The organism is Apilactobacillus timberlakei (genome assembly GCF_002993965.1).
In the GTDB taxonomy this organism is placed as follows: domain Bacteria; phylum Bacillota; class Bacilli; order Lactobacillales; family Lactobacillaceae; genus Apilactobacillus; species Apilactobacillus timberlakei.
The window spans coordinates 1-57,671 of record NZ_POST01000005.1; the positions used below are offsets into that span (position 1 = coordinate 1).

General features: G+C 30.6%; 58 protein-coding genes, 1 tRNA gene and 1 rRNA gene (1 of these 60 running past the window's edge). 24 read left to right on the top strand and 36 right to left on the bottom strand.

Going from position 1 to position 57,671, the window contains the following annotated elements; translation table 11 throughout:
- A 16S ribosomal RNA gene (locus tag C7N71_RS06495) occupies positions 1 to 288 on the bottom strand; the annotation flags it as partial.
- A 561-nt stretch (positions 289 to 849) separates the two neighbouring features.
- On the opposite strand from C7N71_RS06495, the gene C7N71_RS06500 reads away from it, so the two are divergent.
- From C7N71_RS06500 to C7N71_RS06510, 3 genes are all read left to right on the top strand, one after another.
- Entirely contained in the window at positions 850 to 2,028 is a 1,179-nt protein-coding gene (locus C7N71_RS06500) for a thiolase family protein (RefSeq protein WP_105988302.1), read from the top strand.
- Between the two features lie 145 nt (positions 2,029 to 2,173).
- Positions 2,174 to 2,707, top strand: a complete 534-nt coding sequence (locus C7N71_RS06505; protein WP_105988303.1) for a GNAT family N-acetyltransferase — start codon at positions 2,174 to 2,176, stop codon at positions 2,705 to 2,707.
- A gap of 16 nt (positions 2,708 to 2,723) precedes the next feature.
- Positions 2,724 to 2,915 (top strand): hypothetical protein, encoded by a 192-nt coding sequence (locus tag C7N71_RS06510; RefSeq protein ID WP_105988304.1) that lies wholly within the window; start codon positions 2,724 to 2,726, stop codon positions 2,913 to 2,915.
- A gap of 40 nt (positions 2,916 to 2,955) precedes the next feature.
- Here C7N71_RS06510 and C7N71_RS06515 read toward each other — a convergent pair whose 3' ends face one another.
- From C7N71_RS06515 to C7N71_RS06525, 3 genes are all read right to left on the bottom strand, one after another.
- Positions 2,956 to 3,549 carry a L,D-transpeptidase gene (locus tag C7N71_RS06515; protein ID WP_225361898.1) on the bottom strand — a complete coding sequence of 198 codons (594 nt, stop codon included), beginning with the start codon at positions 3,547 to 3,549 and terminating at the stop codon, positions 2,956 to 2,958.
- 204 nt (positions 3,550 to 3,753) lie between these two features.
- The gene (locus C7N71_RS06520; protein WP_105988306.1) at positions 3,754 to 4,728 is read right to left on the bottom strand and encodes an AEC family transporter; all 975 of its coding nucleotides are present in this window, start codon (positions 4,726 to 4,728) and stop codon (positions 3,754 to 3,756) included.
- A 595-nt stretch (positions 4,729 to 5,323) separates the two neighbouring features.
- Complete coding sequence (locus C7N71_RS06525) at positions 5,324 to 6,097, bottom strand: (S)-acetoin forming diacetyl reductase (RefSeq protein WP_105988307.1); 774 nt, start codon at positions 6,095 to 6,097, stop codon at positions 5,324 to 5,326.
- A 187-nt stretch (positions 6,098 to 6,284) separates the two neighbouring features.
- On the opposite strand from C7N71_RS06525, the gene C7N71_RS06530 reads away from it, so the two are divergent.
- The 3 genes from C7N71_RS06530 (at position 6,285) to C7N71_RS06540 (ending at position 9,858) form a co-directional block, all read left to right on the top strand.
- Positions 6,285 to 7,619, top strand: coding sequence for a dihydrolipoyl dehydrogenase family protein (locus tag C7N71_RS06530; protein WP_105988308.1), 1,335 nt, complete (start codon positions 6,285 to 6,287; stop codon positions 7,617 to 7,619).
- 151 nt (positions 7,620 to 7,770) lie between these two features.
- Positions 7,771 to 9,111 carry a dihydrolipoyl dehydrogenase family protein gene (locus C7N71_RS06535; protein WP_105988309.1) on the top strand — a complete coding sequence of 447 codons (1,341 nt, stop codon included), beginning with the start codon at positions 7,771 to 7,773 and terminating at the stop codon, positions 9,109 to 9,111.
- 84 nt (positions 9,112 to 9,195) lie between these two features.
- A complete protein-coding gene (locus C7N71_RS06540) occupies positions 9,196 to 9,858 on the top strand; it encodes a DUF975 family protein (RefSeq protein WP_105988310.1) in 663 nt (220 codons plus the stop codon).
- A 77-nt stretch (positions 9,859 to 9,935) separates the two neighbouring features.
- Here C7N71_RS06540 and C7N71_RS06545 read toward each other — a convergent pair whose 3' ends face one another.
- Together C7N71_RS06545 and C7N71_RS06550 are read right to left on the bottom strand one after the other, a co-directional pair.
- Positions 9,936 to 10,367 (bottom strand): universal stress protein, encoded by a 432-nt coding sequence (locus C7N71_RS06545; protein ID WP_105988364.1) that lies wholly within the window; start codon positions 10,365 to 10,367, stop codon positions 9,936 to 9,938.
- 53 nt (positions 10,368 to 10,420) lie between these two features.
- Positions 10,421 to 12,025, bottom strand: a complete 1,605-nt coding sequence (locus C7N71_RS06550) for an Nramp family divalent metal transporter (RefSeq protein ID WP_105988311.1) — start codon at positions 12,023 to 12,025, stop codon at positions 10,421 to 10,423.
- A 259-nt stretch (positions 12,026 to 12,284) separates the two neighbouring features.
- On the opposite strand from C7N71_RS06550, the gene C7N71_RS06555 reads away from it, so the two are divergent.
- From C7N71_RS06555 to ade, 4 genes are all read left to right on the top strand, one after another.
- Positions 12,285 to 13,331 (top strand): DUF916 domain-containing protein, encoded by a 1,047-nt coding sequence (locus C7N71_RS06555; protein ID WP_105988312.1) that lies wholly within the window; start codon positions 12,285 to 12,287, stop codon positions 13,329 to 13,331.
- A 31-nt stretch (positions 13,332 to 13,362) separates the two neighbouring features.
- Positions 13,363 to 14,646 (top strand): hypothetical protein, encoded by a 1,284-nt coding sequence (locus C7N71_RS06560; protein WP_105988313.1) that lies wholly within the window; start codon positions 13,363 to 13,365, stop codon positions 14,644 to 14,646.
- A gap of 55 nt (positions 14,647 to 14,701) precedes the next feature.
- Positions 14,702 to 15,454, top strand: coding sequence for a WxL domain-containing protein (locus C7N71_RS06565; protein ID WP_105988314.1), 753 nt, complete (start codon positions 14,702 to 14,704; stop codon positions 15,452 to 15,454).
- A gap of 162 nt (positions 15,455 to 15,616) precedes the next feature.
- Positions 15,617 to 17,290 (top strand): adenine deaminase, encoded by a 1,674-nt coding sequence (ade, locus tag C7N71_RS06570; RefSeq protein WP_105988315.1) that lies wholly within the window; start codon positions 15,617 to 15,619, stop codon positions 17,288 to 17,290.
- A gap of 29 nt (positions 17,291 to 17,319) precedes the next feature.
- Here ade and C7N71_RS06575 read toward each other — a convergent pair whose 3' ends face one another.
- The 10 genes from C7N71_RS06575 to yycF form a co-directional block, all read right to left on the bottom strand.
- Entirely contained in the window at positions 17,320 to 17,922 is a 603-nt protein-coding gene (locus tag C7N71_RS06575) for a cation transporter (RefSeq protein ID WP_105988316.1), read from the bottom strand.
- On the bottom strand, positions 17,912 to 18,238 hold the full coding sequence (locus C7N71_RS06580) for an ArsR/SmtB family transcription factor (RefSeq protein WP_105988317.1): 327 nt from the start codon (positions 18,236 to 18,238) through the stop codon (positions 17,912 to 17,914). Before C7N71_RS06580 ends, C7N71_RS06575 begins: the two co-directional genes overlap by 11 nt.
- 72 nt (positions 18,239 to 18,310) lie before the next feature.
- On the bottom strand, positions 18,311 to 19,150 hold the full coding sequence (locus C7N71_RS06585; protein ID WP_157944376.1) for a sulfite exporter TauE/SafE family protein: 840 nt from the start codon (positions 19,148 to 19,150) through the stop codon (positions 18,311 to 18,313).
- A 124-nt stretch (positions 19,151 to 19,274) separates the two neighbouring features.
- Positions 19,275 to 20,147: a sulfite exporter TauE/SafE family protein gene (locus C7N71_RS06590; protein WP_105988319.1), complete on the bottom strand. Its 873-nt coding sequence runs from the start codon at positions 20,145 to 20,147 to the stop codon at positions 19,275 to 19,277.
- 92 nt (positions 20,148 to 20,239) lie between these two features.
- A complete protein-coding gene (locus C7N71_RS06595; RefSeq protein ID WP_105988320.1) occupies positions 20,240 to 21,475 on the bottom strand; it encodes a S1C family serine protease in 1,236 nt (411 codons plus the stop codon).
- Between the two features lie 69 nt (positions 21,476 to 21,544).
- Positions 21,545 to 22,357: an MBL fold metallo-hydrolase gene (locus C7N71_RS06600; RefSeq protein WP_105988321.1), complete on the bottom strand. Its 813-nt coding sequence runs from the start codon at positions 22,355 to 22,357 to the stop codon at positions 21,545 to 21,547.
- Positions 22,358 to 22,378: 21 nt separating this feature from the next.
- Complete coding sequence (locus C7N71_RS06605) at positions 22,379 to 23,215, bottom strand: two-component system regulatory protein YycI (RefSeq protein ID WP_105988322.1); 837 nt, start codon at positions 23,213 to 23,215, stop codon at positions 22,379 to 22,381.
- An 18-nt stretch (positions 23,216 to 23,233) separates the two neighbouring features.
- On the bottom strand, positions 23,234 to 24,538 hold the full coding sequence (locus C7N71_RS06610; protein ID WP_140929830.1) for a YycH family regulatory protein: 1,305 nt from the start codon (positions 24,536 to 24,538) through the stop codon (positions 23,234 to 23,236).
- On the bottom strand, positions 24,528 to 26,378 hold the full coding sequence (walK, locus tag C7N71_RS06615) for a cell wall metabolism sensor histidine kinase WalK (RefSeq protein ID WP_105988324.1): 1,851 nt from the start codon (positions 26,376 to 26,378) through the stop codon (positions 24,528 to 24,530). Before walK ends, C7N71_RS06610 begins: the two co-directional genes overlap by 11 nt.
- A 32-nt stretch (positions 26,379 to 26,410) precedes the next feature.
- Positions 26,411 to 27,118 (bottom strand): response regulator YycF, encoded by a 708-nt coding sequence (gene yycF, locus C7N71_RS06620; RefSeq protein WP_105988325.1) that lies wholly within the window; start codon positions 27,116 to 27,118, stop codon positions 26,411 to 26,413.
- A gap of 257 nt (positions 27,119 to 27,375) precedes the next feature.
- Between yycF and C7N71_RS06625 the strand changes: the two genes are divergently transcribed.
- Positions 27,376 to 27,448: transfer RNA gene (locus tag C7N71_RS06625), tRNA-Lys, on the top strand.
- A 324-nt stretch (positions 27,449 to 27,772) separates the two neighbouring features.
- The gene (locus C7N71_RS06630) at positions 27,773 to 28,579 is read left to right on the top strand and encodes a manganese catalase family protein (RefSeq protein ID WP_105988326.1); all 807 of its coding nucleotides are present in this window, start codon (positions 27,773 to 27,775) and stop codon (positions 28,577 to 28,579) included.
- Positions 28,580 to 28,660: 81 nt separating this feature from the next.
- On the opposite strand, the gene C7N71_RS06635 is transcribed toward C7N71_RS06630, so the two are convergent.
- The 3 genes from C7N71_RS06635 to C7N71_RS06645 form a co-directional block, all read right to left on the bottom strand.
- A complete protein-coding gene (locus C7N71_RS06635; protein WP_105988327.1) occupies positions 28,661 to 29,638 on the bottom strand; it encodes an ADP-ribosyltransferase in 978 nt (325 codons plus the stop codon).
- Between the two features lie 139 nt (positions 29,639 to 29,777).
- Positions 29,778 to 30,257 (bottom strand): hypothetical protein, encoded by a 480-nt coding sequence (locus C7N71_RS06640; protein ID WP_105988328.1) that lies wholly within the window; start codon positions 30,255 to 30,257, stop codon positions 29,778 to 29,780.
- A 137-nt stretch (positions 30,258 to 30,394) separates the two neighbouring features.
- On the bottom strand, positions 30,395 to 31,678 hold the full coding sequence (locus tag C7N71_RS06645) for an MFS transporter (RefSeq protein WP_105988329.1): 1,284 nt from the start codon (positions 31,676 to 31,678) through the stop codon (positions 30,395 to 30,397).
- 79 nt (positions 31,679 to 31,757) lie between these two features.
- Between C7N71_RS06645 and C7N71_RS06650 the strand changes: the two genes are divergently transcribed.
- Entirely contained in the window at positions 31,758 to 32,114 is a 357-nt protein-coding gene (locus C7N71_RS06650) for a DUF1304 domain-containing protein (protein ID WP_105988330.1), read from the top strand.
- Between the two features lie 39 nt (positions 32,115 to 32,153).
- Here C7N71_RS06650 and C7N71_RS06655 read toward each other — a convergent pair whose 3' ends face one another.
- Both C7N71_RS06655 and C7N71_RS06660 read right to left on the bottom strand, forming a co-directional pair.
- Entirely contained in the window at positions 32,154 to 32,651 is a 498-nt protein-coding gene (locus C7N71_RS06655; RefSeq protein WP_105988331.1) for a hypothetical protein, read from the bottom strand.
- Between the two features lie 146 nt (positions 32,652 to 32,797).
- Positions 32,798 to 33,481, bottom strand: coding sequence for a C39 family peptidase (locus C7N71_RS06660; protein ID WP_105988332.1), 684 nt, complete (start codon positions 33,479 to 33,481; stop codon positions 32,798 to 32,800).
- Between the two features lie 110 nt (positions 33,482 to 33,591).
- Between C7N71_RS06660 and C7N71_RS06665 the strand changes: the two genes are divergently transcribed.
- A complete protein-coding gene (locus tag C7N71_RS06665) occupies positions 33,592 to 33,987 on the top strand; it encodes a hypothetical protein (protein ID WP_105988333.1) in 396 nt (131 codons plus the stop codon).
- A 175-nt stretch (positions 33,988 to 34,162) separates the two neighbouring features.
- The gene (locus C7N71_RS06670; protein WP_140921736.1) at positions 34,163 to 34,561 is read left to right on the top strand and encodes a hypothetical protein; all 399 of its coding nucleotides are present in this window, start codon (positions 34,163 to 34,165) and stop codon (positions 34,559 to 34,561) included.
- Here C7N71_RS06670 and C7N71_RS06675 read toward each other — a convergent pair.
- On the bottom strand, positions 34,529 to 35,149 hold the full coding sequence (locus tag C7N71_RS06675) for a helix-turn-helix domain-containing protein (protein WP_105988335.1): 621 nt from the start codon (positions 35,147 to 35,149) through the stop codon (positions 34,529 to 34,531). The two genes, C7N71_RS06670 and C7N71_RS06675, sit on opposite strands and share 33 nt — an antisense overlap.
- Before the next feature lie 125 nt (positions 35,150 to 35,274).
- Positions 35,275 to 35,589, bottom strand: coding sequence for a hypothetical protein (locus C7N71_RS06680; protein WP_105988336.1), 315 nt, complete (start codon positions 35,587 to 35,589; stop codon positions 35,275 to 35,277).
- A gap of 261 nt (positions 35,590 to 35,850) precedes the next feature.
- Between C7N71_RS06680 and nrdD the strand changes: the two genes are divergently transcribed.
- From nrdD to C7N71_RS06720, 8 genes are all read left to right on the top strand, one after another.
- Positions 35,851 to 38,025, top strand: a complete 2,175-nt coding sequence (nrdD, locus tag C7N71_RS06685) for an anaerobic ribonucleoside-triphosphate reductase (RefSeq protein ID WP_105988337.1) — start codon at positions 35,851 to 35,853, stop codon at positions 38,023 to 38,025.
- Positions 37,985 to 38,566: an anaerobic ribonucleoside-triphosphate reductase activating protein gene (gene nrdG, locus C7N71_RS06690; protein WP_105988338.1), complete on the top strand. Its 582-nt coding sequence runs from the start codon at positions 37,985 to 37,987 to the stop codon at positions 38,564 to 38,566. Before nrdD ends, nrdG begins: the two co-directional genes overlap by 41 nt.
- 12 nt (positions 38,567 to 38,578) lie before the next feature.
- Positions 38,579 to 39,352 (top strand): Fe-S cluster assembly ATPase SufC, encoded by a 774-nt coding sequence (gene sufC, locus C7N71_RS06695; RefSeq protein WP_105988339.1) that lies wholly within the window; start codon positions 38,579 to 38,581, stop codon positions 39,350 to 39,352.
- Positions 39,352 to 40,509, top strand: coding sequence for a SufD family Fe-S cluster assembly protein (locus tag C7N71_RS06700; RefSeq protein WP_105988340.1), 1,158 nt, complete (start codon positions 39,352 to 39,354; stop codon positions 40,507 to 40,509). The genes sufC and C7N71_RS06700 overlap by 1 nt, the downstream gene beginning before the upstream one ends.
- A complete protein-coding gene (locus tag C7N71_RS06705) occupies positions 40,502 to 41,713 on the top strand; it encodes an aminotransferase class V-fold PLP-dependent enzyme (protein ID WP_105988341.1) in 1,212 nt (403 codons plus the stop codon). Before C7N71_RS06700 ends, C7N71_RS06705 begins: the two co-directional genes overlap by 8 nt.
- Positions 41,703 to 42,128, top strand: coding sequence for a Fe-S cluster assembly sulfur transfer protein SufU (gene sufU / locus C7N71_RS06710; RefSeq protein ID WP_105988342.1), 426 nt, complete (start codon positions 41,703 to 41,705; stop codon positions 42,126 to 42,128). Before C7N71_RS06705 ends, sufU begins: the two co-directional genes overlap by 11 nt.
- Complete coding sequence (sufB, locus tag C7N71_RS06715) at positions 42,112 to 43,521, top strand: Fe-S cluster assembly protein SufB (RefSeq protein ID WP_181398971.1); 1,410 nt, start codon at positions 42,112 to 42,114, stop codon at positions 43,519 to 43,521. The genes sufU and sufB overlap by 17 nt, the downstream gene beginning before the upstream one ends.
- Positions 43,522 to 43,671: 150 nt before the next feature.
- Positions 43,672 to 44,379: a hypothetical protein gene (locus C7N71_RS06720; protein WP_105988343.1), complete on the top strand. Its 708-nt coding sequence runs from the start codon at positions 43,672 to 43,674 to the stop codon at positions 44,377 to 44,379.
- A gap of 42 nt (positions 44,380 to 44,421) precedes the next feature.
- Here C7N71_RS06720 and C7N71_RS06725 read toward each other — a convergent pair whose 3' ends face one another.
- From C7N71_RS06725 to C7N71_RS06760, 7 genes are all read right to left on the bottom strand, one after another.
- On the bottom strand, positions 44,422 to 44,979 hold the full coding sequence (locus C7N71_RS06725; protein WP_105988344.1) for a sugar O-acetyltransferase: 558 nt from the start codon (positions 44,977 to 44,979) through the stop codon (positions 44,422 to 44,424).
- 26 nt (positions 44,980 to 45,005) lie between these two features.
- Positions 45,006 to 46,250 (bottom strand): ABC transporter permease, encoded by a 1,245-nt coding sequence (locus C7N71_RS06730; protein ID WP_105988345.1) that lies wholly within the window; start codon positions 46,248 to 46,250, stop codon positions 45,006 to 45,008.
- Complete coding sequence (locus tag C7N71_RS06735) at positions 46,243 to 47,139, bottom strand: ABC transporter ATP-binding protein (protein ID WP_105988366.1); 897 nt, start codon at positions 47,137 to 47,139, stop codon at positions 46,243 to 46,245. The genes C7N71_RS06730 and C7N71_RS06735 overlap by 8 nt, the downstream gene beginning before the upstream one ends.
- A gap of 220 nt (positions 47,140 to 47,359) precedes the next feature.
- Entirely contained in the window at positions 47,360 to 47,896 is a 537-nt protein-coding gene (locus tag C7N71_RS06745; RefSeq protein ID WP_157944378.1) for a DUF3278 domain-containing protein, read from the bottom strand.
- On the bottom strand, positions 47,886 to 48,086 hold the full coding sequence (locus tag C7N71_RS06750; RefSeq protein WP_105988348.1) for a helix-turn-helix transcriptional regulator: 201 nt from the start codon (positions 48,084 to 48,086) through the stop codon (positions 47,886 to 47,888). Before C7N71_RS06750 ends, C7N71_RS06745 begins: the two co-directional genes overlap by 11 nt.
- Before the next feature lie 124 nt (positions 48,087 to 48,210).
- On the bottom strand, positions 48,211 to 49,200 hold the full coding sequence (locus tag C7N71_RS06755) for a D-2-hydroxyacid dehydrogenase (protein ID WP_105988349.1): 990 nt from the start codon (positions 49,198 to 49,200) through the stop codon (positions 48,211 to 48,213).
- 2 nt (positions 49,201 to 49,202) lie between these two features.
- Positions 49,203 to 50,363 (bottom strand): aminotransferase class I/II-fold pyridoxal phosphate-dependent enzyme, encoded by a 1,161-nt coding sequence (locus C7N71_RS06760; protein WP_167387723.1) that lies wholly within the window; start codon positions 50,361 to 50,363, stop codon positions 49,203 to 49,205.
- A 178-nt stretch (positions 50,364 to 50,541) separates the two neighbouring features.
- On the opposite strand from C7N71_RS06760, the gene C7N71_RS06765 reads away from it, so the two are divergent.
- Positions 50,542 to 51,903, top strand: a complete 1,362-nt coding sequence (locus C7N71_RS06765; protein ID WP_105988350.1) for an aspartate ammonia-lyase — start codon at positions 50,542 to 50,544, stop codon at positions 51,901 to 51,903.
- A gap of 38 nt (positions 51,904 to 51,941) precedes the next feature.
- Here the strand turns inward: C7N71_RS06765 and C7N71_RS06770 are convergent, their stop codons facing one another.
- The 6 genes from C7N71_RS06770 to ssb form a co-directional block, all read right to left on the bottom strand.
- Positions 51,942 to 53,120 (bottom strand): MDR family MFS transporter, encoded by a 1,179-nt coding sequence (locus C7N71_RS06770; RefSeq protein ID WP_105988351.1) that lies wholly within the window; start codon positions 53,118 to 53,120, stop codon positions 51,942 to 51,944.
- Positions 53,121 to 53,187: 67 nt separating this feature from the next.
- Positions 53,188 to 54,567: a replicative DNA helicase gene (gene dnaB / locus C7N71_RS06775; protein WP_105988352.1), complete on the bottom strand. Its 1,380-nt coding sequence runs from the start codon at positions 54,565 to 54,567 to the stop codon at positions 53,188 to 53,190.
- A gap of 28 nt (positions 54,568 to 54,595) precedes the next feature.
- Entirely contained in the window at positions 54,596 to 55,048 is a 453-nt protein-coding gene (rplI, locus tag C7N71_RS06780) for a 50S ribosomal protein L9 (protein ID WP_105988353.1), read from the bottom strand.
- Between the two features lie 71 nt (positions 55,049 to 55,119).
- On the bottom strand, positions 55,120 to 57,156 hold the full coding sequence (locus tag C7N71_RS06785; protein WP_105988354.1) for a DHH family phosphoesterase: 2,037 nt from the start codon (positions 57,154 to 57,156) through the stop codon (positions 55,120 to 55,122).
- A 106-nt stretch (positions 57,157 to 57,262) separates the two neighbouring features.
- Positions 57,263 to 57,505, bottom strand: coding sequence for a 30S ribosomal protein S18 (rpsR, locus tag C7N71_RS06790; protein WP_105956937.1), 243 nt, complete (start codon positions 57,503 to 57,505; stop codon positions 57,263 to 57,265).
- Between the two features lie 28 nt (positions 57,506 to 57,533).
- Positions 57,534 to 57,671, bottom strand: partial view of a single-stranded DNA-binding protein gene (gene ssb, locus C7N71_RS06795; RefSeq protein WP_105988355.1) — the end only. It continues 372 nt past the right edge of the window; 138 of the gene's 510 nt are visible here — the last part of the coding sequence; the start codon falls outside the window, past its right edge; the stop codon is at positions 57,534 to 57,536.

Here is a 57,671-nt window from a genome sequence, read left to right on the forward strand (position 1 = left end):
CACCAACTAGCTAATACGCCGCGGGTCCATCCTAAAGTGATAGCAGAGCCATCTTTCAAGTTGGAACCATGTGGTTCCAACTAATTATACGGTATTAGCATCTGTTTCCAAATGTTATCCCCTGCTTTAGGGCAGGTTACCCACGTGTTACTCACCAGTTCGCCACTCGTCCCGAATCCAAAAATCATTTATGCAAGCATAAAATCAAATTGGGAGGACTCGTTCGACTTGCATGTATTAGGCACGCCGCCAGCGTTCGTCCTGAGCCAGGATCAAACTCTCATCTTATAGATGAAAAGGTTTTAACTAGCTCATCAAATTAATTGTTTTTTATAAGCGAATTGACTTCGCTGTGTTTAATTACTTACAATCTAAATTGCAAGTTCCTTACACATCATCGATTATCAATCTTGTTCAGTTTTCAAAGATCTACTTATCAGTTAGCTGCTTTCATGAAGCAGCTTTTTAATTATATCACGTTATCAGCTTAATGTCAATAACTTTTTATAATTAATTTTCAAATTGATATGTTGTCGTTTGTCATTTCAACAACGCAACATTAATTATTATGCCATCTTAACAAGTGAAAGTCAATAACTTTTTATAATTATTTTTCAATAACTAACTTGTCCTTTTTAACGACATTTATAATAATACCAAAGCTGTAAAACAACGTCAACATCTTTTTATAATTATTTTTTCATTGTTATCAAAAATGACAACAGGAATAATAATATCAATAATCACTATCAACGTCAACAATAAATTAAAAAAATGATTAAATTTTAACAAAAAACAAATCATAACCTTTATAATGAAAAATAAATTAATTAAAAGGAGAAAAGTATATTGGAAAAAGTAGTTATCGTAGCAGCAAAGAGAACCCCAATCGGAAAAATAAATGGTGCACTTAAAAATTTTTCATCAGTTGAATTGGGAACAATTGTAACTAAAGAAGCAATTAAACAAGCAAAAATAAATAATGATAACGTCGATCAAGTTATATTTGGTAATGTTCTACAAGCTGGAGCTGGTCAAAATATTTCTAGACAAATTGAAATAAATTCTGGTATCCCCTACTCAAGTACAGCTAACACTGTTAATCAAGTTTGTGGTTCTGGATTAAAAGCTGTACGTAACGCTCAAGCAGCCATTACTATGGGCGATGCCAAAATAGTTGTTGCTGGTGGCGTGGAAAGTATGTCCAATGCTCCCTTTTTAAATATAGATATGAGAAAAGGAAAGAAATTTGGCAATGTTTCATTAATCGATTCTATATATAACGATGCTTTAATGGATGCATTTAACAAACAACCAATGGGGATGACTGCAGAAAATGTAGCCCAAAAATATAATGTTACTAGAGAAGAACAAGATAAATGGGCATACGAATCTCATATGCGTGCTTTAAATGCTCAAAATAATGATTATCTAAATGAAGAAATTGTTCCCATTAAAATAAATAGTCGTACAGGTAGCTTTATATTTAAAAATGATGAAACAGTCAGACCTGATACTAATATGGAAGCTTTAGGAAAATTAAAACCTGCTTTTACCACCGAAGGTTCCGTTACTGCTGGGAATGCAGCTAGTTTAAATGATGGTGCATCTGCACTTGTTTTAATGAGTGCATCCGAAGCTGAAAAAAGAGGCATTAACCCCCTAGCTGTAATTGATGATTACGCAGAAGCTGGATGTGATCCAGATTACATGGGCTATGCACCATATGATGCTACTAAAAAATTATTCACTAAAATGAACATTAGTATGGATGATATTGATTTAGTAGAACTGAATGAAGCATTTGCAGCACAAGTACTAGCAGTGGCCAAAAATTACAATATCGATAAAAACAAATTGAACATTTCTGGTGGTGCTATTGCAATGGGACATCCTCTTGGTGATTCAGGAGCTAGAATTATTGGAACATTAATATATAACTTAAAACGTACTAATAAGAAAAATGGTTTAGCTACTATCTGTATTGGTGGGGGCATGGGAATGGCAATGAAAATTACATTGTTATAAAACAAATCACGTGGAACAAATATAGATTTGTTGTATCCTATATTATGTGAGAGTTTTTTATTCGTTGCATTTAACAGCGATTATATATATACTCTTAAGTTATGGTTTTTATAAATTAATAATTAATCCAAAAGGAAGTGTTAAAATGCCCGCAACATACTTAAGAAAATCAACAGAAAAGGATTTGCCAGAAATCTTGGACATTATTCATTCAGCTATTTCATATTTAGGTGAACAAGGAATTGACCAATGGCAACACGGTTATCCTGCTGATGATGACTTGAAAAAAGATATTGCAGACGGAATCAATTATGTACTAGTAACTGATGGTAATATTGCTGGAACCGCAACTATCCATCAAGGAATTGATCCTAATTACTTAAAAATTGAAGATGGTGAATGGGTAAATGGGTCTGAAGCTCATTATGCAGCAATTCATCGTGTAGCAATTTCAAATAAATTCCGTGGACAACATCTTTCACAAAAACTAGTGAGCAGTTTAATTACAGTTTCCACTGTCTTAGGATTTAAAGATGTAAGAATCGATACGCATCCTGAAAATATGGCAATGCAACATGTAATCACATCTAATGGTTTTGAAAAACGTGGGATTATTCACATGCGTGAAAATGGTCACCCTTGGACTGCTAGATATGCATACCAATTACTAATTAAATAATAAAGGTGGTTAGAATATGATGGCTAGTGATTTCTCAGTTCAAATCAAATTAATCGTTATGTATGCAATCGGAGTGATTGCTATACTTTTATTACTTGGATTTTTATATTACAAGCAACGTAAACTGCTTACTAAAAATATAATTCCAATTTTAATTATAGCTATTATATTGATTTTGATTTTAGCCATTGTTATTACTTTACCTTAAAATAAAAAATGTCGGTACGAATAAATCGTACCGACATTTTTTATTTAATGACAACTTTAGTTCCAAATGGAACATGTTGATTAATCCATTTAGCATCTGGTACTGATAAACGAATGCAACCATGTGAATTAGCCTTTTTACCCAATTCATGAGCATCCTTCATTAAATACTTGCCATTTTTATCAACAGGAACACTATGGAACAAGTAAATTCCATGATCTTTCCAAGAAGTCCAATAATTAGCACCTTCACCTGAACTGGCATTATAAAAATGATTGCCACGTTCAGCTTGAATATGATAAGTACCCTTAGGAGTTGCACTATTGCCACTTCCAGTAGAACAATACATTGTATATAAAAGCTTATTTTTAGGTGTCATTACATAAACCCGTTGATGTTCGCTAGAAACCAGTAACCAATTTTTCTTTTTTGGATTCATATTAGGATAAGGGATATTTTCAGAAGATTTTCGCCAATCAATCTTTTGTAATTTGGCTTCAACTCGTTCATCAATGTTAAAATGACCATTTTTTATATTATTTTTAGCTGTTGCTTTTCCACAAGAAATTAAAATAAGAGTTGTTAAAAAACAAGACAAAATTAATGCAATTTTCTTTTTATTTAATAATTTCAAAATATTACCTCTTTTTAATAACAAATAATATAAACTGCAATTGTAATAATAATCGCAATAGCGATTAATACATAACATAATTTTTCAAACATATAAATTCCTTCTTCGTATGCAAATTAAGCTTAACTAAAAGTTTATTCTACCCCACAAACATTGTCAATCCAACAAAAAAGAGCTGCCAATTAATTGACAACTCTTTATTAATTAAATGTATTGAACAATTGTCATTAGAATAGGAATAACAATAATAAATAAAATGGTTGATGTGGTAACAATATTGGTAGCGTACTTTACATCACCATGAGCTTCAGCAGCCAAAATAGGCAATACAGCTAACATTGGAGTAGCTGATTGAACAATCATAGTTTGGTTAAACATTGATGGTAATGAAACCCCACCATGCATAGCAAGCATTAGAATGACAATCATAACCACTGGCGCTAAAATGAAACGACCAATTAAAGCTACAATTGTATCACGATCAAATGAAATACTATTCAATCCAGCATCAGCTAAAACAATTCCAATGTAAATCAATGATAATGGAGTAACTAATCCACCAACATAAGATAATGTTTGTGAAATAAATGGAACTTTTAAAATTGGGATGTTTAATAGTAAGAAAATTAATGCAACTAAGAAACCAACAAGTGGCATTGGAAGAACTTGTTTCCAATTAATCTTGTGATGTTCTTTTGGCTGATCCTTCTTAGTGGGATCATCATTACTAATCAAGAAGACCCCAAAGGCCCATGTAGAAACTGTATTAATAATGTAGTAAACCAAGAAATATGTCATTGAATTGTCACCGAATAAAGCTAAGTTTAATGGTAATCCAATGAAAATAGTATTGGCATTTACAATGGCATTAATAAATACTCCACGACGACCGACTCTGATCTTCATGATTTTAACAAGTGCAAACGCAATAATATAACCAATTACTACTGAAATAATTCCCCAGATTAAATAACTACTAAAACCAACTAACTTGTCACGAGTTAGTTTGTTTAAAACTGCAACAAAAATTGAAGCTGGTAGCGCAATATTTTTAATTAATTTAGAAATATTTTTGCTAAATGTATCGGCAAACCATCCAGTTTTACGAAGTACATAACCTAAAATCATGATTAGTACAACCACTAGGACACTTTGAATTGATGTAAAAAATACACCCATGTATAACCCCTCCTATAATTTATATGAACTTTACTCTTAAATTTATTTAACGATATCAAACTATAAAACATCGTATAAGATATAGTCAAAAAATACGTTCATTATAAATAAAATTTATATGTCTAAATGTAGATTGGGTTAGGATGTTGATATAAAGCTATTTACGCTTCTTATTTTTATGATGCAGAATCCAAATAGTAGTAAATGTTGATACTAAAAATAAAATTATTACGAATAAAATTAAATAAACAAAAAATGTCATTTTAAAGCCTCCTAAATATGTATATGTAGACAAAGTATATCTAAGTTTAGAAAAAAATGCCAAATTTTGTTGCATTAAAATTAATATTATGGTTTAATATAAGTTGTTGATTGATAGTCAGCAAATTAATTCAATATTATGAGCTGTTAGCTTAAGGTAAAAAGCACTCAGTCCTTTGCTGAGAAGATGGTGTTCGAAGCATCACAGCTCACTAACCAAAGTACTTTGAAGATTTAATTTTTGGAGTACTTTTTTATTAATATTGTTTTTATTATATCTCACACAAAAGGAGCATGCATTAATAATAATGCGTGCTCCTTTTTAATTTACATATTAATGGAATTGCATTCCACCATCTAATTCAAGAGTTTGGCCAGTAATATAATCGGAATCTTTTCCTGCTAAGAAGGCAACTCCATTAGCAATATCTGAGGATTCGGCAAGACGACCTAAAGCAATATCTTTAGAGAAAGTCTTCATCCCCCATTCATCATCTTTGTTAGCATTTTGCGCAACTTGATGAGCGATATCCATCATCATTGGAGTTTTAACAATTCCTGGTGCAAATGCATTTACAGTAATATCTAATGGGGCCAAATCACGAGCAGTTGATTGAGTAATGCCGCGAATAGCAAATTTACTACCACTGTACAATGCTAAATTAGGATTACCAACTACTCCAGCTTGAGAGGTAGCGTTAATAATCTTTCCGCCATGACCTAATTTTTCAAATTGTTGTTTAGCGGCTTGAGTACCCCAAATAACAGATGAAACATTGGTCTTGTATACAAAATCAAATTGATCAGGGGTAATTGTATCAATTGGAGTGGTTGGACCAACTCCGGCATTATTAACAACTACGTTTAAATCACCAAAGTGTTGAACTGTCTTGTTCATAGCATCAAACATTTGGTCACGATCAGAAACATCTACTTGAACAAAGATTGCTTCTCCACCATCATTATTGATTTCATCGGCTACTTTTTTACCTTTTTCCTCAGTTAAATTTGCAATTGCAATTGCAAACCCATCATTAGATAATCTTTGAGCGATTGCTTTACCAATTCCTTGGCCACTACCAGTAACAAAAGCTACTTTTTTACTCATAATAATCCCTCTTTCATTTAATAAATATCAGATAATATTATATATCATAAATATAAACAATGATACAAATATCATTACATTTCAATTGTGTACTAAACAATCTAAAACAAAATATTTGAATTATTAAATCAAGCAGTCTATTCTAAAAATAGATTTTAAAATATTATAAAGTTAGGAATGATTTTAAATGACTGATAAATACGATTACGATGTTCTATATATTGGTGCTGGACATGGTACTTTTGACGGTGCTATTCCATTGGCACAAAAAGGATACAAAATTGCAGTCGTTGAAGCAGACAAAGTTGGTGGAACATGTCCTAATTGGGGATGTAACGCTAAGATTGCTTTAGACATTCCAGTTCAACTAACTGAAACTCAAAAGAGATTACAAAATATCATTAATGGTGATACTTCAATTAACTGGAAAGAAAATATGGCTAATAAACATAAGGTAATTGATGGTTTACCTGATGCCATTTCTGGTTTAATTGAGTCATCAAACATTAAATTAATTCATGGATTTGCTAAGCTAAGTGATAATCATACTGTAACCGTTGGCGATAACAGTTATTCTGCAGATAAAATTGTTATTGCTACTGGTTTACGTCCACATCGCTTAGATGTTGATGGCAAAGAATTAGCTCATGATTCAAAGGACTTCTTAAACTTAGATGAAATGCCTAAACATGTGGCTATTATTGGTGCTGGATACATTGCAATGGAATTTGCAACCATAGCAAATGCTGCCGGCGCTCAAGTTACTGTTTTAATGCATGGTGATAAAGCTCTTCGTCAATTCAATCAAGAATATGTTGATATGGTTATGCAAGACTTAGAGAACAAAGGTGTTCGTTTCATCAAGAATGCTAAAATTAAAGATTTTGCACAAAAAGATGATTGTGTAACTGCTGTTCAACTAGATAATGAAGATGTTCGTACTGATTACATTTTAGATGCTACTGGTAGAATTCCAAATGTCGAAAATATCGGCTTAGATGAATTAGGTATCAAATATGATAAAAAAGGTATCAAAGTTAACGATCATCTAGCAACTAATGTTGATAACATCTATGCTTCTGGTGATGTTGCTGACACTGGTCAACCTAAGTTAACTCCTACTGCTATATTTGAATCTCAATATCTAACTAGCTTATTCTCAGGTGATACTAAAGATGCTATTGATTTTCCTGCAATTCCATCAGTTGTATTCACAACTCCACGTATTGCAGAAGTGGGAGTTTCAGTGGATGAAGCTAAGAATAGTGATAAATACACAGTTGAAGAAACTGATATGACTAAAGACTGGTATCGTGCTATTACCAAAGAACAAATCGCAAAACGCGCATATGTCTTTGATAAGGAACATCATTTGGTAGGTGCTACTGAAGTATCAGACCAAGCTGATTCTGTAATCGATTCAATCTTGCCTGCCGTTGCTCTAAAACTAGATCAAAAACAAGTTGGTAGATTGGTTCATTTATTCCCATCCATCGGTAGTGATGCATGGCAAAATATTTAATCTCTAAAATTTAAAACAAGCATATCTATAAATGAAAAGATTCCAGGCAACTGGAATTTTTTTATTTATGCAAGTCTATTTATTTGTTTATTGAGTAACACTATATTAAATTAAATATTGGTAGATACATATATTATAAGGGGGATTTATAATGCAAAATAATAAATATAATTATGATGTAATTTATATTGGTTCCGGCCATGCTGCTTTTGATGGAGCTAAAAAGTTATGTAAAAAAGGGTTTAAAATTGCGTTTGTTGAAGCCGATGCTGTTGGTGGTACATGTCCTAATTGGGGATGTAATGCTAAAATAACACTAGATTTACCAATCACTTTAGCAAAAAAGCAACACCGCATGAATAGCATTGTTGAAGGTGATACCAAAGTTAATTGGCATGCTAATATGCAAAATAAACATGCTGGAATTGATAACATTAAAATCAATCGTGAAGCTACTATGAAGTCACTAGGAATGGACGTTATTCATGGCTTTGCTAAATTTACTGATGCTCATACATTAGAGATTAATGGCGAGCATGTTACTTCCGATAAAATCGTCATTGCAACTGGTTTAACTCCTCATAAGGTAAATGTTGAAAACACTGAATTATCTCATGATTCTAAAGATTTCTTAAATTTAGATAAAATGCCTAAATCAATGGCAATTGTAGGAACTGGTTATATCGCAATGGAATTCGCTACCATGGCTAATGAAGCTGGAGCTGATGTTACAATGCTAATGCATAGCGATAAAGCATTACGTGGCTTTTATCAACCATATGTAGAAAAAGTAATTAATGAAATGAAAGAATCAGGTATTCATTTTATTCAAAATGCTGATATTCATGCTTTTAATCGTGATAGTGATAATTACGTTGTTAACTATGGTGATAAACAAGAATTAAATGTTGAATGGATTTTAGATGCATCAGGTCGTGTTCCTATGGTGCACAATATGGGATTAGAAGAAATTGGCGTTAAATATGATGACAAAAAAGGTGTCATAGTAAATGATTATTTACAAACATCTGTTAATAATATTTATGCTTCTGGAGATGTTGCAGCTACTGGACAACCTAATTTAACCCCTACTGCCACTTTCGAATCACAATATTTAAATCATCTTTTTGCTGGTGAAAATGATAAAGCTATTGATTTTCCAGCAATTCCTTCAGTTGTCTTTACATCTCCAAGAATAAGTCAAATGGGAGTTTCAGTTGCTGAAGCTGAAAAAAGTGATGAATATACAATTGAAAAGCATGATATGGCAGGTACATGGTTTAGACAAGCCACTAAAGCTAAAATTGCTGAAAATGCATATGTATTTGATAAAGAGCATCGTTTAGTTGGTTTTACAGAAATTTCTGATGATGCCGATAACACAATCGATACACTTGTCCCAGCAGTTAATATGCATATGAATGAAGAAGAAATTGAACGTAACGTTCATCTTTTCCCTTCAATTGGTCATGAAGCTTGGAAAAACTTATAAAAAAATAAAAACTCTTTAAGTAAATTGCTTAAAGAGTTTTTTACATATAGTATAATAAAAGAAAACATACAAGGAGGTCTTTAATTGGATCGTTCACAATTAAAAATGGAAGCTAATCAAATGTTAAGTCAACATTTTGGCTTCTTTTTTACCCTATTTATACCATATTTTGTTATGGAAATATTAACCAGTATGACTAATAACGGTAGTGAGTCTATGATTGATGGTGTATTACAAACAACATATAATGGTAATTTACTTTTATCAACTGGTCTTTTTGGACTTGTAGCAGTGATATTTTCTTATAGTGCTGAATTCAATATATTAGATGCATGGCGTAATAAAACTGATTTTGAAAATGGCTTTGCTAAATCATTCAACATTATGTCTAGTCAAAGAGTYTTTTGGGGAACGATTGGTGTATTTATAATGTCTATTATTTTTATTACTTTATGGGCATTTTTACTCTTCTTCCCTGCATTTATTAAAGCATGTTCATATTCACAAGCAGTATATATCTATCGTGATGCTGCAAAAAATGGTCATCCGATTGGCGTACTAGAAGCTATCACCAAAAGTCGTCAACTAATGGATGGACATAAAGCTGAATACTTTGTCCTAAGATTAAGTTTCATTGGATGGTGGTTTGTTGTAATAATAACATTTGGAATTGCTGCGATTTATGTAACTCCATATACTTCATTAACCATGATCAGATACTATCTTAATTTAAATAATGAAGCATAAAAATAACCGCTAAGATTTTATATCTTAGCGGTTATTTTTTGTAGTAGTTAATAATTTAATTAGCTTTAAATATAATTTTATCTGATAACCATAACTGAAACTGGTGAGTATTTAGCCATATAAGCAGCTTGGCTACCAAAGTGTCTAGATAATCCTTTTTTGGATTCTGATCCAACAATTAATAAATCAGGATTTACCTTAGGAATAACATCTTTAACGATAGTTTCTCCAGCTTCACCTTGTGATGCCATAACTTCAACATCTTTAACACCCGCAGTTTTAGCTGTTTCTTCATATTTTTTAATATGCTTTTCAAGATCTTCATATTTACCATGAACATATTTTCCAGATAATGCTTGATAAATATTAATATCTTCATCTTCAAGAACCGAAACAATAGTTAGCTTAGCATCCTCTTCTTTAGCACGTGCAATAGCATATTTAAAAGCTAAAATGGCGTCATCAGAATCATCAACGGCAACTAGAATGTTCTTAAAGTTAATATCCATATTCATATTCTTCATATTTAAACCTTCTATTCTATTAATATTAGTTTAAAGAATTAGTCATTTAATTCAGGATGAGCATTGATGAATCGTTTGTTACCACGATGTAATTCCCACAATGTCCAAATTAATAATACAACAATTAAAATGTTGACAATCCAAGCAATGATTCCAGCTTGAGAATCTTGAGCAGGTGTAGGGTTATCACCATAGAAACCTGAAATAGAATCTTTCATATTGTATAAGTTTAAGAAAGTTAAGGTCAATACTGAAATCCAACCACAAACTTTAACCCACATTGTATTCATAAATTTCTTACCCATTTCAACTTTACTATCAGTCATCATAAGTAATGGAAGCATTGAGAATGGTAAAGCAAAGGCCAAGAAGATTTGTGAGTTTTCAATTAAATCATTAATAGCAGCATGTTGTTTTAATGTTGATTCACCAGCAGTCATTGATACACAAATTAATACTGGGATAACAGAAATCAAACGAGTAATTAAACGACGTGCCCATAATGGAACCTTCAAGTTAATGAAACCTTCCATAATAACTTGACCAGTTAAAGTACCAGTAATGGTAGAGTTTTGACCAGAAGCAAGTAAAGCAACAGCGAATAATGTTGATAATATACCTGATTTAGCAACACTAATTAAAATTGGGTTAGATAACATTTTAGTATTATTCAAAGCATCAAATAAACCAAAGAATGAAGTATCTTGTACAGCACCTGATTTAAATACGGCAACACCCATGATTAATAGTAAAGCATTAACGAAGAATGCAAATGTTAATTGAACATTTGAATCCCAAGTTGTAAAACGAATAGTTCTAGCGATATCTTCATCATCATTATGATCAATCTTACGAGTTTGTGAAATAGCTGAATGTAAGTATAGGTTATGAGGCATAACAGTAGCACCAATAATACCTAATGCACCAGATAATGGTGTCATACCAGCAACTTCATGTCCAGTTGAAATTGTTTCAGGAACTGGAAGCAATCCCTTAAAAGCACCTACCCAACTAGGATTAGATAGAGCAACTTGATATACGAAGACAAGTAGAATAACCACAATTAAACAAACAACAATTGCTTCAATTTTTCTAAAACCAATTTTAGTTAATAATAGCAATATCAAAACATCAAAAACAGTTAAGAAAACTGCCAAGATTAGTGGAATATTAAATAATAGATATAAAGCAATTGCTCCACCAATAACTTCGGCAATATCAGTTGCCATAATGGCAAATTCTGTCATGATCCATAGTACAATTCCTAATGTTTTACTAGTTCTTGCACGAATAGCTTGAGCTAAATCCATCTGACTCACGATTCCAAGTTTAGCTGCCATATATTGTAGTAACATCGCAATCAAACTTGAAATTAAGATAACAGACATTAATAGGTAACCAAAATTTTGACCACCAGTAATTGAAGTTGCCCAATTACCGGGATCCATATAACCAACGGCAACTAATGCACCTGGACCAGAGTATGCGAATAATGTTTTCCAAAATCCCATACCTTTAGGAACGGAAATCTTACCGTTTATTTCATCTAGAGAAGGTCCGTTCGCATATTGAACGAAACCTTTTTTTGCGTGTGAATTGTTTTCACTCAAAACTTTCCACCCTTTCCATAATGTGTAACACATATATTAATAAGACATATGTATTATACATTATATTTTTATAAAGTTAAATGATTTTTTAGGTGTAGCTAAACTTTTTTTCAAATTAATGAACAACAATTGTTGTTATATAGCAAACAATGAGCAAAATATTTCAAAAATGTTTCAAAAATTAATATAATATAGTTATTATATTAAAGTTAATGTTACATAATAATATTTTAATTTTATCATTAGTAATTTGACTTAAATTTATAATAAGAAAGAGGTTTAAAAAAATAATATGAAGATACATAAATTTTTATTTACATTTTTCACTTTAATATTCTGTATTTTAGGTTTTAGTAATTATGTAAATGCTGAAAATAACAATGCCAATATTCCATTCAATATGAATGCTATTCATCCTAGTAATCAAATCAACAAGTCAACTAGTTATATTGATGCTTTGTACAAACCGGGAGAAACTCAACAGCTTCAAGTCAAAGTTAGAAATAGTTCTAGTGCTACTCAACATTTTATTGTTTCTATTAATGACGCTACTACTAGCAATGGCTTAGCTATTGACTATACAAAAAGCAAACAAAAATTAATTGGGTCCCCTAAAATATCAGAATTGATTGATGGTAATGCTAATCAAGCGATTACTATGCCCGGTAAAAGTTCTAAAGTGGTAACTTTTGATTTATCAATGCCTAAAGAAACTTTCAAAGGTATCATTATGGGTGGTATTTCAGTTTATAAAGATGATAGATACTATCAACAAAGCAATAATGATAATAAAGGAGTTAGCATTAATAATAAATTTGTTTATTCCACTGCTGTGTTATTGAGAAATCAAACTGGCAATGTTTTCCCAGATTTAAAAATGGTAGATGCTAAGCAAGCTCCTGCTAATGATGCTCCAGCTATTGTCACCACCCTTAAAAATGATCAACGTAACTTTATTAGTGGTGTAAAAACTACTTCCACTATTAAAGATTCCGATGGTAAAAAAGTTGCTGAAAGTTCCACTAGTTTAGGTCAGATTGCTCCTATTAGCCAATTTGATTTATCAACTCCACTAAAGGAAACATTATCTCCTGGTGACTATACATTAGATGGAAATGCTAGTGCCAGTGATGGTCAAAAATGGGATTGGCATAAAAGCATCCACATTACTCAACAAAACTTCGATAATACACAAAAGAACATTGTGACAAATAAAAAACCATTTCCTTGGGCAATGGTCATCATAATTTCATTAATTGCTATTATATTAATTTTAATTGGTTTATTAATTTATCTACTATTAAAACGTAGGAATAAAGATAATAAGGAATATAAGTAATATAAAGATATCAAAATAGGAGGCATATAAATTGAACAAGAAATTAATGCTTAGTTTAATATGCTCTATCCTACTATTAATAACGTTACAAACAAAAGTTAATGCTGATTCTCCTGCACATAATGTTGAAGACGTTTTTACAAACGAGTTCTTTCAAGATGGATCTTATACTAACCAAATTAATGGTGGCAAAGGAGGCAGTAAATTTACAGGTTATGATAATAACATAAGAAATATATCAATGGGGATTGATCAGAATGAAAAATACATTGAATTAACTTATGGTAGTAAAGGTAGCAAAGGTGGTAATGATCGATATGTAAATTTTCAAATGGAATTTAATAACAAATTAAGAAATAATAATAATATGATTGATGGTAGTAAAACTAAAATTTATCATAATTTAGAAAAAGAAAATTCACGTACTAAACCTGTTTTATTAAGCTCAATGCATCAATATAATAATAATAATAATGATGGTCAAAAAGTATACAGTTATAGTTTTGATTTTAAGAATTATCATAGTGGATCAATTACATTAAGAATTTACTTTAAAAATGATGCAAAAGAACGAAACTTTTCTTATGGAAGCAAGGAACCATTAATTTATTTATATTACAAATCTGGTGATAAAAAATACGATAAAGACAACAATTTTAAAAGTGAATTTCATATATTCGAAACAGCTCAAACATTTTATTATGATGATTTAGTTAATGCGATGATAAATAGAATTCAAAAAGAAAGAGCTGATTTTCAATCTATCGTAGAAAATTCAACATTGCTCAATGATTATAAAAATCAATTAAGCAATAAGATTAATAAAACTACACTATTTACAAAAAGAAAAAATCCAATATACCTATCTTATCCAAAAATCACATCAATTAATCAAATATTGCAAGTAATAGATACCCAAGAAAACATAATCTCTTCACTTCAAAAAATCACCTTACTCAAAATCAATAACTTCCCTAGTTTAAATTTTCAAACAAAAAGTAGTAATGATAATTCAACTAACCTATCTAAAAGTATTAAGTTGCAAATTTCCAAATTTAATATTCCAAGCTTTCACATATCACTTTCATTATCACCTTTAGTAAACAAAAATAATGCATTATTTGGGCAAACATTCTATATTGACAATAAACTAGTTAATCCAAATGTTACATTCAATTATTTTAATAAACAAAGTACAGACAATAGTACCGATTATTATCAGATGCCTAATATTAAATTAAATTTTCCCCCATACACTGCTCCTTCAGGTAATTATAAAGGAACAGCAACTTGGAACTTGGTCGACGGACCTTAAAACGTAGAATTTATTAATTAATAATCAAAATTAACTTCTAAAAGGAGATTTTAATATGAAAAAACTTTTATTATGTACAGCTGCTTTAACAATGTTTGCTGGAATCGGACTAGAAACAGGTAGTAATAATGTTCATGCTGATGGTCAAGATGTTGGACAAGAAGCTGGATCAGGAGCAAAAACAAATACTTTATTAGAAATAGATAACAGTAATAATAATACGAAACCTGTTAATCCAGATAATACTGAAAATGAGTTGGATAATCCCCAAGACAATAATGTTAATAATACTAAATCCCGTGGTGAATTAACTTTAGATGCAGTTCCATCATTACTAAACTTTGGAAAGATGAGTGATGCTTCTGAAACAAAGGGTGGATATAACACTGAAAATATTACAAATGGAAATATGGTTAACGGTAACAAACAATATTACTATGCACAGGTAACAGATCACAGAGCAGGTGCAAAAGGTTGGAAATTAACTGCATCAATGGATAATATGAATAATATGAATAATAGTGATGTTAATCTTAATGGTGCATCTATTACACTTAATTCTTCTGGCAAAGCTAGTCCAGCATATAACAATAACAATACTGCACCTAATACAAATACAAATGTAAATTTAGATCCATATAAGGGTCCAGTTAATGTTATAAATGCAGAACAAGGTACTGGAGAAAATACATGGTTTGATTTGTTTAATTCTATTCAATTAAAATACGGACAATCATCAACAGGTACTTATAAAGGACAAATTACTTGGAATTTAATAGATGCACCTGATAGTACCCAAAATCAATAATAATATCAAAATAACTTCTTAAAAAAGCTTTGCAATTTGCAAAGCTTTTTGTTTACCCTAATAACATAAAACACGAACTATTACAAACATTGACAAATTAATGTTAATGTTTCATAATATTTGATAATTTTATTCGAAAGAAAAAAGGATGGGTTATCAAAAATGCACACAATTGATTTAATAATTAAGAACGGTCAAGTTTTAAATGTCTACAAGAAACAATTTGAGCTAAAAGATTTATACATTAATGACGGTAAAATTATAGAAGAACAAGAAAATCAATATCAAGCAAAACAGATCATTGATGCTAAAAATCAATATTTAGTCCCTGGTTTTATCGATTCACATGTTCACATTGAAAGTTCATTGGTAACCCCTTCTGAATTAGGTAAAGTAATTGTCCCAATGGGAGTTACTTCAGTCGTTACTGACCCGCACGAAATAGCGAACGTATCTGGAATTGAAGGGATTAAATATATGATTAATGATGCTAAACAATCCCCACTTGATGTTTTTGTCATGTTACCATCTAGTGTTCCAGCTACTTCTTTTGAACACAATGGTGCAACCTTAAATGCCGATTCATTGCATCCCCTATACAAAGATTCATCAGTCATTGGTTTAGCAGAAGTTATGGACTACCCTGCAGTCCATAATCGCAATCAAGATATGATGAATAAAATCAATGATTCCTTGAATCATGGCTATCAAGTTGATGGTCATGGAGCTGGATTATCAGCTAAACAGTTAGGCGAATACAAAGAAGTCGGTATTTCAACTGACCATGAATCTACTACTTTAAATCAAATGTATGATCGCTTGGACGTTGGTATGAATATGTTTCTACGAGAAGGCACCGTAGAACGTGATTTACAAAATACGATTCAAGCCGTTAATAAAGATAACATTGATCAATTTTCTTTCTGTACTGATGACAAATTTATAACTACCATTATTAATGAAGGAAGTATTAATTTTAACATTCAATTAGCGATTGAATATGGAATCAAACCTGAAGATGCTTATGTTATGGCCAGTTTAAATGCAGCTAAGGCACATAAAATTAATAATTTGGGAGCCTTAACTCCTGGATATAAAGCTGATATTGTAATGGTTTCTGATCCTAAAAAAGTGGATGTAAAACAAGTGATTAAAAACGGAAAATTAATGACGGAAAATAATTTCAACTCAACTCCATTGAAATTCACTAAAAATACAGTTCATCAAAATATCAAATTAGAAGATCTAACATTACCATTAGAAAGTAATCAAGAATGCCATGTTATTGGTATTCAACCTAATCATATCGAAACTGACCATTTAAAAATGAATGTTCCAGTTGAAGATGGCTTGTTCAAAGCTGATTTAGAAAATGACGTTTTAAAAATGGTAGACGTTGAACGCCATCATAACCTAGGCACCTTTGGAATTGGTTTAGTGAATGGTTTCAATATTAAAAATGGTGCTGTTGCAACAACAGTAGCTCATGACTCGCATAATATTGTTGCTGTTGGAACATCTGATGAAAATATTTATCGTGCTATTCAATCAATTACTAAAGTTGGTGGTGGAATCGCTGTCGTTAATGATAATCAAAATGTCACTGTCATGCCACTTCCTGTAGCTGGATTAATGTCTGATAAATCATGGCAAATAGCTAGTGAAGATTTAAATGCTATTACCAAGGCATTTAAACAAATTAGTGGTGATATTAATTTCAATCCATTTATTACTCTATCGTTCCTAACTTTGCCAGTTATTCCTACAATTAAATTAACTGACCAAGGAGTATATGATTTCAATCAACAAAAATTTATTGATATTCAATCTAAATGACAAAAAGACTCAGCATTAGCTGAGTCTTTTTATTCACCTTTTATCCCTTCAAGGCCTTCTGTAAAAATAAAGTATACTAAAATTAAAGCCGCAACTGAATCAGCCCACCAAAAACCAAATAGTGCATTTAATATCATTCCTGCTAATACGGTTCCCGCAATATATGCACAAGTAACATTACAATAACTATCTTCGATTAAAGCATCTGATTTTAAAATTTTTCCATAACGTCGTTTTTTAATAATGAAAAATGGCATCATCAATAATGATAAAATGGCAATTATAATTCCTGATAATGAATCATCGGCAACTCCATGCCCAAATAAATTAAGTAACGATGTTATGGTTACATATATTGACAACAATATTAAAATGATACCAACTAACATTGATGTAATTTTTTCTGCTTTTTTAATTGTTTCACTAGCTGCACCATTAGCTTCTTTTTTAAGCCGCCAAATTAAAATTGATCCAGCAATGATTTCTAAAAAACTATCCAAGCCAAAAGCAATTAATAAAATAGACTTAGCCATAATACCTGAATATAGAGCTACTACAAATTCAATTAACATCCATAAAGTCGATAAATATTCTACGTTAATACTTTTACTAAGTGTATTATTATTCGCCATGTTTTTTCCCCCTAATTACGTGACTAGAATGTTGAACTGCTTCATTTACAATATCTAAAATATGTGGATCATCTAATCGGTAATAAATCGATTTCCCTATCCGATTAGTGTCTACTAATTGGTGCTTTTTTAAAATCGATAATTGATGAGACACTGCAGACTGCTCAATATCAAGGAGAGCACTTAATTCATTGACACTAATTGCCTTGTCTTCTAAATTCACTAACATTTTAAGCCTAGTCTCATTACTTAATAGCTTAAATATTCGGCTAGCTTCTTTTAAATAATCAGTATTCATTTTATCCTCACTTTTCATATGAATTAATTAACATATGAAAATTATATCATATGTTTTATAAAATAAAAGGATGATTGCTCATCCATCAATTTAAAATAAATAAAATATTTTAATATTATATGCCGATGAAAATTGTGTATAAGCTAGAATCAAAGCTAAAATACCAGTTAATATTCTAATATATTTAACTGGTAATATTCTGACAATTTTAGGCCCTATGTATCCGCCAATAAAGAAGCCAATCCCTAATGGTAATACTAAAATCCATACAATATGGGCTTCAAATGAATAATAAATGGTTGCAACAATATTTGCCGCTCCCATAGCAACATTTCTAATGGCATTACTTACCGTATATTCATTGGAACTAGTTCTAGTTAACAATACTAATAGCAAAATTCCAGAAGCTGCACCAAAATATCCACTATAAGCACCAATTAAATATACTAAGAAAATAATTAAAATATTTCGAAACCATGAATGTTGATTAACATGTCCTTTATGGGGTTCGAAATTGTTAGCTCCCTCATGATTTTCTTCATTCTTTGATGGAATTAAAATCATAATTCCACCTGCAGCAATGAATACTGGTACAATATGCGTAAAACTGGATGAAGGCAATGCCGTTAATAAAATAGCTCCAGTAATTCCACCAAAGAAAATAATAATCATGGTTTTAAATAATTCTTTCCAATGACCATGCAATTCTTGTGTTGATGAAATAGCTGAACCAATTGAATTAAACATCAAGGCTGCCTTATTAACTACATTGGCAGATACAGCTGGCAATCCTGCAAAATATAATAAAGCTGGATATGAAGCAAGTGAAGCTAAACCAGTCACAGTACCTAAAATTCCTGCCAGAACTCCAACGGGTATGAATAATAAAATTATCCATATACTAATCCCAAAAATATTAATTTTAATCAACCTTCTTTTTATAAAATGAAACTCCTAAATTAATTTTAACAATATTATGTAAAAAGCCCAAATAAATTATGAGTGATATCAAAAAAGCTATCCTCAAATAATTTAAGGATAGCTTTTGCTTTATTTAAAAGAAGTAAAATAAATGAATACTATAAGCTGAAGAAAATTGCGTATATGCAAGCACTAAAGCAAGAATTCCAGTAACAACTTTTATTAATTTAGTTGGTAAAATACGTACTAGTTTGGGTCCAACGTAACCACCAATTAAGAAACCAATACCTAGTGGAATAGCTAAGGCCCAATAAATATGTGTACTACCATGTTGCCCATATTTAAATGAGTATAGAATAGTCCCAATTACATTCGCTGAACCCATCGCAACATTTCTAATAGCATTATAAACAGGAAATGGATCTTTACTAGTTCTTGAAAGAACTGCTAATAAAATAACTCCTGCAGCAGCACCAAAATAACTACCATAAATACCAATTAAGAAATATCCAACGATTAACGCAATATCAGCCAACATTTTCTTTGATCCAACTGATTTTTCTTCAAATTCAGTAGAAGTAGAAGCTTTAGTGGTATCTTTGGATGGCAATAAAATACCAATACCAGCAGCTGCAATGAAAACAGGAACTGCATATTCAAAATCTTTTGAAGGTAATAATGTTAATAAAATTACACCAACAATCCCACCAAAGAAAATGATAGTCATAACTTTCATTAATTCTTTTCCATGACCCTTCAATTCTTGTTTTGATGAAAGGCCAGAACTTACAACATTAAATAGTAATGCTGAAGTATTAGTTATATTTGCTGAAATAGGATTTAACACCCCACCAGTCAAATATAATAATGCAGGATAAGAAGCTAGCGAAGCTAATCCAGTCACAGTACTTAAAATTCCTGCAATTATACCTACTGGTATAAATAAAAGCAGGGTCCAAATACTAAATCCAAAAATAGTAATAATAAAAATCTCCCTTAATAATATTAAATAACATTATATATAATATTACTTTGGAAACAAAAATAAAACAGTAAATGCGAAAAAGCACTAATAAATAATATTATTAGTGCTTTTTCCTAATCATTTATTTTTAATTGCGAACTATTTTCACTCAACTTGATATCCCCAGTGTGTAAATTACCACCACGATAGAATTTAACTTGAATGGTTGAACCAATCTTTTGTTCATATAGAATACTTCTAATTTGATCTTGACTGCTAATCTTCTTACCAGCCAATTCAGTAATGACATCATATTTCTTCAATCCAGCGTTAGCAGCAGGACCATCCTTAGTAACATCAAATACTACTACTCCATTTTCCACTGATGAAGGCAATTTTAATACCGACTTTTGTTGGCTAACAGCGATGTTAGATAAATTAATATATCTAATACCTAACGCTGGACGTTCAATTTTACCATTCTTAACCAATTCATTAATAATTCTAGTAACTTCATTACTTGGAATAGCAAAACCAATACCTTCAACGCTAGTACCTTGACCATCAGAAGCTAATTTCATAGAATTAATTCCAACCACTTGACCAGCTAAATTAATTAATGGACCACCAGAGTTACCAGGATTAATAGCAGTATCAGTTTGAATAACTGAAGCGGTATTACCAGTTTGTTGACCATTAGAACCAGTTAATTGAACTTCACGTTTCTTGGCAGAAATAATTCCTTGGGTTAAGGATGAAGCATAAGCTGATCCCAGTGGAGATCCAATTGCAAGTGCAGTTTCCCCGACATTAATATCATCAGAATTTCCAAAGCTAGCAATATCCTTAATTTGACTACCATTAATTTTCAAGACTGCTAAATCGGTGACTGAATCACGCCCTACTAATTTAGCTTCTAACTGTTTGCCATTGCTTAACAAAATTTGCAATGCTGAAGCACCAGCAACCACATGATTATTAGTAACAATATAAGCAGCATTGCCACTCTTCTTATAAATTACACCAGAGCCTTCACTATTAGCTTCTAATTTATTAGAATCTTTACTACTTTGATTTTCACCAAAAATGGAGGCAAATGGATCATTACTTGATTGTGATTTTTTTAAATTAATAACTGAAACAACCGAATCTTTGACCGCTTTATAAGCTTTTTCAGATTGATTTTGAACATCCACTTTAATATTGGAAGTTCCAGTAGTACCGCCAGCATTAGATCCATTCGGTACTGCCGTATCCAAACCAGAATTTTGGAACATATTAATTCCACCATAAGTAATTCCACCACCAAGTAATCCTGCAACTAATGCTGCAATCACTACTTTGGGCATTAAATGATTATTATTTTTCATAAATAATCCTCCCACATTTTACTATGATTATATTATAACTTTGAAGCTTAAAATAAGCTAAAGAAAGCTCTATAAAGTATACAATTGTGATGCTTGTTCAACATCAGTATCTAATAAATCAAAGTCATGACCAACACCAAAGTCATGTTCTTCTAACATCGAAGCAACTGTTAAGTGTGCTAATTCTTTAACATTATTGTGATGACTGCGATGTCCAATAAAGATATGTTCAGTATTGTGACCAATACAATTCATTAATGCATTGGCACCATCTTCATTAGATAAATGCCCTTCATCTCCCATAATTCTTTGTTTTAATGACCATGGATATTCACCACTACGCAACATTTCTAAATCATGATTACATTCAAAAACATAAGCATTAGCATTATCAATTACCCCAGCAATATGATCAGAAACATATCCCACATCAGTAATTACAACAAAACTTTTATTATGATGATGAAAATTATAAAACTGTGCTTTCGCTGCATCATGAGATACAGCAAAGCTTTCAATATCTAAATCGCCGAATGACATCGTCATATTAGGAGGAAAAATATTCTTTTGACATTCTGGAATATCACCAATTGTTGAAGCCATTGCATCCCAAGTTTGTTTATTAGCATAAACATTTATTTTAGGATACTTACGCGCTAGAATTCCAACAGCTTTACTATGATCAGTATGTTCATGGGTAACTAACAACATGTCAACATCATTTAAATCCCTATCAATTGACATCATTAGTTTTTTTATCCGAATACCACTTAAGCCAGCATCCAATAAAACTTTATGTTGATCAGTTTCAATATAGGTGACATTACCTCCACTACCGCTAGATAAGACACTAACACTCAGCGAATCAGCATCATTACTCATAATATTCCTCATTTCTATAACCTAGTTATTATTAACACTTTCACTAGCAGATTTAGTAGTACCACTGCCATCTAGAATCGATCCAGTATAAGCATTAATACGCTTAATCGTTGCATTGGAAGAATTATCACTACTAAATGAAATAACCCAAGTTGGAATTAATACTTGATTGTCTTTAATTGAAAGCAATCTAGTGTAATATAAGTGAATCCAATTAATTTTAGAATTATTTGGAATTTCATTGTATTGGTATAAGCCAACTAAAGCACTCTTCTTTGAAATAACATCAGACTTTTCACGAAGAATTTTAACATTATCCAAGTAACTTTGTGTATAGCCAGTTAAGGTATGATCATCACTAATATCAAATTTAATTTGACCACGACTGCCAGAATATACATATCTATCTTCTGCTTTTTGTAGATAAACAATCGTATTATTAGTGGATAAATCAGCGCTATATTCATAATCTGATCCATTAGCAATAATATCTTTATTTTTAATTAATTTATCTAATAAACTTTCTGGGTTAGATGAATAAATACCATAGGGCCGTTTAAAAGAGCTTCTCAAAATATAATTATCATACGAAGTTTTTTGATTTTTTAAACTCTTACTATCTTGTTTTAAATTATTGTTCAAAGTTGCAGATAAATAGTAGCCAGTGCTTTTTGTGTCAGTGAGTTTGGGTTTCACACTAATTTGATCATTTTGCATTTGTTTTATGATTTCAGAATTACTCCCCTGATTAACACTTTCGTTTTGTAAAGAAGTGTTTTGGTGAAACATCATAAACAAAAACACATCAATGATGACAAAAATAGCTAAAAATATTATTTGAATTTTCTTAAAATCCATTAAATGGCACCCCAATCTCTAATATCCAACTTTATTAATCATTTGATTATAATTGTTCCAACGACCGTTATAATAAACAAACCATGTTGGTTGTAATGTAACTAATATATTAGAATCTTTAGAATTACTCCATTGATAGCCTAATTCAATTGGTCCAATTTTTTTAACATCATAGCCAGCTTTGGATAAACTATTTACAACTTCCTTAGTAGTATTCATTTTAATATTAGGACCGCCAGTAGGAACTGGAATTTGCAAGTTATTTAGTGAAAAATTATATCTCAAGGATGTATTATCAACTAATTTAATTTGCACAGCGCCATATTGATTTTGATTAAAAATTGGAAATCCTTCAACATAGTTACGATAGATAATCGTAGAATTTTTAGGACTATAGCTAAAATATCTAAGATTACTTAAATTATCACTAATACTCAATTTAGAGATGTTCTTATAAGAATCAATTAAAGTTTGAGTAAAATCACTAGATATAAAGTTAGGTCGACTATCGAAATATTCTGCTTCACCACTATTGTAAAAAGTTAATTGCTTGGACGATTGATCATTGTAGACGACCGAATTACGATGATGTTTAATATTATTAGTATTATGCAAATTAGGCAATAAACGCGTAACATAATAATTTTGTGAAGTCTTATTAATAAGATAACCATACTGCGGCATCTCAAAAGACTTAATAAAATCAATCGTTGGAGTTTTATTAATCAATTTTATTTTTACTGGAATTGTTCCAACATTATTTTTAATAGCTTCCTTTAACCCTGAAACGTTAGTGTTTTTAAATTTAGCTTTATAAATATGAAAACCATTATCACGCATTAAATAAATTTCATTACTATCATCAAATGGAATAACGATCCTATTAATACTATCATTAGGACCTTTTGATAATGAATCATTAATAAATTTACTAAAAATTTTAATGGAAATTTTAGAAGGATAATTTAAAATAATAGAATTTTTATATTCCAAAAGCTTTTTGTACTCATCAATATTACCTGATGATAATCTATCAACTGATTTACTATCATAATTTTTCATCTGATTACCAATTTCAGAGATTAAATTGCTTGAATGGTTAGTTAACATATTTTGTTTACCATTTTCATCAGTTTGAATTAACTGGGTAGGTGAATAAACATATGACATGGGTTTATTATCGATAATTGAATTATTACTTACACTTGTTTGTTGACTATTACGATAATGGGCTGGGTTAATCCAAATTGAAGAAGACAAGGCCACACTAACTACAACTGCAATCCCTAGTAATCCTGGTAAAATTAAGTTTTTAATTTTCATCCCAAAGATCCTCCTCAATTGGTTCATATGGTAAGGCAATGTAGAATGTAGAACCCTTATTTTCAGTACTTTCAACCCAGATTCTACCGCCAAGTGCTTGTATAACTTCTTTTGAAATTGCTAATCCTAATCCAGTTCCACCTTGTGCTCTGGAACGCGCTTTATCAACACGATAGAAACGATCAAAGATATGTGGTATTGAACTGCGTGGAATTCCTAATCCTTGGTCTTTAACACTCAAAATAACATTATTATGGGTTTCGTAAAGTGAACAAGTAATTGTCCCACCATCAGGTGAATATTTAATAGCATTATTCATTAAATTATCAATAACTTGGGTAAAGCGATCAGTATCAACTTCTACCCATAGGTCAAGCTTCGTGAATTTTCTAATAATTTTATAATCCTTGCTAAGTTTCTTATTATCATCATCACTTTTAATGATCATGTCAAAACGATCCAAAATGTAGTTAAATAGTTCTTTAATATTAACTAGTTCTTTATTAATCTTTTGCGTATTAGAATCCATTCTAGACAATGTTAATAAGTCATTAATCATTCTAATCATGCGATCAGTTTCATCTTGAGTCACCTTTAAAAACTTAGGTGCAATGGTACTATCTTTCCAAGCACCATCTTGTAAAGCTTCAATGTATGAATGCACACTAGTTAGAGGAGTTCTCAATTCGTGCGAAACATTAGAAACAAATTGCTTACGATCATTATCAATCTTTTGTTGTTCAGTAACATCATGTAAAACACAAACTAAACCTGAAACAAAGCCAGATTCTCTTTGAATAAGCGAGAAGTGAGCATGCAAAATTAAATCTCGAGAATTATCGGAACGATCAATAATAGTTTCATCAGGATTTTCGATAATTTCTCTTAGGGTATATTCATCACCAATATCTAAGACATCAAGGATTGATTTATCAATTGCTTCTGATTCTGAAGTTTCAAGTGAATTAGCAGCTTCATCATTCATAATAATGACTTTTCCACGACGATCAGTTGCAATCACACCGTCGGTCATATTAGTCAAAACTGAATCTAATCTTTGTCGTTCAGATTCAGTCGACTCTTGTGATTCTTCAACTTTAACTGATAAATTATTAACCGCATTGGCCAATTGCCCTAATTCATCACGACCATAAACATGGACTTGACCTGAATAATCGCCCTTAGCGATTTGTAATGTTTGTTGTTTCATTTCATCAATGGGTTTAGTAATCGCTCTAGATATGACAATCGAAATTAACAATCCTGCTAAGATAGCAACTAAAGCAGCTGCGACATATATCAGAGTAATCTGATTAATTTCTTTATATACTGAATCTAAATTAGCATGCACATATACGACACCTACTAATTCATTATTACTACTCTTAATTAAAGGTGTGATAACTGTATAATATCTAGAATTACTAGGATCACTCATTATCCCACTATAAGATTGGCGATTAATCAAAGTATTTTTGATGTTGGTGTTTAAATTTTTTTGTCCAACATGGCTTTGATTACCACTTTCGTTAGTACCACGCACTGTATTTTTAGCATCAACCACTTCAACTTCAGTAGAGTTTTTATTATCAATATCCGACAATAAAGAACTAATGCCAACATTTGCTTTACTAATATTAGTTTTTGAAAGCTCGTTAATTAAGGTTGTATTTACATATGTAGGTAGCTGTACTTGTTTTTTATATGAGTCAACATTCTTAGTTTCAAGTTGACTAACAAAAACAGCCCCTACAATTTCTAGGGTTACTAATAAAATTAACGCTAAGACCAGCGCAATCTTAAAATGAATTGATTGGAAATACTTAATTTTATTATTCAATGTAAAATACTCCTTATAGAATAGTTATTAAACTATTCATTTTCTGAATTTCTTAAGTAGTAGCCAACTCCACGTCTAGTAATCAACCAAATAGGATGACTAGGACTATCTTCAATCTTTTCTCTTAATCGACGAACTGTAACGTCAACTGTTCTAACATCACCAAAATAATCATAACCCCACACAGTTTGTAATAAGTGTTCACGAGTCATAACTTGGCCAATATGTTGAGCTAAATAATGAAGTAATTCAAACTCACGGTGGGTCAATTCAATATTTTCTCCACGTTTGCTTACAGTATAAGCTTCGGGATGAATTACTAAATCACCGATTTTAATATCTTTATTTTCATCATCTTTTGCTTGAGCATTATCGTTACTAGATTGTCTTCTCAAGTTAGCTTTTACACGGGCAACTAATTCACGATTAGAAAACGGCTTAGTGACATAATCATCCGCACCTAATTCCAAACCAAGAACTTTATCTAATTCGGAATCTTTTGCAGTTACCATAATAATTGGCATGTCATGATTTTTTCTAACTTCTCTAGCTACTTCTAGTCCATCAACTTTGGGTAACATTAGATCCAAAATAATTAAATCTGGAGTATCATCTTCAACCTTTTGAATAGCCTCCTCACCATCGTAGGCAACAGAAACTTCATAGCCCTCTTTTTCTAAATTAAATTTTTCAATATCTGTTATCGGTTTTTCGTCATCTACTACTAAAATTTTTGTCATAAATCATACTCTCCTTTTACAAGAATACTTTATATTTTAAGTTTATTATTTTTATTTTAAGTTTACTTGGGCTAATATTAATTAGCTATTATTATTATAACACGCAAGACCAACTCATTTCTTCATAGGCAATTTTATGAAAGTTAAATTTAATAACTTTTAAATATTTGTAATATTTTTTACAAAAACACTTGTCAAAATATTTTCTAAATGATATTATATTATTTGTTGAGTTAATAACAACTTAATAATTATTTGGGCAGTTAGCTCAGTTGGTAGAGCAACGGACTCTTAATCCGTGGGTCCAGGGTTCGAGCCCCTGACTGCCCATAACTGATATAAAAGCAATTCCTAATTTAGGAATTGCTTTTTTTGTTTACAAAAACTTATCTTTGTTTTCCATCCTTGTGCAAAAAATTAAGTATAAGATTTTTTTCTCCAAATTTAAAAGTCATTATATTAGACTGATATTTTACATCGTGGTATATTAAATCGTGCAAGATATAATTATATATAAAAACAACGTTGTCCTTGCAAATTTATGGTATCTATTACAAGAGATATGAAAATTATATATTAAGTCATACATAATCTTTGTATTTCATCATATTTAATTTCTTCATTTTCTCAGCATTCAAAAGGAGAAGGATTTTTATGTTTAAACACACTCGTAAATTACAATATAACGCTAAGCCAGATAGACCAGATCCATTAATGGCACGTAGATTACAAGAATCACTTGGTGGTCAATGGGGTGAAGTAACTGGAATGATGTCCTATTTATCACAAGGTTGGTCATCTACCGGTGACGAAAAATATAAAGACCTACTATTAGATACAGGAACAGAAGAAATGGCTCACGTAGAAATGATTTCTACCATGATTGCTTATCTTTTAGAAGATGCTCCTTTAAATCCTAGTGAAGACGATTTAAAGAAAGATCCTTCATTAGCTGCAAAATATGCAGGCATGGATCCAGAACATTCAATCGTTCATGGAATGACAGCTAGCTTAAATAACCCTAATGGTGGTGCTTGGAACGCAGGCTACACTACTTCAAGTGGTAATTTAGTCGCTGACATGAGATTTAATGTTGTGCGTGAATCAGAAGCTAGATTACAAGTAAGTCGTCTATACTATATGACTGAAGATGAAGGTGTTCGTGACATGCTAAAATTCTTATTAGCTCGTGAAACACAACATCAATTACAATTTATGAAAGCTCAAGAAGAATTAGAAGAAAAATATGGTGTCGTTGTCCCTGGTGATATGAAAGACATTGAACATGATGAATTTGCACATGTATTAATGAATTTCTCTGATGGAACCGGTTCACGTGCGTTTGAAGGTCAAACTGCTAAAGACGGTGAAAAGTTCACTTATCAAGAAAATCCAGAAGCAATGGGTGGTATTCCAAAAACTAAACCCGCAGATAAGCGTCTTCATAACGATCAAGGTTAAACATCTTAACAATAAGTAACTCTAATATAATTTTTAATAACTAAAAGGACTCATCAAATAATATTGATGAGTCCTTTTTATTTAATCAACTAAATTCATAGTAACTAACTTATAATTATACTTTTCATTATCTTTATTTAAATGTTTAACTTTTTCAGAATTTTTTTGTTGATATGAATCATATTTCACATTGGCATTAACCGTTTGGATTCTAGTGATTACTAACTTTTTGCCTGAATTTAATAAATATTCTTTTTCATTTTTGCTCTTCGAAATGGAATTGATATATGCACCATTTTTTCCAGCAGGAACATTTAATTTAATTAAAATATTATTATCAGGATTCTTTTCACTAGTGTTCAAGAAACCAATTGCTGCATTTTGGTCAACACTAGTTGATTGAAATGCTTTATCCGAATAAACTGAACCGACTTGATTAGGTTGTCCGTTCAAACCTTTAGAATATCCAATTCCATTTAATCCACGATATACAGTAATTGGTTTCTTTAAGTCAAACTTACTTAAAGCAGATTGAATATTTTTAACTTCTTGTTTAGTCTTAATAAGTTTTTTAGATTTGCCTGTACGTAAATAAGTATTATCATCAGTATATCCTGAAAGGCTATAATCGCCTACAGCTTTATATTGCTTTTTACTTAAACCTTTTGCCCACTTAGCACCTTCAGCATATAAATTTTTATAGTCTTTTTGACTGTAATAATAGTTCTTGTCTGGATAAGATACACTATTAATATTATTTACTTCTAAATTATCATCATTACCAGGAATCGTAAATAAATTATTACCATCCTTAATACTCATAACAGTACCTTTTTTAATTTGTACTTGATTAGAAGTGTTTTGCTCATTTGCAGTAAAATCCTTATTTGCTACTCTTTGGGTTATTGGAGCATCAGATGTGTTAAAATTAGAGGTTTTTTCAGTAGATATATATATAGTATTATCTTTCTTTTGTTTAGCATTTGCTGTCTGACCAGAAGTAATCGTAAAACCAATTGCTAGGGTTGATAAAAAAGTAATCATACGTGTCTTTTTCATAATTTTATGTCATCTCCTAATAATGAAATATAGTACATAAATTATATCTTTTTATTTTAAAATAGCCAATAATTTGCATAAAAAAAGCCCCCAATTATTAAACAATTCTTGTCCGATAATTGGAGGTTAGTTTTTTATTTTATAGTTCTTTATTGTTAATTCTGTATTCCAAATATTCGTTAAATTCAGGACGATCTTCTAACTTATCAAAGTTCTTATAAACGAACTTATCAAGAGCATGACCCATTCCAACGATTTCAGGAGCAGAAAAGCTTTCATCTAATTCGTCTTGAATTTCTTGTAAATGTTCATTGTAACCATTTAGAAATTCTTTTAATAAATTAATCTTTTCAGCTGATGCATTATCTTTAGTTAAATCATCAATTTTAACCATGATTAATTTTTGTAGTTTATAGTAGTGGTTAAAACGTTTTGCATAAGTTTGTAATTCTCTTAAGTTAGCAATAAATGTATAGCGTTCGTCAAATTGTCCATCTAAAGCAATTCTTGAGAAACGATTAATCATTTTAACAATTGGATCATATTTTTCATCTAGTTTGCTAAGAGTAATTTGTCTTTCTGGTAATTCAATTACTGGCAGTTTACGTTCTTCTGGCATAATTAGAAATCTCCCTTTCAATTATATATTTATTACATATATTTGATATTTCTGTTATTAACACTAATTCATAGTTGCCAATTAGTCAATTAAAACATTGTCAAAACAAGTATAGTAAGTAATAATATTATTTATAATTAAATCTTGATTCTTGATGATTTAAGCATTCTTAAAATTGAAGGCATTAAACACAAAATATAAACTAACAATAATAAACCACTAACTATAAAAATTAATCCACCGTTACTAACTTTATTAAATATAAATGAATAAAATAATGTACCTAATGGCATTATAGACATATTGAAAGTGATTGTCATCGACATCACTCGCCCTAACATTTTATTTTGCACATTTTTTTGTAGCATTACTTGTACCGAAATATTCATGATTGTAATTAGACTCATTAGGACAAACATTATAATGCCACCAACGATTGATATGCCAATAATTGAATGGATTGAAAATATAAAACCAAATAAAATTAATGAAAGTATGGTTCCAATTATCGGAAAAATAAGCTTTATATTGTATCCAGTACTTTTCGGAATAATATTTATAATTAATCCTCCAATCAGCATCCCTAATGAAGCACTAGAATCAAGTACACTAATCGGTAGCTTACCCATATGTAATTGAACTTGAATAATATATGGCATGCCAATTGTTATAGCAGTAAAGAAGAAATTAAAAACGACTCCAATAATAATAATATATCTTATAAATTTAAAATTTCTTACATATTCGAATCCTGACTTAAATTTATCCATTGATGAATTTTTGTTCATATCATCTAATGAAGATAAATCAGAAAAATAATGGAAATGCATTGAGATTGTGATTAATAAAGATACAATACTAGAAGCAATTTCTATAATAATAAATAAATTAAAACCAAATAATGAATATAATGCAGCTCCTAACATTGGGGCAAATATTGACGAAATTGCCATTGAACTTTGAACTAATGATGTTAGCTTTTCAATGCTATTATCATTAACCAACTCATGTACAGATGCATCAACACTAGTACTATTAAAGTTGGTAGAAATAGAATCAATACTTAAAAATATAGCTACCGGGATTAATTTATATTCACCCACAAACATGTTAATTGTAAAATAAAATGTAATCATCGTGATTATTCTGATAATCATACTAATAACAATAATATTTTTATGGTGATATGTATCAACAATATTACCTATTGGAATCATAAATAATAACCCCATAACTGGTGTTATAATCATGCTAAGCCCAAAGCTAATTGCTGAATGTGTCGCACTCAGTAGCATTAATCCCATTGCAAAAGAAAGCATGCCACCAGTAAATGAACCGATTAAATTGCTGGTCACATCTTTAACAATTTGAATATTAGATTGATGATTAGTTATATTAACATTGGCGATATTTTCATCCATATAAATCCCTCCTGTGACTGTTGATTGACTTTTGAATTATGGTTAATTCAAAAAATATAAGTAAAGCGCGGTAATTAAAATGAGTATCTTATCAAATATTTTCACTACCCTAGTAGCAATTGAATTTATATATATTATGTTTATCCAAACAATTCAAACAAATTCTAAAAATACACGTAGAATTTTTAAAATTCCTAAAGATGTTTTAAAAAATAAATTCACTGTAACTTTAATGAAAAATCAGGGTGTCTATAATGGACTAATTGGAGTGCTATTATTATATGGAACATTTATTGCCCCTCATCCTAAAGAAATAATCATTCCAATTTTAATTTATGCAATTATGGTTGCAATTTACGGAGCCATAACTAGTCAAAAAAGCATTATTATCAAACAAGGGTTACTGCCAATAATTACTTTAATAATTATTATATAATTAAGGTGTTCGAATCATTGTGGATTCGAATATCTTATTTTATTTTACAAATTTTCTAATAATTATAAATGCGATAAAAATTGGTGCAAAAATAATCACAAAAATGTTTACTAAATATTTTTGCAAAAGATTCAATAAACTACCCGACAGATCGCCATAAGATTGTGTTTCTGAAAAGGAATATCCATAAGGATTATTCATACGAGAGCCATTTACTGACCACACCCGATTAGTGTGGTTCTGATTTAAATCTTGATTATGTAACTTCATCGCCCGGTCTTTATAAGTATCAATCTTACTAATGTGTTTTTTATATAGAATAGGAATTTGATGAACAATATAAGGTAATAATATTAGTAATGAAAAGATAAAATAATAATCCCAATAACTATAAACCATTTTAAAGTTCAGCGAACTTTGCCCCATTGAAGTTGTAGAACTATTAATTTGAATAGTTTCATTAAAATAAAAAATCGTAATCAAAGCAAAAAAGCCCCAAAGAATAATTCCAATGTAATTAAAAAATGCTTTGAACATAAAAAACACCTTCTTAACTTTTAATTAATCTAAATGATACTACTTTTAAGTTTAACATTAAATGTAAATTAAAAAATAATTAGAAAGAATTGATTAATATGTTTATTTAATTAAAAAAGTTCTCAAATCATATTTGAGAACTTTTTTTATTGGATAGCAACAGCATAACGTTTATAGTTATATGCTTTTTCAAATAAATTAGCTTTAACCCAGTATTTACCACGATTAGGATCAGAAATATGATAATAACCACGTTCATATCCATCCATTAGTACAACATGGCTATTTACTATTCCATATCCCCATCTATAATGTTGATACTCAGGTGTTTCATTATAATGACTAACAATATAGGTTACTACAGGATTTCCATGCTTAACTTGATTTTTCAAATCATCAGCAGTTGCTCCAGTCATATCATTAACGTGATGATATAAGTTCCCCCAACTGCTTAAAGCTTTAGGGTAAATAGACTGCGGCATATTATCTTGATTCTCAATATATGGTGAACCTGCATAACCATTATTAGGATTTGCGTCTTTACTATAAGGCATCTGTTTTAAAAAATTTGATAAATTCATATTTAACAGAATCCCTTTTTCGTGAAATCCCTCTAGCAAACTGGCAGCTTCACATCCATTCCAAGCCTTATCTGATTGTTGACTGATGTAGGGAGCATTTAGTTCTACAACTTTTGCATCACTTTCAATTGGTCGCTCAGCGTATGTACCTGGAATATGATTTCCACTGACAATCATATTGGTAGTATAAAAGACTAATATTATAAATAAAAAACCAATTATTATTGTAGTTTTTTTGTACTTAAACAATTTAATTGACCACCTAATTTTTAAATAATAACTACTATATTAATTATAATTAATATAAATGTACATTTTTTTGCCTAGCATATAAAATACACATTAAGGAGTTGATAAAATTGTATACTATTTTAAATATTAACATTGATGACAGTGTTCTTGAATTTCCTGCCAATGATGAATTAATCAGATTAGAAGTTGGCCAAAACAACAAAACTAATAATAAACAAAGTATTTCTAATGATAATGGACAGACATTAAGTTATGGAAAAGATAATAATGAATATGTTGATTCATTAATCCAATTGAATCATTTTATCAAAAAATACTATATGTTTTTCAATTACGCTAAATTGTATGATAATGCTAAGCAAAATAATGAAGGTACATTGACCGATAAATTTAAAAAAATTGCATTGCAAAATAAGCCACGTTTAGCAGATGTAAATGAGTCATACATAAAGAATGATTTAATCTTAGACTTATTTAAACAACAATCTGAAAAACTAAAATAATTGAGATGATTAAATGAAAAAGAAAAAACTAGAAGACAATCCATTTATAATAATATTAATATTAAACTTGATAATATTCGCTGCTGTTCTAATTTCAACTTTTTCTTTTTTATTAAGTTTATTTGTTTTGGTACTATTCAACTTTTACTTATTAATCCGGTATATATACAAAAAAATGGGCAAATTAGAATCATTTGATGATTTCACGGAAAAAGTATTAATTGCTTTTGAAAAAATGGATAAAAAGATTAAACATTTTTTTGCTGAAAATCGTATAACAGTATTTATTGCTAATTTGTTTAATGAAATAAACCAAAAATTAACGAAAATCAATATTGTTGTAAGATACCTTATCATTAAATTTCTACAAATAACATTTCTTGTTATCGAGTTCATAACTGATTCATTTAATATATGGATTATTATAATGTTGATAGTATTAATTAAGCTTGTTAATGAAATGATTAAATTTAATGATTTTGAAGATAATGCTATTGAATTAATAGTATGGATTATTATAACTGGATGCTCAATTGTTCAGTTAGACTTTATTCTTTTTAATCAATATTGTTAGTACAAAAATTAAAATACCGAAACTAAATATAGACACCCCAATATCATTACCTAAGGTTTTAATGAAAATAAAAACACCAATTATCGTAATTAATAATGAAAATAATAAAATTATCCAAAAATGTTTTACAACATTTTCTTTTAAAAACGATTTTATTTTTCTTTTACGTTCTATACCAAGATTTTTTCTTAAATCATCTATTTTAGCTATTGCTGATATATTCATCATACTCATTATCAATATAAATGGTCCTACAATTCCTAGTTTAATAATATCGAATAAATCCCCAATTATTAACATTGTAAAAATAATATTTATTACCAACAGTAAAGTACTAATTGGTTTAATCGTCTTTACTAAATCTTTCTTTCTCAAATATTCGCGCATCCCATTATCCTCCTTCAATAATAAATCTAATGAAATATCATAATATTCACTTAACTTAATTAAACTCGTAATGTCAGGATATGTTTTTTCGTTCTCCCAACTAGAAATTGTTTGCCTCGAAACTATCATATGTTTTGCGACAGTATCTTGAGTTAAATTTTTATCTTGGCGTGCTTTTCTCAAACGTTCACCAAATTTCATTAGTGTGTCACCTCTTTGTTTTAATTAAATAATAAATTTTTCATATATAAAATGCTAGCAATGATTCCTTGCAACATTGTTATATCAGCATTTAAAAAGCACTTAGAATTTTTCTAAGTGCTTTTTTATTCAACTAATTTAAATGTTTCTTTGTAATTACCATCAGATAATTCAAAAAATTTTTTATTATGTATGTGCCCTTTTACTTTGTGATTAAATAAAATTACATTTCCATAAACTGTATATTCACCATTTTTTTGTAGTTTACTTGGTAATTGTCCTCGATTAGATACAAAATAATGATCATAATGATTTAGAATTAGCTCACTTTGCTTTGAAGAACCTACATAAATTCCATTAGATAAATGTGGACGATTTAATAAGAAGATTCCAAATAGTATTAAAGCAGCAATAAACATAAAATTAAATCCTTTTTTCATAAACATACCCTTTATTCAATAATTTGATGTTACTAATACTAACATAATTTTAGAACAATTATGCTGTATTTTTTTGAAACGTTAAGCTTTTTATGAAAACATTACTATTTTTGCGGCTTTCTAAGAAAATTAAAAGCTTTTAATTGTTAAGGATGCACTATTCAAATTACTTTTCAAGAATGTAATTCTACTATATGTATGTGTTAATCTAGGAACAGACACAATTTATAGTGTATTTTTATTTTGAAAGGTTATGTATAAATGTTAGACACTCTATTCAACCATTTAAACGTTATCAAAAAGACTGGAGATACAACTCCATTTTACAAGTACAAAATTGATTATATTTTTGATCAATTAAAATTTTCAGATGAACAAAGAAAAAAATTCTTTGAACAATTAAACCTATTAACAAAAGATACAGATAAAATCACTGCTGTACATATCCATGATTTTATTATTCAATTCCTAGAAGAAAATAATCTTCTAGATGAAAAACAACAATACCTAGATTTTCAAGCTAAAGATCAAGATAATTTTGCCGAAGCAACTAATGTCGAACATCGTATTAATCAATTATTTGGTCGTGAAGATCGCGTTGTGCATGAAAATGCAAATAAAGACAGTAATGTTTTCAATACCCAACGTGATTTAGAAGCTGGTGCGGCAAGTAAAGCGATTGGCTTAAAAATGCTTCCTGAAATGGTAGCTAAAGCCCATCTTCGTGGTGATATTCATTGGCATGATTTGGACTATTCCCCCGCTACTCCAGAAACGAATTGCTGTTTAGTTGATTTTAAAGAAATGTTAACTAATGGTTTTAAAATTGGTAATGCTGAAGTTAAATCTCCCCGTTCCATTCAAACTGCAACTGCTCAAGTTTCACAAATTATTGCTAATGTTGCTTCATTACAATATGGTGGTTTATCTTTTGATCGTGCTGATGAAGTTTTAGCACCATTTGCTGAAATTAATTATCAAAAGCACCTTAAGGTTGCTAAAGAATGGGTCCCTGAAGATGAACAAGAATCATACGCTAAAGAAAGTACTAAGCAAGATATCTATGATGCTATGCAATCATTAGAATATGAAATCAATACTTTATACTCATCCCAAGGTCAAACCCCATTTACTACGGTTAGTTTTGGTTTAGGTACTAATTGGATTGAAAAAGAAATTCAAATTGATATTCTAAAAATTAGAATTAAAGGTTTAGGTAAAGAACGTCGTACTGCTATTTTTCCTAAACTAATTTATACCCTAAAAAAAGGCTTGAATTTAAAACCAAATGACCCTAATTATGATGTTAAAAAATGGGCGATTGATTGTGCCACTAAGCGTATGTATCCAGATATTTTAATGTATGACAAGCTCTGTGAAATCACTGGTAACTTCAAAGCACCAATGGGTTGTCGTTCATTTGTCCCTAAATGGGTTAGTCCTGAAGGCGAAGAAATTAACGCTGGTCGCATGAACTTAGGTGTGGTTACTGTTAATTTACCAAGAATTGCATTATTCGCAAAGGGTAATCAAGAATTATTCTGGAAAATTTTTGATGAAAAGTTACGTATTGTTCATCAAGCAATGGCATACCGCATTGAAAGAACTAAACAAGCTAAACCCGATAATGCCCCGCTATTATATAAATATGGTGCTTTTGGAAAACGCTTAAACTCAGATGATGATGTTGATCAACTATTCAATAATGAACGAGCGACTGTTTCACTAGGTTATATTGGTCTTTACGAAGTCGCAACTTCTATGTATGGACCTGATTGGGAACATAATCAAGAAGCTCATGACTTCACCGTCAGCATTGTCCGTGAATTAAATAATTTATGTAAAAAATGGTCTAAACAAAGTGGCTACCATTATAGTCTATATTCAACTCCAGCTGAATCTCTAACTGATACTTTTGCTCAAGATGATATTAAAAAATTTGGCAAAGTAAAAGATATTACAGATAAAGAATATTACACTAATAGTTTTCACTATGATGTTAGAAAACGTCCTAATCCATTTGAAAAACTAACTTTTGAAGAAGCATATCCACATTACGCATCAGCTGGTTTTATTCATTACTGTGAATACCCTAATTTAAAACAAAATCCCAAAGCCTTAGAAGCAGTTTGGGATTGGGCATATGATCATGTTGGTTATTTAGGTACTAATACTTCAATTGATAAATGTTTCAAATGTGGATTTAAAGGTGACTTTAAAGCTACCGCCCGTGGTTTTGAATGTCCACAATGTGGGAATCATGATCCTAAATATTGTGATGTGGTTAAAAGAACCTGTGGTTATTTAGGTAATCCCCAAGCTCGTCCAATGGTTCACGGTCGTCATGTTGAAATTTCATCACGCCAAAAGAATATGTCGAAAGGAATGATTAAAGATGTCGCAAAGGAAGAGACAGCCAAACAATCCAAAGCCTAAAGAATGGCTTGCAGATGATTTAAGTTTACAATATATTGCTGATTACAAGCCATTTAATTTTGTTGATGGTGAAGGAATTCGTTGTAGTATTTATGTTAGTGGATGCAACTTCCACTGTCCTGGTTGTTATAATGTAGCATCCCAAAATTTCCACTATGGACAACCATATTCAAAGGACTTGGAAGACCAAATTATTGAAGATATGAAAGAAGATTATGTTCAAGGATTGACTCTCTTGGGTGGTGAACCCTTCTTAAATACTCAAGTTTGTTTAAAATTATGTAAAAGAGTTCGTAAAGAATTCGGCCATACTAAAGATATTTGGTCTTGGTCCGGTTACCGTTGGGAAGAATTAATGAAAGAATCATATGATAAATTAAAATTATTATCAATGATTGATATTTTGGTTGACGGTCGTTTTATGGAAGATAAGAAAGATCTAACCTTACAATTCCGTGGTAGTTCCAATCAACGTATTATCAATGTTCCTGAATCATTAAAACAAGATAAAGTTATCATTTGGGACAAGTTAGTTCATTAAAGGAGTCGGCTATTGTTAAAAATTAAAAATTTACATGTCAAAATCAACGAAAATGATAAAGAAGTCATTAAGGGTTTAAATTTAACTATTCCAGATGGTGAAGTCCACGTCATCATGGGACCTAATGGGACTGGTAAATCTACCCTTTCACAAACTATTATGGGATCTCCTAAGTATAGGATTACTAATGGTGATATTATTTTTAATCATACTAAACTAAATGATTTAGCAACCGATGAAAGAGCTCGTTTAGGATTATTCATTGGAATGCAATATCCAACGGAAATTAGTGGGGTTAAAAATGTTGACTTCATTCATGCCGCTATGAATGCAATTAAGCCAGATAATCAAAAAGTTAGTGTTTTAGAATTCATGCAAAGATTAGATACAGTTATGGACTTTTTAGATATTACAGAAGATTATACGAATCGTTATTTAAATGAAGGATTTTCTGGCGGTGAAAAAAAACGTAATGAAATTCTTCAAATGATGATGATTCAACCGAAATTAGCTATTTTAGATGAAATTGATTCAGGATTAGATATCGATGCCTTAAAAGTAGTATCCAAAGGAATTAATGAAATGCGTGATAATAATTTCAGTTCATTAATTATTACTCATTATGATCGCATTTTAAAATATGTTCGTCCTGATGTTGTCCATGTCATGATGGATGGACGTGTGGTTACTAGTGGCGATTATCATTTAGCAGAACAATTGGAAGCTGGAGGATATGCAAATCTTCGTGATCTTTTAGGCATTGATGCAAAGTTGGTGGATGATTAATGAGTCTATCAATTCAAGAATTTGCCCAAAAAAATAATGAACCACAATGGTTATCCGTTAAAAGAATGGTTGCTGCCAAAATGGCACCAAATTTCACTATTGATAATCAGCAACGTAATTTTAATTTTGAAAAGCCTATTTTAAATTTTCAAAAAATAAATACAGATAACCAAGCTAATGGTATTCATCAAAAAGATGGTGTCATTATGATGGATTTATTTGCAGCGGCTAATCAATTTCCAGAGCTAATCCAAGAAAATTTGATGGAAAAAGCTATTTATTGGCGTGATAATCAATTAAATGCAAATCATTTAGCTTACTTGCAATCCGGTGGATTTGTCTTTATTCCCGATAATAAATATATTGATAAAACCATTAATATTAGTGATTTAGTTAGGCATAATGATCAAGAAAAACATTTATTAATTATTGCGGCTGCTGGTTCAACATCTAATCTTATTTTTGAAGATAAAGACACTAGTAATGAAAATGATCGCCTAATGATTGAAATATTATTAGGTGACCATGCTAAAGTTAATTTTTATGATGCTGCTTTATCCAAATCACAAAATTCGCATCGGGTTTTAAATGCCTATTTAGCGCAAAATGCTGAATTAAACACTTATACTGGTCTTTTTAATCATTTTAATAGTCGTTATGACAGCAATATTGATTTAGATGGTGTCGGTAGTTCAGCAACTATTAACTTAATTAATTTAGCTGATAAACAACAGAAACAATTAATTAAAACCAAAATTATTAACCAAAGTGCACATACTAGTGGAATCATTAATGAACGAGGTATCGTAGCTGATAATGCTAGAACAGTTTGTGATACAACTGGACAAATAAAACAAGATGCCCCTAATAGTTACTCGGATCAAACTAACCGTTTACTAACTTTATCTAAAGAGAGTAAAGGCAAAATTGATCCTATCTTATTAATTGATAATCATGATGTTGTTGCAGGACATGCTGCTAGTGTTGGAAGAGTTAATGCTGATCAACTATATTATTTAAAAACCCGTGGTATCCCTGCTAAGGAAGCTCGTTTATTACTAACTCGTGGATTTTTAATTCCATTAATTAATAAATTTCCTGACGCAAAAATTAGAAAACAGATGATGATTAACTTAGAGGAGCGCATCAATGGATAATCAAAAAATTAGAGTAGATTTTCCAATGTTAATAAAACATCCCGATTTCATATATTTTGATAATGCTGCAACCACTCAAAAACCAAAATCAGTGATTGATGCTTTAACTAATTATTATGAAAATGATAATTTCAATGTCCATCGCAGTGTTTATTCAGCTGCGGAAAGAACTACGCAAATATTTGAAGCTTGTCGTGAAAAAGTTATTCAATTTATTAATGCTAAAGAAAATAAATCAATTATTTTCACTGCAGGGACCACACAAAGTATCAATCAGGTTGCAAATGGTTACTACAAATATAATCTAAAAAAAGACGATGAAATTGTTGTCTCAATTGCAGAGCATCATAGCAATTTATTACCATGGCAAAATATTGCTAAACAGAATGGTTCTAAATTAAAATATATCGATATTAATGAAGATGGGACTTTAAATCTTGAATCTGCAAAAAAAGTCATTAATACTAAAACTAAGTTATTGGCTATCACAGCAGTCTCAAATGTTCTAGGTACCATTAATAACTTGAAAGCTTTAATTAATATTGCTCATCAAAAAAATGTCGATGTTTTAATCGATGCTGCTCAAGCAGCTCCTGAGATAAAAATTGATATACAAGAATTAAAACCGGAATGGATGGCATTTTCTGGACATAAAATGCTAGCTCCAACTGGAATCGGTATTTTATATGGAAGAAAAGATTTGTTAGAAAAAATGCACCCTACTCAATTGGGGGGCGAAATGATTGAGCATGTTGATAAGAATAATTTTAAAACAAAAGATATTCCCTATCGACTAGAAGCTGGAACACCAAATATTGAAGGGGTCATTGGTCTATCAACAGCAATTGATTATTTACAAAGTCTTGGTATGAATAACATTGAAAAATATTGCAAAGCCTTAGGTCAATATCTATATGATCAATTAACAAAGATTGATGGTGTTACTGTATATGGCCCTGAAAAAAGACAAACTGGAATTGTTTCATTCAGTATTGACAACATTCATCCCCATGATGCTGCAACTTATTTAGATTTTAATAATATTGCAGTTAGAGCTGGGCAACATTGCGCCGAACCCCTTACTAATAAATTAGGTGTAAATGCTACTTTGCGAGCTAGTATGTATTTTTATAATAATAAAGATGAATGTGATAAACTCATTCACAAGATTATTGAAATGAGGTCCTTTTTCAATGGAGCTTAGAGATTTATATCAACGCATTATTTTAGAAAATGCTAAAAAATGTCCCAATGAGCAAATTCAAAATCCATCTGTTCATTTACATAATCCAACTTGTGGTGATGATATTTCAATCAATTGTCAGTATGAAAATAGTTTATTAAAAGAAATAAACATCAATGCTGATGGCTGCATTATTTTTAAAGCTGCAACTACTTTTATGAAAGAACTTTGTATTAATAAATCGAAAGCTGAAATTGAAGAAATTGTCCTTAATTTTTCTGAATTTATGACTAATGATAAAGATATCAATAAAGAATTGCTGGGTGATGCCGTTGTTTTACAATCAGTATCACATTTACCAATGCGCATTAAATGTGCAATGCTCCCCTTTAAAGCAATTTATCAATTAGTAAATGGAGATGATAATAATCGATGATTCAATTAAAAATTTAAATGATAATTATCAATATGGATTTAAGGATAATTTCAATCCCCTTTATTCCACTGGTGATGGATTGAATGAGGATATAATTCGTGAAATATCAGCTCATAAGAATGAACCAGAATGGATGCTAAAGATTAGATTAAAAGCATTTAAAATTTATAAAAAATTACCAATGCCTGATTTTGGGCCTGATTTATCAGACTTAGATTTAAATAAAATTAGATATTTCCAACGAGCATCTGATCATGTTTCAAGAAACTGGGATGATGTACCTGACCAAATCAAAAACACTTTTGAAAAGATTGGGGTCCCAGAAGCTGAAAGAAAATATTTGGCTGGTGCTGAAGCTCAGTACGAATCAGAAGCTGTCTATGCCAACATAAAAAAAGAATTCAAAGAAATGGGCATTATCTTTAGTGATACTGATACCGCTCTTCGTGAACATCCGGATCTAGTAAAAAAACATTTTGGCAAATTAGTTACTCCTCAAATGAATAAATTTGCTGCTTTAAATACTGCTGTCTGGTCTGGTGGTGTTTTCTTGTATGTTCCAAAGGGCGTTCATGCTAAAATTCCTATTCAAGCTTTCTTTAGAATTAATGCTGGACGTACTGGTCAATTTGAAAGAACTTTAATTATTGTTGATGAAGATGCTAGTGTCAATTATGTTGAAGGTTGTACTGCTCCCAATTATTCAGAAGATAGCTTACATGCTGCTAACGTCGAGGTTTTTGTTAAGAAGAATGCGTTTTGTCGTTATACTACAATTCAAAATTGGTCTGATAATGTTTATAGTTTAGAAACTAAACGCGCCTCAGCTGATGAAAATGGAACGATGGAATGGGTCGATGGTAATTTAGGCTCAAAAGTAACCATGAAATATCCTAGTATTGATTTAAATGGTCCCCATGCAACCGGTACGATGTTATCAATTGCTTTTGCAAGTAATAATATTTATCAAGATACTGGCTGTATTATGCGTCATCATGCACCACATACTTCATCAAACGTGGTATCAAAATCTATCTGTAAATCTGGTGGAATTTGTAATTACCGTGGAACTATTCGTATGAATAAAGAAGCTCATTATTCTAAATCACATATTGAATGTGACACCATTATTATGGATGATGATTCTGCGAGTGATACGATTCCACATAATGAAATTAACAATGGTGATTCAGAAGTTGAACATGAAGCTAAAGTTTCTAAAATTTCTGAAACCGATTTATATTATTTAATGAGTCGTGGTTTATCAGAAAGTGAAGCTACCAAAATGATTATTATGGGCTTTATTGAACCCTTCTCAAATCAATTACCAATGGAATATGCAGTTGAATTAAATAAATTGATTGATTACCAAATGGAAGATTCGGTTGGATAAAAAGCTTATGTTATTAAACATAAGCTTTTTGTTTCATGTGAAACATTATTCGTAAAAATATTTTAGTGTTTAATCCATTGACTTACATTACAGTAGTGTTACATTATAGTTACAGAGATGTTAAGAAGGTTTGAAAGAGGGATACAGATTATGAAATTATTTAATAAAAAAGCTGTATATGCATTTGTAACGATTATCGCCTTATCAACTGTAACTAGTTGGGTCTCAACTAATGCTAGTCAAAAAAACAATAACCAAAGTGCAAAACAAGAATATAGTGCTAAAACTATTACTAAAAATAGTAAGTGGGCTAATCGCCTAAGCAAAAATGGATATGTATTTAGAATTAAGAACAGCCAAATGGATTACTATGATGGTGAATTTACAAGAAATTTAAGTCATAAAAAACCATCAAATTATAATATTAAAGATGTTAAAAAATTCGCTAATTCAAATATGAATTTTAAAGTTAATCATATCTGGAGCTATAAAAATGGGCTAGAAGTTAATGTTATCTCACAATCCGGAAAAATCAGTGGTTGGATTAATTACAATGACGTTTATAACAAAGAACGCAATAATAAAGAATTAAGAAAATTAGTTCAATTAGAAAATAATATTTGCGATAAAGCAGAGGATGTTACTTTCTACCAATATGAAGGTAAAAAGCTTCACGCTAAAAAAATTAATCAAATTAAAGCATCAATTAATACTGATTTAAAAGCTGCAATAAAGCTAACTAATAAATTAAGTGATCACAACCAAATATTAGCTCAACAATCAATTAAAGAAATCAAAGTTTTCATTAACAATAGTGATGTTAAAAATATGCCAACACTATTAGTTGGTCGTATGTAGTAAAAAAGCTCAAAGCAAACTGCTTTGAGCTTTTTTGTAATATTAATCTTCAATTGATTTAATAATATTTGCTGGCACCCCGCCTACAACTACGTTATCGGGAACATTTTTAGTAACAACAGCTCCAGCTGCTATTACTACATTGTTACCAATATTCACTCCTGGAACAATGGTTACATGCCCACCTATCCAAACATCATTTCCAATATGGACAGGAAAAGATTGACCCAATCCCTTATTACGAGCCTTAGCATTAATGGGATGATTAATTGTATAAATACCAACATCGGGCCCAATTAACACATTGTTTCCAATAATAACATCATTAGTATCTAAAACAGTTAGATTATAATTTGCATAGAAACGAGATCCAACATGTATATTTTGACCATAATCAAAAGCAAACGGTGGTTGAATATAGACATGTTCACCATAACTACCTAACATTTCTTTGATTTTATTTTGCTGTTCATCCTCATTTAATAAAGGAATTTCAGCAAATTCACTACGCAATTTTTTGTATTCCTGCTTTCTTTTCGAAAAAGCCTCATCAAAAAGTTCAAACCATTCACCATTTTTCATTTTTTCAAATTCGGTCATTTAAATTGATCTCCTTTAAATTATAATTAACGATATTTTACCCCTTTGATTAAATTATGGAACCATCCTCCATTATTATTTTGTAACATAAGTCCCTTATAAACTTTAGAAATAAAGTAAGTTAGTCCAAAAATAAATGCAATCAAGATAACTAAAGAAATTAAACCTTCGTAAATATTAGCTTGATTGTTAATCATTCTAATTGGCATGAAGAAATATGATGATAATGGGAAATAAGAAAGGATTTTAGGAATAATGTTGTTACTATTATTTTGAAAAATCATAGAAAGTACAAAAAGTATTACAACAAGCATAAATACTGGTTGCCCAGCTTTATTAGCATCTTCCCTTCTAGAAACTAATGATCCAGCAGTCGCTGCTAAAATAATTCCCAATAGTAGTCCAAAAATAATAAATACTAAATTAATATTAACTAAATTATCTATTATCTGATGAACATAATTTGAATTTTCGCTGATAAAATCTTTTGAAAAATCTGCTTGAGATAAAAAGAAATAACTACCAAAAAACATAATTAAATATGCAGCAAATTGGGTTAACATCATCAGCACAATTCCAGTAATTTTACCTATAAAATAGTTAGTGGAAGTAGTACTACTAAAAATAATCTCAATTAATTTTGAGCCCTTTTCTTTGGAAATCACACTAGCAGTAATTGAGGAATAAATAAACAAGAAGAAGTATAGAATATATATTAATACTTGTAATGAACTCATCTTAATAACATTATCATCAGACTTATTATCATTACTTTGTTTTTTTACATGAATATCAAACAATGGTTTATTGGATAACTTTTTAATTTGTTCTGATGTTAAATTACTGTTGCTTAAATTTAATTGATTTTGATGTAAAGATAAGCTTTGCATTACGTCATCCCTAACGCCACTATCAATAGTTTCATTGCCAATATATTTTGCAGTATATTTACCATTATTTTTTATAACTTTTACATAACCATAAATATCGTCATTTTTTAATTTTTGTTTTGCTTGTTGCTCAGTTTTAATAGATGAATCAATTGAATTCCCATCTTTTTGAACAATGGATTGTTTAATTCCATTATCAGCAATTAATGCAATTTTATCAGTATCATCGTTTCCAGATGAAGATGCATTCTGATAACTAATAAATCCCACTATGCCACTAAGAGCAATTAGAATAATTGGCAACAATAATAAAATAATAAAACTTTTTGATTTCACCTGATCTACATAAGTTTCTTGGACAATCGCTTTGAATTTATTCATTAGTTTCACCAACTTTTTCTCTAAAGATTTCGTCTAACGATGGTGGTTGTTGACTGAATTCTTCAATATATTCACCTTTACTGATTAATTTAAATAATTCAATCCCAGCATCTGGGTTCGATAACCTCAACTTATATTTTTCATTATCACGAATGATTACAGATTCAACGCCTGGTAATTGCTTTAATTCTTCCTTCGGCATTGGCGTTGTTACATACAATTCATTTTTACCAAATCGATTTCTAACTTCTTGTACACTACCATTTAAAACCACTTCACCATTTTTAAGCATTACTAAATCATCACAGATTTCTTCAACATTATTCATGTTATGACTGGAAAAAATAATTGTGGCTCCATTATCTTTAGCTTCCAAGATAGATTGTTTTAATAAATCAGCATTAACTGGATCAAGTCCACTAAATGGTTCATCTAGAATAATTAATTTAGGTTCATGGATTAATGTACAAATTAATTGGATTTTTTGTTGATTACCTTTAGATAAAGACTTTAATTTTGAATTTAAATCGCCTTTCACATCAAATTTTTTCATCCAATCTTTAATTCTGGGTTTAGTCCAGCTAGTCTTACGATTTTTTAATTTAGCAAAGTAAATAATTTGTTGTTGAACTGTAGCTTTTTCCATAAGACTACGTTCTTCAGGTAAATAGCCAATTTCATCAAAAGTTTTTTCATTTATGTATTTACCATTCCATGTTATTTCACCATTATATTTAATAAAATCTAAAATACTGTGAAACGTTGTAGATTTTCCAGCCCCATTTTGACCAATTAAGCCCAAAATACGGCCATCTTTTGCATCAAAATTTACATCACTTAAAGCATGTAAATTATCAAAATATTTATCTAGTTTGCTTATATGTAAGATAACGTTCATCTCCTATTTAATTATTTATATACTTTGCTAAATATAAAACATACATAGCTATAAAAATTATAATTATAATGATAAGTGTTTTTTTGATAAAAGCTTTTTTATTAATTTTATTTTTTCTAAAATCATTAAATAAATTAAGAAAAACAGCCATGAAAAAAGAACTCATAAATATAAATATTCTAATCATATTAATCTCCTAAATTAAAATAATTTATTTCATTTTTTTAATACGAATTCTCATAATAATATACATACTTATTCCAAATATCAATCCTCCAACAATGAAGCTTAAAAATCCACCTTCAGGATGTTTTAGTGACTCAATATAAGATTTATTACCAGACGATAGTGATGTAAGAGGTGTTATTAAATACATTGCTAATACAAAATAAATTCCAAAACCAATTCCTTTGTAGACAACCTTTCTTTTTGCTTTTTTATAATTATCTACAGAAACTTCATTAGTGGTTAAATTAGACCTTTTAGTTGCAATGATTATATATACACTTAAAATCATTAAAAATACAAAATTAGCCACAATAAATATGCTAATTGCATTTTGGGGATGTGAAGTTCCGTAAAAAATTAAAAATAGAGATAAAGTGGCAATGTATAACCAACAAGCAATAAAAGAATTATTTCCAATTCTATTAATTTCTTGTCTTTTGTATTCATCTAATGGGCCTGAAACTCCATAGAACATTTTTAAATATTTTGTAAATAAAGATTCTTTCTTTTTATTTTCCATCTTCTTCCTCCCAAAATAGTCCATTCAAATCTGTACCTAATACTTTGGCCAAACTGATACATAAATTTAAAGATGGATTATATTTATTATTCTCAATTAAATTAATTGTTTGCCTTGCTACACCAATTTTTTGTGACAAAGCAAATTGTGATAATCCTTGTTTCTCTCGATATTCGCTAACACGATTCAAAATCACTCCTCCAATTTAGTCACATATATGTTACACATAACATAAAACTAATTTATATATTTGTCAAATATATATGACAAAATAAAACAGTAGTCTTGATTAAGATTACTGTTTTTATAATATTTTATTTAACTAAATGCAATGGTTCTTCGCCTTTAATAATTTTAATTGCATCGATTGATGATATTAAATCCATGTTTTTAACAGCGGCGTCTGTGTAAAATCCAATATGTGGAGTAACTATTACATTGGGCATTTGTAAAAGTTTTGATAAATGTTTATTTTCAAATCCTTCATTAGACAAATCAACACCTGTAATACCAGCTTCGCCTTCAAATGTATCTACTGCAGCGGCAGCAAGTTCTTTATCATCTAATGCCTTAATTAAATCTGCAGTATTAACAACTGGTCCACGAGAAGCATTGATAAAAATCGCATCGTTTTTCATTTGCTTGAATTTATCAATATTCATAAAATGATGCATGAAATCAGTCATTGGCGTATGCATAGTCACAACATCAGCTTGCGTTAACAAAGTATCACAATCTACATATTCAACGGTATCAAATAATTCTGGTCGTTTAACTGGATCAGAAACAATCACTTTGGCTCCTAATGCTTTAAAGATACGAGCAACTGCGCTACCAATTTTTCCAGCACCAATAATGCCGACAGTAAGATTATGAATTTCTCTAGCTTGTAATTCATTCCAAGCAAAATCAGAATTATCTTCACGCAAATGTGTTTCACGTAAGTGACGTAATAACGCCATCACATCAGCTAAGACCAATTCACTGACCGAACGTGGTGAATATGCTGGAACGTTAGTGATTTTAAGATCATACTTCTGTGCCTCTACAAAATTAATGATGTCATAACCAGTAATGCGCAATGAAATTTGTTTTATGCCAAAATCATGAAGCTTTTTATAAATTAGTGGATCATCAATTTTGCCATGTTGTTGCACTGTAATGCCGTCAAAACCTTTTGCCAAATCTACAGTATCTAAATTTAATGGTTTGTCGGTTGTCGCAATTTCAACATCATATTTTTGCTCAATTGCTTTTAAATTTTCTAATTCATCTGCTCTAACTGAATACATTAATAATTTCATATTTAACCTTCTTGTTTAACAAAATTTTGAATTCTTTTGATTGATTCTTTTAAATTATTTTCACTAGTGGCATAGCTGATACGAATGTATCCAGCGCCACCTTTGCCAAAGGAACTCCCCGGAATCACACCCACTTTAGCTTGATGGGCTAATTGACGACTAAATGCAAAATCATCTTGAGTAAATTGTTCAGGTATTTTAGCAAAAATATAAAATGCTCCCGTAGGTTTAGGGCTAGCAAAACCAGCTTTTGATAATCCAGCTCTAAGTAAATTAAGCCGCTTTGCATAAACATCTCTCATTTCTAATCCATCATCAGCGCCATTATTTAAAGCTTCAAGCGCTGCAAATTGGACGTTATCAGTAACTGATGTCACTGCATATTGATGAACGACATTAATCATATCAATCAAATCTGCCGGCGCCATAATAAAACCAATTCTCCAACCAGTCATTGCATGTGATTTGGATAATCCGTTCAAAACAATTGTCTGTTCGGGAATAAATTTTGCGATTGAAACATGTGGTTTACCATAAGTCAATTCACTGTATATTTCATCACTAATACAAAAAATTGAACTATCTTTTATAACTTTTGCCAATTCTTTAAGCGTTGTTTCATCATAAGATATTCCAGTTGGATTCCCAGGAGAATTAATAACAATTGCTTTTACATTTTCATTTTCAGCTAGTGCTTGTTTTAATTTTTCTGGTGTTAATACGAAACCATCTTCAGATGTATCAACCTCAATGACATGTGCACCATGCAACTGAATATTATCCATGTATAACGGGAAAGTTGGTGTGGGTACAATCACACTATCTCCAGGATTTAAAATTGTAGCTAAAGAATCAAAAATGCCTTCAGTCACTCCAGCTGTAGTAATAATTTGTGTTTTTGCATCATAATTTAAGCCATATTTTTGAGCAAAAAAGTGGGCAGCAGCTTCCCTTAATTTTAAAATTCCACGTGGATTTGTATAGTGACTGTAATTGTCGTTAATCGATGAAATTGCAGCAGCTTTAACATGCTCAGGAGTATTAAAATCTGGTTCCCCTAAAGTTAGCGGAATCAATCCTTCTTCTTTCGATAGTTCTTCATTAAAACCTAAGATAGGATTAGGTTTAATTGCTTTTAAATCTTTATTAATCTGTTTAATCATATAAATCACCTACTATAATCATTAGAAAATGATTAGAATAATTACTAAAATTCTAATCTTAGAAATAATAATTGTCAACACGATTAATAGTATTCCAATTTAAATTGACTTATTAAAGATATGAACTATAATTCTATGTAAGGTTTTATAACAGATAAACATTTAGGAGATGCTTGTAATGAGAATTGAAGAAGATTGTGTTGGCAAAATGGAAGTTCCTGATAAGGCTCTATATGGTATTCATGCACTTAGAGCAGTTGGTAATTTCCCCATCACTGAAGAGTTGGTTCATCACAAAATAATTGAAAGTTATATTCAAATAAAAAAAGCAGCTGCAAAAACCAATTGCACTGCTAACACGTTAGATGTTAGAAAATGTAACTCAATAATTCAAGCATGTGATAACCTATTAAAATCAGGTGATCTATCTGGATTTATTACTCCTGCAATTCAAGGTGGTGCCGGTACTTCAACTAATATGAATACCAACGAAGTAATTGCAAATTTAGCAATGAAATTAGATCCAAATACATTTATCCACCCAAATGATGATGTAAACCAATCCCAATCTACTAATGATACTTATCCTACTGCTGGTAAAATGGCCATGTTAAAATTAGTTCCTAATTTGTTAAGTGAGTTAGAACGATTAGTAGCTACTTTTACCAATTTGGGCCAAAAGTTTGCAAAAACTATTAAACTAGGACGAACTCAATTACAAGATGCAGTGCCTACTACATATGGTAAAAATTTCCATGCATATGCATCATTATTTAAACGCGATATCAATCGAATTAAACATGCTAGTGAAGAATTAAAAACTATTAGCATGGGTGGAACTGCTATTGGAACTGGTATGAATGCTTCTAAATATTATCAACAACATATTGTGGAAAACATTAATAAGTATTCAAAAATGAATTTAAAGTCAGATCAAGATTTAATTGATGCCGTCCAAAATACTGATCATTTTGTTACATTTTCAGCAGCATTAAAAACCTTGGCAGTTAATTTATCCAAAGTAAGCAATGACCTAAGATTATTAGCAAGTGGCCCACAATCTGGTTTAAATGAATTGCGTCTGCCTAAAAGACAAGCCGGTTCATCCATTATGCCCAACAAAATTAATCCTGTAATTCCAGAAGTAGTAAATCAAGTCGCTTTTGAAGTCATTGGTTTTGATGCAACCGTCACTGCTGCATCTGAAGCCGGTCAACTTGAATTAAATGCTTTTGAACCAATTATGTTTAAGAGTATTTTAACAGCAGAAGAACATCTAACTAATGCCATGGAAACACTAATTGATAATTGTTTAAAAGATATTGATGTAAATAAAGAAAAATGTAGCGATGATGTAAGAAAATCAGCCGTAACTGCAACCATTCTTTCACCAATATTGGGCTATGTACAAACAACTCAAATTATTCAAGAATCTTTGAAGAAAAAAGTATCTGTGAAAGATATTCTATTAAATCATAATATTCTAGATAAAACAAAAATAGATGAATTGTTTGCACCAAAGAACTTAATAAATGGTTAATAAAAAGGAGCAGTAATTTTTTAATTATTGCTCCTTTTTTATTCAGAATATTTAGTAACTTGTTTTTTTATATAGTTTGCGATTATCATTGATAAAATAAATATTAATAAACATATTAATGCACAAGTAATGAATAACGAGTGATAAGATGTCATATCAATTACAATTCCACCAACCAATGGACCAATTGCCTTTCCCACTGAAGCCCACGCATTGGTTAATCCTTGATACTTACCCTTAACTGAAACTGGGGTTAATTCATTAACTAAAGCTGGAATTGCTGGGATGACTGATGTTTCACCTAGAGTCAAAATAATCATTGAAATAACGAACCCTAAGTATGAATGCATAAAAATAAGGGTAAAGAAAGACAATCCGATAAAAATGATGCCAAAATAAATTTGAAAATACAAACTATCATAATACTTTGAAATCCAATTAATAATTAGTTGAAATACAACTAGTAAAAATGCATTAAGTGTCCATAATAAACTGTACATACTCATTGGAATCCCCATCCCAGTTATATATACCGACATATTAGAAACCCATTGTTCGTATACAATCCAAATAACTGCCAAACTAACAAAAAAGGTAATAATAATTACTAAATTTGGCTTTGGCAATTTTACCTTTTTAGTATCCATTTTTTTAATCGATGGATGAATGGAATTAGGTTTATTATAAGTAAAAACAGCATTAATACCATAAATAATAAGAATGATTGTTGATAGTAGGAAAACTGAGCTAATTCCAATTGGATATAATATCCCAACTGCCATGGTTCCAAAAACGACCCCTACATTTTGCGCTAAATACAACATATTAAAAATAAATCGGCCTGATTTCATTTTAACTGTAGTTCCTAGTGAGTTAATCATTGTTAAATTCCAACCAGTAGAAAAACCAAATAACACTAAACCAATTGGATATGCTGGCCATCCATTGAAAAAGATTAAACCAGCAGATACTAAAATGGAAAATATAATTCCTAATATCGTTAATATGTATCGATTATGCCGATCAAATAATTTTCCACCAACATAATTACCTAATACGTTAGAAGCTGAATATAAGAATAATATAATTCCCACTTCAGTTAAACTTTTGCCTAAGTCGTTATGCATATAAACAGTAGTGAGTGGCCAAACCGTACTCACTGCAATATTATTAATTAATGATCCCATAAACAACCAATGTAATTTTATTTCGTTCATAAATTCACCTTCTTTTCCTCTATTGTATTATACAAAAAAATTCTTAGCTATATTGGCTAAGAATTTTTTATTCATCTTGATTATATGCAATCGATGAAAATTTATTATGCGACTTAATAAAAAGTAACTTCGCAGTTCCACGGGGACCGGAACGATTCTTTTCAATAATGACTTCGACTTCACCAACATCATTATTTTCTTGTTCATCGCCATCATCGTCATCGTCACCATCTTCGCGTTCATAATAATCATCACGATATAAAAATGCAACAATATCAGCATCTTGTTCAATTGAACCAGATTCACGAATATCGGATAAAACTGGACGTTTATCTTGACGTTGCTCAACCCCACGAGAAAGCTGAGATAAAGCAATTACTGGGACACCTAATTCTTTCGCAATTTTTTTCAATTGTCGTGAAATATAAGAAACTTCTTGTTGACGGTTTTCTTTATTTCCACCATCAATCAATTGTAAATAATCAACTACAATTAATCCAAGATTACCGGTGTCTTTTGCCAAGCGGCGTGATTTAGCACGAATTTCAGAAATTTTAGTTCCTGCAGTATCATCAATATAAATACTAGCGTTCGCTAAACTTCCCATTGCAATCATCATATTGTTCCATTCTTCATCGGATAGTTGACCAGTTCTTAAATGATTAGCATCAATACTACCTTCAGCACAAATCATACGATTAACTAATGATTCAGCACTCATTTCCAAACTGAAAATGGCAACTGTTTTATCAGTCTTAGTTCCAACATTCTGGGCTAAGTTTAACGCAAAAGCAGTTTTACCAACCGCTGGACGAGCCGCCAAAATAATTAATTCATCTTCATGTAAACCAGTTGTCATTTTATCTAATGCCGGATACCCCGTTGAAAGTCCTGTAACTTCGGTCGTACTTTCTGCTAAGTCTTCAATATTGTTTAAAGCGCTTTTTAAGACTTCCCCAATTTCTTGAAAGCCAGTATCATTACGATCTTCAGAGACGTTTAGGATGGATCTTTCAGCTTCATCTAATAAATCATCGATATTATCATTGTTATTGTAACTTTCAGTCACAATATTAGTAGCTGTTTTAATTAGTTTTCTAGCAACTGCCTTCTTACGCACATTTTTGGCATAATACATTGCATTTGCTGCAGTTGGAGTTGATGATGCTAAATCAGCTAAATAAGCTACTCCACCAGCATCTTCTAATTGCTTTTGCCCATCTAATTCGGAACGTAAAGTAGAAGCATCAATTGGTTGATCTTCATCAGACAAATGAACCATTGCTGCATAAATTAATTGGTGAGCATGTTGATAAAAATCATCAGGCTCTAAATACTCCTGCGATTCAGGTAATTGGTCATTATCTAATAAAATCGCACCCAGAAGTGCTTTTTCAGCTTGAACATCCTGAGGAGGAGTTTGGGTATTTAAATAATCATTACTCATATTAATCCTCTATTTTAAATCCAGAGAACTATTTTTCACTAACATGAACACGCATAGTAGCAGTTATTTGCTTATGCAATTTAACTGGAATATTTGTGTAACCAAGTGATTTAATAGGTTCTTTTAGTTCAACCTTACGTTTATCAACCTTAAGATTGTGTTGCTTTTGCATTTCATTAACAATTTGCTTAGATGAAACTGATCCAAATAAACGACCATCAGCACCTACTTTAGCAGATACTTCGACAACATTTTTATCGTTTTCTAATTCAGCTTTCAAATCTTTCGCTTCTGATAATTCAGCTGCAGCTTCTTTCTTTTCAGCCTTCTTTTCGCCATCTAATTGGCTCACTGCTGAATTAGTTGCGGCCTTAGCCTTATTACGTTTAATCAAGAAGTTTTGTGCATATCCATCAGGTACGTTTTTGATTTCTCCACGTTTACCTTTTCCGCGTACATCTTCTAAAAATATAACCTTCATACAATATCACTCCTCTTATTATTCTGCATACAATTATAAACTTAAATTAACATTTTTTAAATTATGTTTTATTATGAATCTTCATTTTCTTCAGGTGCTTCTTCTTCTTTGGCTTTTTTAATAGCATCATCTAACATTTGATCTACTTCATCAATTTTCTTGTCAGCAATTTGCGTAGCACCACTAGATAAGTGACCGCCACCACCTAGTTCTTCCATAACTCTTTGTACATTAACTTCCCCATTACTTCTGGCAGAAATTCCAATCAAATCATCAGGACGATGAGTGATAACAAATGAAGCACTAACACCGGACATATTCAACAATGAATCGGCAGCTTGAGCAGCGGTTACCGGATCATATTTTTTATCTTGCTCTCCAGAAACAACCATCATGTTCTTTTCGTCACTAATAAAACGAGCTAATGAAATTAAGTGCATTCTAGCCATATAACTATCTGGATTTTCCTGCATAAATTCTTTCATTTCACTAGAGTCAGCTCCTGCAGACTGCAGATAACTAGCAGCATCAAAAGTTCTCGTTCCAGTTCTCAAGGTAAATGACTGGGTATCAATAAAAATACCTGTCAACATCGCAGTTGCCTCAAGCTTACTAATTGGTTCAGCATCTTGTGATTGATATTCAAACATTTCAGTAATCAACTCACAAGTCGATGAAGCATATGGTTCAATGTAAACCAAGACTGGATTTTCAGGAAATTCTTCGCCACGTCTATGATGATCAATAATCATAACTTTATTTTCAAGACGTTCATATAATTTAGAAGAAACACTCATTGAAGGCTTAGAATGATCAACCATAATTAATAAACTATTATCAGTTGCTTTTTGTAAAGCTTCATCAGGAGTAATGACATCATCTTTCAATTCATCATCCTCTTGAATTTTATTAATTAGTCTTTGCACATCAGAATGAAAAGTTCCTTCTGGGATAACAATATAACAATGTTTATTATTCATTTGAGCAAGACGATGAATTCCCATGCAAGCACCGATTGAATCCATATCCGGTTGACTATGACCTTGTACAAATATTTGATCAGATTCTCTGAATACTTCTTGTAATGCTTGTGAAATCATACGAGCGCGGACTCTGGTACGTTTTTCCATCGGATTGGTTTTCCCACCATAGAAACGAGCTTCATGATCTTTTGCTTTTACAACAACTTGATCACCACCACGACCAAGCGCTAAATCTAAATCACTTTGCGCTTGTTCAGCTAATTCATTTAAATTATCTTCACCATAAGCAATTCCAATACTCAATGTTAATGGAAAGTTTTGTTTAGATGTCGATTCACGAATAGTATCTAAGATATTAAATTTATCAGATTCAATATCTTTTAATATCTTAGAATAAGTAAACATAATATAGTGATCTTCATCAACTTGCTTTATGAAAAAACCAAATTTTTGTGCCCAAATATTTAATTCATTGGTAACATAATTATTCAAGTTCGATATTTCTTGATCGCTCATAGATTGAGTTATTTCATCGTAATTATCTAGAAAGACTTGTCCAATAGAAATCTTTTCATCACTATAGTCTTTTTCAATTTGATAATATCTAGTGATATCAATCATGTAAGCAGTGCGATATTCTTTTTGAATTAACAAGGTGAAATAATGATCTTGCCACTTAACAGTCGCATTATCTGGATTATTCCAATTGTTCGTTAGAATATCATTTAACTCTGGATTAGTATCTTCCAAATTGGCACCTAACAAATCTTGATCACCAAAATAAGGCATTAAATATGGATTAACCCATTCTATTGCACCATTTTCGCTAACGATAATGACACCGACTGGCATTTCTAATAATGCTTCTTGATCACCGCGATTAATTCGATATGATAAATCAGAAATATAATTTTCACTGCTTTCACTTAAATCATTCATTTTTTTTAATATGTAAGATAGAAGCACACATACAAAAACCAAAAAAATAATTCCGACAATGAAATTATATAAAAATGAGACTACTAAACTAAAAATTGATAATATAGTTAAAGCTAACGTAATCCATCTTAAAATCTTATTTTTAAGGAAAGGTGGTAAGTTAGTAAATGAAAATAATTTTTTCATTGTAACTCCTCTTTTATACTTTTTTGTATTTATATTTTATCACAAAAATTATGTAATAAAAAAACTGAGACAACTACAAGTTATCTCAGTTAAAAAATATTGATTTTTATGCATTTTCAGTAACAAATGGCATTAAGCCCATGATACGAGCACGTTTAATAGCTAAAGTAACACGACGTTGGTTCTTAGCACTTGTTCCAGTAACACGACGTGGTAAAATCTTACCTCTTTCTGAAACAAAACGTCCTAACAATGCGATATCTTTGTAATCGATGTAATCGATGTGGTTGGCTGCAATAAAGTCAACTTTGCGACGACGACGGCCGCCACCTCTTCTTTGTTGTGGCATTAAAATTCCCTCCCCTATTATCTACTCATTAAAATGGTAAATCATCATCGGAAATGTCAATTTGATCGCCAGAATTAGCAAATGGATCAGATGAATTATTATTCATGTTGTTTCCATTATTTCCACCGTTATTTGATGAATTGCTATTTTGGTTTTCAAACGGATT

What these genes read in the sequence shown, in the direction of transcription:
- C7N71_RS06650 (WP_105988330.1), top strand. Translation starts at nt 31,758, where the DNA reads ATGAGTATCTTATCAAATATTTTCACTACCCTAGTAGCAATTGAATTT.
- rplI (WP_105988353.1), bottom strand. Translation starts at nt 55,048, where the DNA reads ATGAAGGTTATATTTTTAGAAGATGTACGCGGAAAAGGTAAACGTGGA.
- C7N71_RS06545 (WP_105988364.1), bottom strand. Translation starts at nt 10,367, where the DNA reads ATGGATATTAACTTTAAGAACATTCTAGTTGCCGTTGATGATTCTGAT.
- C7N71_RS06765 (WP_105988350.1), top strand. Translation starts at nt 50,542, where the DNA reads ATGAGAATTGAAGAAGATTGTGTTGGCAAAATGGAAGTTCCTGATAAG.
- nrdD (WP_105988337.1), top strand. Translation starts at nt 35,851, where the DNA reads ATGTTAGACACTCTATTCAACCATTTAAACGTTATCAAAAAGACTGGA.
- C7N71_RS06520 (WP_105988306.1), bottom strand. Translation starts at nt 4,728, where the DNA reads ATGGGTGTATTTTTTACATCAATTCAAAGTGTCCTAGTGGTTGTACTA.
- C7N71_RS06640 (WP_105988328.1), bottom strand. Translation starts at nt 30,257, where the DNA reads ATGCCAGAAGAACGTAAACTGCCAGTAATTGAATTACCAGAAAGACAA.
- C7N71_RS06565 (WP_105988314.1), top strand. Translation starts at nt 14,702, where the DNA reads ATGAAAAAACTTTTATTATGTACAGCTGCTTTAACAATGTTTGCTGGA.
- C7N71_RS06700 (WP_105988340.1), top strand. Translation starts at nt 39,352, where the DNA reads ATGAGTCTATCAATTCAAGAATTTGCCCAAAAAAATAATGAACCACAA.
- C7N71_RS06655 (WP_105988331.1), bottom strand. Translation starts at nt 32,651, where the DNA reads ATGTTCAAAGCATTTTTTAATTACATTGGAATTATTCTTTGGGGCTTT.
- C7N71_RS06605 (WP_105988322.1), bottom strand. Translation starts at nt 23,215, where the DNA reads ATGGATTTTAAGAAAATTCAAATAATATTTTTAGCTATTTTTGTCATC.
- nrdG (WP_105988338.1), top strand. Translation starts at nt 37,985, where the DNA reads ATGTCGCAAAGGAAGAGACAGCCAAACAATCCAAAGCCTAAAGAATGG.
- C7N71_RS06725 (WP_105988344.1), bottom strand. Translation starts at nt 44,979, where the DNA reads ATGACCGAATTTGAAAAAATGAAAAATGGTGAATGGTTTGAACTTTTT.
- C7N71_RS06755 (WP_105988349.1), bottom strand. Translation starts at nt 49,200, where the DNA reads ATGAAATTATTAATGTATTCAGTTAGAGCAGATGAATTAGAAAATTTA.
- C7N71_RS06785 (WP_105988354.1), bottom strand. Translation starts at nt 57,156, where the DNA reads ATGAAAAAATTATTTTCATTTACTAACTTACCACCTTTCCTTAAAAAT.
- C7N71_RS06600 (WP_105988321.1), bottom strand. Translation starts at nt 22,357, where the DNA reads ATGAGTAATGATGCTGATTCGCTGAGTGTTAGTGTCTTATCTAGCGGT.
- C7N71_RS06730 (WP_105988345.1), bottom strand. Translation starts at nt 46,250, where the DNA reads ATGAATAAATTCAAAGCGATTGTCCAAGAAACTTATGTAGATCAGGTG.
- ade (WP_105988315.1), top strand. Translation starts at nt 15,617, where the DNA reads ATGCACACAATTGATTTAATAATTAAGAACGGTCAAGTTTTAAATGTC.
- C7N71_RS06760 (WP_167387723.1), bottom strand. Translation starts at nt 50,363, where the DNA reads ATGATTAAACAGATTAATAAAGATTTAAAAGCAATTAAACCTAATCCT.
- C7N71_RS06595 (WP_105988320.1), bottom strand. Translation starts at nt 21,475, where the DNA reads ATGAAAAATAATAATCATTTAATGCCCAAAGTAGTGATTGCAGCATTA.
- C7N71_RS06535 (WP_105988309.1), top strand. Translation starts at nt 7,771, where the DNA reads ATGCAAAATAATAAATATAATTATGATGTAATTTATATTGGTTCCGGC.
- C7N71_RS06630 (WP_105988326.1), top strand. Translation starts at nt 27,773, where the DNA reads ATGTTTAAACACACTCGTAAATTACAATATAACGCTAAGCCAGATAGA.
- C7N71_RS06670 (WP_140921736.1), top strand. Translation starts at nt 34,163, where the DNA reads ATGGGCAAATTAGAATCATTTGATGATTTCACGGAAAAAGTATTAATT.
- C7N71_RS06550 (WP_105988311.1), bottom strand. Translation starts at nt 12,025, where the DNA reads ATGTGTTACACATTATGGAAAGGGTGGAAAGTTTTGAGTGAAAACAAT.
- C7N71_RS06720 (WP_105988343.1), top strand. Translation starts at nt 43,672, where the DNA reads ATGAAATTATTTAATAAAAAAGCTGTATATGCATTTGTAACGATTATC.
- C7N71_RS06705 (WP_105988341.1), top strand. Translation starts at nt 40,502, where the DNA reads ATGGATAATCAAAAAATTAGAGTAGATTTTCCAATGTTAATAAAACAT.
- C7N71_RS06575 (WP_105988316.1), bottom strand. Translation starts at nt 17,922, where the DNA reads ATGGCGAATAATAATACACTTAGTAAAAGTATTAACGTAGAATATTTA.
- C7N71_RS06745 (WP_157944378.1), bottom strand. Translation starts at nt 47,896, where the DNA reads ATGGAAAATAAAAAGAAAGAATCTTTATTTACAAAATATTTAAAAATG.
- C7N71_RS06505 (WP_105988303.1), top strand. Translation starts at nt 2,174, where the DNA reads ATGCCCGCAACATACTTAAGAAAATCAACAGAAAAGGATTTGCCAGAA.
- yycF (WP_105988325.1), bottom strand. Translation starts at nt 27,118, where the DNA reads ATGACAAAAATTTTAGTAGTAGATGACGAAAAACCGATAACAGATATT.
- C7N71_RS06675 (WP_105988335.1), bottom strand. Translation starts at nt 35,149, where the DNA reads ATGAAATTTGGTGAACGTTTGAGAAAAGCACGCCAAGATAAAAATTTA.
- C7N71_RS06525 (WP_105988307.1), bottom strand. Translation starts at nt 6,097, where the DNA reads ATGAGTAAAAAAGTAGCTTTTGTTACTGGTAGTGGCCAAGGAATTGGT.
- C7N71_RS06580 (WP_105988317.1), bottom strand. Translation starts at nt 18,238, where the DNA reads ATGAAAAGTGAGGATAAAATGAATACTGATTATTTAAAAGAAGCTAGC.
- C7N71_RS06610 (WP_140929830.1), bottom strand. Translation starts at nt 24,538, where the DNA reads ATGAAAATTAAAAACTTAATTTTACCAGGATTACTAGGGATTGCAGTT.
- C7N71_RS06635 (WP_105988327.1), bottom strand. Translation starts at nt 29,638, where the DNA reads ATGAAAAAGACACGTATGATTACTTTTTTATCAACCCTAGCAATTGGT.
- C7N71_RS06510 (WP_105988304.1), top strand. Translation starts at nt 2,724, where the DNA reads ATGATGGCTAGTGATTTCTCAGTTCAAATCAAATTAATCGTTATGTAT.
- rpsR (WP_105956937.1), bottom strand. Translation starts at nt 57,505, where the DNA reads ATGCCACAACAAAGAAGAGGTGGCGGCCGTCGTCGTCGCAAAGTTGAC.
- dnaB (WP_105988352.1), bottom strand. Translation starts at nt 54,567, where the DNA reads ATGAGTAATGATTATTTAAATACCCAAACTCCTCCTCAGGATGTTCAA.
- C7N71_RS06770 (WP_105988351.1), bottom strand. Translation starts at nt 53,120, where the DNA reads ATGAACGAAATAAAATTACATTGGTTGTTTATGGGATCATTAATTAAT.
- sufB (WP_181398971.1), top strand. Translation starts at nt 42,112, where the DNA reads ATGATAATAATCGATGATTCAATTAAAAATTTAAATGATAATTATCAA.
- C7N71_RS06555 (WP_105988312.1), top strand. Translation starts at nt 12,285, where the DNA reads ATGAAGATACATAAATTTTTATTTACATTTTTCACTTTAATATTCTGT.
- sufU (WP_105988342.1), top strand. Translation starts at nt 41,703, where the DNA reads ATGGAGCTTAGAGATTTATATCAACGCATTATTTTAGAAAATGCTAAA.
- C7N71_RS06645 (WP_105988329.1), bottom strand. Translation starts at nt 31,678, where the DNA reads ATGGATGAAAATATCGCCAATGTTAATATAACTAATCATCAATCTAAT.
- C7N71_RS06680 (WP_105988336.1), bottom strand. Translation starts at nt 35,589, where the DNA reads ATGAAAAAAGGATTTAATTTTATGTTTATTGCTGCTTTAATACTATTT.
- C7N71_RS06530 (WP_105988308.1), top strand. Translation starts at nt 6,285, where the DNA reads ATGACTGATAAATACGATTACGATGTTCTATATATTGGTGCTGGACAT.